51 protein-coding genes and 1 riboswitch (1 of these 52 only partly in view) are annotated in these 56,859 nt (G+C 72.3%); of the genes, 28 read left to right on the top strand and 23 right to left on the bottom strand.

The features are described from left to right. The 3 genes in view from ACYQ77_RS22240 to ACYQ77_RS22230 are tightly spaced (each overlapping or abutting the next) and all read right to left on the bottom strand, a layout consistent with a single transcriptional unit that may run on beyond the window. Positions 1-1,445, bottom strand: the 5' portion of a protein-coding gene (locus ACYQ77_RS22240) for a hypothetical protein (RefSeq protein WP_459714276.1). The gene continues 238 nt to the left of window position 1, outside the view; only the first 1,445 of its 1,683 coding nucleotides appear in the window; its start codon is at positions 1,443-1,445; its stop codon lies off the left edge, out of view. After that, positions 1,445-2,434, bottom strand: coding sequence for a serine/threonine-protein kinase (locus tag ACYQ77_RS22235; protein ID WP_459714275.1), 990 nt, complete (start codon positions 2,432-2,434; stop codon positions 1,445-1,447). Before ACYQ77_RS22235 ends, ACYQ77_RS22240 begins: the two co-directional genes overlap by 1 nt. Next, positions 2,413-3,993: an AAA family ATPase gene (locus ACYQ77_RS22230; RefSeq protein ID WP_459714272.1), complete on the bottom strand. Its 1,581-nt coding sequence runs from the start codon at positions 3,991-3,993 to the stop codon at positions 2,413-2,415. The genes ACYQ77_RS22235 and ACYQ77_RS22230 overlap by 22 nt, the downstream gene beginning before the upstream one ends. 458 nt (positions 3,994-4,451) lie before the next feature. Here ACYQ77_RS22230 and ACYQ77_RS22225 point away from each other — a divergent pair, with 458 nt between their 5' ends. Beyond that, positions 4,452-5,222: a hypothetical protein gene (locus tag ACYQ77_RS22225; protein ID WP_459714270.1), complete on the top strand. Its 771-nt coding sequence runs from the start codon at positions 4,452-4,454 to the stop codon at positions 5,220-5,222. 44 nt (positions 5,223-5,266) lie between these two features. Here the strand turns inward: ACYQ77_RS22225 and ACYQ77_RS22220 are convergent, their stop codons facing one another. Then, positions 5,267-5,857: a dihydrofolate reductase family protein gene (locus ACYQ77_RS22220; protein WP_459714268.1), complete on the bottom strand. Its 591-nt coding sequence runs from the start codon at positions 5,855-5,857 to the stop codon at positions 5,267-5,269. Between the two features lie 279 nt (positions 5,858-6,136). Between ACYQ77_RS22220 and ACYQ77_RS22215 the strand changes: the two genes are divergently transcribed. The 4 genes from ACYQ77_RS22215 to ACYQ77_RS22200 all read left to right on the top strand — a co-directional run bounded on the left by ACYQ77_RS22215 (position 6,137) and on the right by ACYQ77_RS22200 (position 10,758). Then, positions 6,137-7,078 carry a sensor histidine kinase gene (locus ACYQ77_RS22215; protein ID WP_459714267.1) on the top strand — a complete coding sequence of 314 codons (942 nt, stop codon included), beginning with the start codon at positions 6,137-6,139 and terminating at the stop codon, positions 7,076-7,078. Next, complete coding sequence (locus ACYQ77_RS22210) at positions 7,075-8,190, top strand: sensor histidine kinase (protein WP_459714264.1); 1,116 nt, start codon at positions 7,075-7,077, stop codon at positions 8,188-8,190. Before ACYQ77_RS22215 ends, ACYQ77_RS22210 begins: the two co-directional genes overlap by 4 nt. Continuing rightward, a complete protein-coding gene (locus ACYQ77_RS22205; RefSeq protein ID WP_459714262.1) occupies positions 8,187-8,792 on the top strand; it encodes a response regulator transcription factor in 606 nt (201 codons plus the stop codon). Before ACYQ77_RS22210 ends, ACYQ77_RS22205 begins: the two co-directional genes overlap by 4 nt. Before the next feature lie 619 nt (positions 8,793-9,411). Further along, the gene (locus ACYQ77_RS22200) at positions 9,412-10,758 is read left to right on the top strand and encodes a hypothetical protein (RefSeq protein WP_459714260.1); all 1,347 of its coding nucleotides are present in this window, start codon (positions 9,412-9,414) and stop codon (positions 10,756-10,758) included. Here ACYQ77_RS22200 and ACYQ77_RS22195 read toward each other — a convergent pair. From ACYQ77_RS22195 to ACYQ77_RS22175, 5 genes are all read right to left on the bottom strand, one after another. Then, on the bottom strand, positions 10,739-11,950 hold the full coding sequence (locus ACYQ77_RS22195) for an MFS transporter (RefSeq protein WP_459714258.1): 1,212 nt from the start codon (positions 11,948-11,950) through the stop codon (positions 10,739-10,741). The genes ACYQ77_RS22200 and ACYQ77_RS22195 overlap by 20 nt on opposite strands. 9 nt (positions 11,951-11,959) lie before the next feature. Next, positions 11,960-12,562: a TetR/AcrR family transcriptional regulator gene (locus ACYQ77_RS22190; protein WP_459714257.1), complete on the bottom strand. Its 603-nt coding sequence runs from the start codon at positions 12,560-12,562 to the stop codon at positions 11,960-11,962. After that, positions 12,540-14,078, bottom strand: a complete 1,539-nt coding sequence (locus ACYQ77_RS22185) for an MFS transporter (RefSeq protein WP_459714255.1) — start codon at positions 14,076-14,078, stop codon at positions 12,540-12,542. Before ACYQ77_RS22185 ends, ACYQ77_RS22190 begins: the two co-directional genes overlap by 23 nt. A gap of 219 nt (positions 14,079-14,297) precedes the next feature. Next, complete coding sequence (locus ACYQ77_RS22180) at positions 14,298-16,007, bottom strand: AMP-binding protein (RefSeq protein WP_459714253.1); 1,710 nt, start codon at positions 16,005-16,007, stop codon at positions 14,298-14,300. A 13-nt stretch (positions 16,008-16,020) separates the two neighbouring features. After that, on the bottom strand, positions 16,021-16,845 hold the full coding sequence (locus tag ACYQ77_RS22175) for a crotonase/enoyl-CoA hydratase family protein (protein WP_459714251.1): 825 nt from the start codon (positions 16,843-16,845) through the stop codon (positions 16,021-16,023). 158 nt (positions 16,846-17,003) lie between these two features. On the opposite strand from ACYQ77_RS22175, the gene ACYQ77_RS22170 reads away from it, so the two are divergent. After that, a complete protein-coding gene (locus ACYQ77_RS22170) occupies positions 17,004-17,162 on the top strand; it encodes a hypothetical protein (RefSeq protein ID WP_459714249.1) in 159 nt (52 codons plus the stop codon). A 137-nt stretch (positions 17,163-17,299) separates the two neighbouring features. Next, the gene (locus ACYQ77_RS22165) at positions 17,300-19,018 is read left to right on the top strand and encodes an MFS transporter (protein WP_459714246.1); all 1,719 of its coding nucleotides are present in this window, start codon (positions 17,300-17,302) and stop codon (positions 19,016-19,018) included. A gap of 266 nt (positions 19,019-19,284) precedes the next feature. Here the strand turns inward: ACYQ77_RS22165 and ACYQ77_RS22160 are convergent, their stop codons facing one another. Further along, positions 19,285-22,086 carry an ATP-binding protein gene (locus ACYQ77_RS22160; RefSeq protein WP_459714244.1) on the bottom strand — a complete coding sequence of 934 codons (2,802 nt, stop codon included), beginning with the start codon at positions 22,084-22,086 and terminating at the stop codon, positions 19,285-19,287. 138 nt (positions 22,087-22,224) lie between these two features. Between ACYQ77_RS22160 and ACYQ77_RS22155 the strand changes: the two genes are divergently transcribed. From ACYQ77_RS22155 to gcvP, 9 genes are all read left to right on the top strand, one after another. After that, the gene (locus ACYQ77_RS22155; protein ID WP_459714242.1) at positions 22,225-23,079 is read left to right on the top strand and encodes a class I SAM-dependent methyltransferase; all 855 of its coding nucleotides are present in this window, start codon (positions 22,225-22,227) and stop codon (positions 23,077-23,079) included. Between the two features lie 19 nt (positions 23,080-23,098). Beyond that, the gene (locus ACYQ77_RS22150; protein WP_459714239.1) at positions 23,099-23,290 is read left to right on the top strand and encodes a hypothetical protein; all 192 of its coding nucleotides are present in this window, start codon (positions 23,099-23,101) and stop codon (positions 23,288-23,290) included. 21 nt (positions 23,291-23,311) lie between these two features. Next, positions 23,312-23,908, top strand: coding sequence for a CDP-alcohol phosphatidyltransferase family protein (locus tag ACYQ77_RS22145; RefSeq protein ID WP_459714237.1), 597 nt, complete (start codon positions 23,312-23,314; stop codon positions 23,906-23,908). A gap of 37 nt (positions 23,909-23,945) precedes the next feature. Beyond that, on the top strand, positions 23,946-24,326 hold the full coding sequence (gene gcvH, locus ACYQ77_RS22140) for a glycine cleavage system protein GcvH (protein WP_459714235.1): 381 nt from the start codon (positions 23,946-23,948) through the stop codon (positions 24,324-24,326). Positions 24,327-24,410: 84 nt separating this feature from the next. Then, the gene (garA, locus tag ACYQ77_RS22135; RefSeq protein ID WP_459714232.1) at positions 24,411-24,857 is read left to right on the top strand and encodes a glycogen accumulation regulator GarA; all 447 of its coding nucleotides are present in this window, start codon (positions 24,411-24,413) and stop codon (positions 24,855-24,857) included. 19 nt (positions 24,858-24,876) lie between these two features. Beyond that, positions 24,877-25,566 (top strand): transcriptional regulator FtsR, encoded by a 690-nt coding sequence (ftsR, locus tag ACYQ77_RS22130; protein WP_459714229.1) that lies wholly within the window; start codon positions 24,877-24,879, stop codon positions 25,564-25,566. Positions 25,567-25,730: 164 nt separating this feature from the next. After that, positions 25,731-26,204 carry a bifunctional nuclease family protein gene (locus ACYQ77_RS22125; protein WP_026422231.1) on the top strand — a complete coding sequence of 158 codons (474 nt, stop codon included), beginning with the start codon at positions 25,731-25,733 and terminating at the stop codon, positions 26,202-26,204. Between the two features lie 137 nt (positions 26,205-26,341). Further along, the gene (locus tag ACYQ77_RS22120) at positions 26,342-26,899 is read left to right on the top strand and encodes a MerR family transcriptional regulator (RefSeq protein ID WP_396110783.1); all 558 of its coding nucleotides are present in this window, start codon (positions 26,342-26,344) and stop codon (positions 26,897-26,899) included. Positions 26,900-27,015: 116 nt separating this feature from the next. Next, a riboswitch (glycine riboswitch) is annotated at positions 27,016-27,106 on the top strand. Positions 27,107-27,257: 151 nt separating this feature from the next. After that, on the top strand, positions 27,258-30,125 hold the full coding sequence (gcvP, locus tag ACYQ77_RS22115) for an aminomethyl-transferring glycine dehydrogenase (RefSeq protein WP_459714226.1): 2,868 nt from the start codon (positions 27,258-27,260) through the stop codon (positions 30,123-30,125). 178 nt (positions 30,126-30,303) lie between these two features. Here gcvP and ACYQ77_RS22110 read toward each other — a convergent pair whose 3' ends face one another. From ACYQ77_RS22110 to ACYQ77_RS22095, 4 genes are all read right to left on the bottom strand, one after another. After that, positions 30,304-31,407 carry a serine hydrolase domain-containing protein gene (locus ACYQ77_RS22110; protein WP_459714224.1) on the bottom strand — a complete coding sequence of 368 codons (1,104 nt, stop codon included), beginning with the start codon at positions 31,405-31,407 and terminating at the stop codon, positions 30,304-30,306. 98 nt (positions 31,408-31,505) lie between these two features. Further along, positions 31,506-31,997, bottom strand: coding sequence for a SecDF P1 head subdomain-containing protein (locus ACYQ77_RS22105; protein WP_459714223.1), 492 nt, complete (start codon positions 31,995-31,997; stop codon positions 31,506-31,508). Beyond that, positions 31,994-32,854 (bottom strand): 3-methyladenine DNA glycosylase, encoded by an 861-nt coding sequence (locus tag ACYQ77_RS22100; protein WP_459714221.1) that lies wholly within the window; start codon positions 32,852-32,854, stop codon positions 31,994-31,996. The genes ACYQ77_RS22105 and ACYQ77_RS22100 overlap by 4 nt, the downstream gene beginning before the upstream one ends. Further along, positions 32,851-34,227, bottom strand: a complete 1,377-nt coding sequence (locus ACYQ77_RS22095; RefSeq protein WP_459714219.1) for an aminotransferase-like domain-containing protein — start codon at positions 34,225-34,227, stop codon at positions 32,851-32,853. The genes ACYQ77_RS22100 and ACYQ77_RS22095 overlap by 4 nt, the downstream gene beginning before the upstream one ends. Between ACYQ77_RS22095 and ACYQ77_RS22090 the strand changes: the two genes are divergently transcribed. After that, on the top strand, positions 34,226-35,152 hold the full coding sequence (locus tag ACYQ77_RS22090; protein ID WP_459714217.1) for a DMT family transporter: 927 nt from the start codon (positions 34,226-34,228) through the stop codon (positions 35,150-35,152). The genes ACYQ77_RS22095 and ACYQ77_RS22090 overlap by 2 nt on opposite strands. Here the strand turns inward: ACYQ77_RS22090 and ACYQ77_RS22085 are convergent. The 5 genes from ACYQ77_RS22085 to ACYQ77_RS22065 form a co-directional block, all read right to left on the bottom strand. After that, positions 35,118-35,921 carry a pentapeptide repeat-containing protein gene (locus ACYQ77_RS22085; RefSeq protein ID WP_459714215.1) on the bottom strand — a complete coding sequence of 268 codons (804 nt, stop codon included), beginning with the start codon at positions 35,919-35,921 and terminating at the stop codon, positions 35,118-35,120. The genes ACYQ77_RS22090 and ACYQ77_RS22085 overlap by 35 nt on opposite strands. Positions 35,922-35,972: 51 nt before the next feature. Next, the gene (locus tag ACYQ77_RS22080) at positions 35,973-37,022 is read right to left on the bottom strand and encodes a hemolysin family protein (RefSeq protein WP_459714213.1); all 1,050 of its coding nucleotides are present in this window, start codon (positions 37,020-37,022) and stop codon (positions 35,973-35,975) included. Between the two features lie 61 nt (positions 37,023-37,083). Beyond that, positions 37,084-38,436 carry a hemolysin family protein gene (locus ACYQ77_RS22075; protein WP_459714211.1) on the bottom strand — a complete coding sequence of 451 codons (1,353 nt, stop codon included), beginning with the start codon at positions 38,434-38,436 and terminating at the stop codon, positions 37,084-37,086. Positions 38,437-38,582: 146 nt separating this feature from the next. Beyond that, the gene (locus ACYQ77_RS22070; protein ID WP_459714208.1) at positions 38,583-39,146 is read right to left on the bottom strand and encodes a TIGR03086 family metal-binding protein; all 564 of its coding nucleotides are present in this window, start codon (positions 39,144-39,146) and stop codon (positions 38,583-38,585) included. A gap of 10 nt (positions 39,147-39,156) precedes the next feature. Next, positions 39,157-39,729 (bottom strand): TetR/AcrR family transcriptional regulator, encoded by a 573-nt coding sequence (locus ACYQ77_RS22065; protein ID WP_459714206.1) that lies wholly within the window; start codon positions 39,727-39,729, stop codon positions 39,157-39,159. Positions 39,730-39,929: 200 nt separating this feature from the next. Here ACYQ77_RS22065 and egtA point away from each other — a divergent pair, with 200 nt between their 5' ends. From egtA to ACYQ77_RS22030, 7 genes are all read left to right on the top strand, one after another. Beyond that, positions 39,930-41,156 carry an ergothioneine biosynthesis glutamate--cysteine ligase EgtA gene (gene egtA, locus ACYQ77_RS22060; RefSeq protein WP_459714204.1) on the top strand — a complete coding sequence of 409 codons (1,227 nt, stop codon included), beginning with the start codon at positions 39,930-39,932 and terminating at the stop codon, positions 41,154-41,156. Continuing rightward, the gene (gene egtB, locus ACYQ77_RS22055) at positions 41,153-42,478 is read left to right on the top strand and encodes an ergothioneine biosynthesis protein EgtB (protein ID WP_459714202.1); all 1,326 of its coding nucleotides are present in this window, start codon (positions 41,153-41,155) and stop codon (positions 42,476-42,478) included. The genes egtA and egtB overlap by 4 nt, the downstream gene beginning before the upstream one ends. 3 nt (positions 42,479-42,481) lie before the next feature. Further along, complete coding sequence (gene egtC / locus ACYQ77_RS22050) at positions 42,482-43,228, top strand: ergothioneine biosynthesis protein EgtC (RefSeq protein WP_459714200.1); 747 nt, start codon at positions 42,482-42,484, stop codon at positions 43,226-43,228. Next, positions 43,225-44,190, top strand: coding sequence for an L-histidine N(alpha)-methyltransferase (gene egtD, locus ACYQ77_RS22045; protein ID WP_459714198.1), 966 nt, complete (start codon positions 43,225-43,227; stop codon positions 44,188-44,190). The genes egtC and egtD overlap by 4 nt, the downstream gene beginning before the upstream one ends. A gap of 91 nt (positions 44,191-44,281) precedes the next feature. Beyond that, positions 44,282-44,482 carry a hypothetical protein gene (locus ACYQ77_RS22040; protein ID WP_459714196.1) on the top strand — a complete coding sequence of 67 codons (201 nt, stop codon included), beginning with the start codon at positions 44,282-44,284 and terminating at the stop codon, positions 44,480-44,482. Between the two features lie 170 nt (positions 44,483-44,652). Further along, complete coding sequence (locus ACYQ77_RS22035; protein ID WP_459714194.1) at positions 44,653-46,224, top strand: alpha/beta hydrolase; 1,572 nt, start codon at positions 44,653-44,655, stop codon at positions 46,222-46,224. 596 nt (positions 46,225-46,820) lie between these two features. Then, positions 46,821-47,726, top strand: a complete 906-nt coding sequence (locus ACYQ77_RS22030; protein WP_459714191.1) for a DNA-3-methyladenine glycosylase family protein — start codon at positions 46,821-46,823, stop codon at positions 47,724-47,726. A 64-nt stretch (positions 47,727-47,790) separates the two neighbouring features. Here the strand turns inward: ACYQ77_RS22030 and ACYQ77_RS22025 are convergent, their stop codons facing one another. Next, the gene (locus ACYQ77_RS22025; protein ID WP_459714190.1) at positions 47,791-50,595 is read right to left on the bottom strand and encodes an aconitate hydratase; all 2,805 of its coding nucleotides are present in this window, start codon (positions 50,593-50,595) and stop codon (positions 47,791-47,793) included. A gap of 100 nt (positions 50,596-50,695) precedes the next feature. On the opposite strand from ACYQ77_RS22025, the gene ACYQ77_RS22020 reads away from it, so the two are divergent. Continuing rightward, positions 50,696-51,061, top strand: coding sequence for a VOC family protein (locus tag ACYQ77_RS22020; protein ID WP_459714188.1), 366 nt, complete (start codon positions 50,696-50,698; stop codon positions 51,059-51,061). A gap of 78 nt (positions 51,062-51,139) precedes the next feature. On the opposite strand, the gene ACYQ77_RS22015 is transcribed toward ACYQ77_RS22020, so the two are convergent. Then, the gene (locus ACYQ77_RS22015; protein ID WP_459714186.1) at positions 51,140-52,603 is read right to left on the bottom strand and encodes a flagellar basal body protein FliL; all 1,464 of its coding nucleotides are present in this window, start codon (positions 52,601-52,603) and stop codon (positions 51,140-51,142) included. Then, the gene (locus tag ACYQ77_RS22010; RefSeq protein WP_459714184.1) at positions 52,600-53,082 is read right to left on the bottom strand and encodes a hypothetical protein; all 483 of its coding nucleotides are present in this window, start codon (positions 53,080-53,082) and stop codon (positions 52,600-52,602) included. Before ACYQ77_RS22010 ends, ACYQ77_RS22015 begins: the two co-directional genes overlap by 4 nt. Positions 53,083-53,272: 190 nt before the next feature. On the opposite strand from ACYQ77_RS22010, the gene ACYQ77_RS22005 reads away from it, so the two are divergent. Then, a complete protein-coding gene (locus ACYQ77_RS22005; RefSeq protein WP_459714182.1) occupies positions 53,273-54,568 on the top strand; it encodes an NlpC/P60 family protein in 1,296 nt (431 codons plus the stop codon). Here ACYQ77_RS22005 and ACYQ77_RS22000 read toward each other — a convergent pair. Further along, the gene (locus ACYQ77_RS22000; RefSeq protein ID WP_459714180.1) at positions 54,547-55,605 is read right to left on the bottom strand and encodes a zinc-dependent alcohol dehydrogenase family protein; all 1,059 of its coding nucleotides are present in this window, start codon (positions 55,603-55,605) and stop codon (positions 54,547-54,549) included. The genes ACYQ77_RS22005 and ACYQ77_RS22000 overlap by 22 nt on opposite strands. Before the next feature lie 85 nt (positions 55,606-55,690). Here ACYQ77_RS22000 and ACYQ77_RS21995 point away from each other — a divergent pair, with 85 nt between their 5' ends. Continuing rightward, the gene (locus ACYQ77_RS21995; RefSeq protein ID WP_459714178.1) at positions 55,691-56,485 is read left to right on the top strand and encodes a helix-turn-helix domain-containing protein; all 795 of its coding nucleotides are present in this window, start codon (positions 55,691-55,693) and stop codon (positions 56,483-56,485) included. Positions 56,486-56,665: 180 nt separating this feature from the next. Next, positions 56,666-56,859, top strand: a 194-nt coding sequence (locus tag ACYQ77_RS21990; RefSeq protein ID WP_459714177.1) for a hypothetical protein, incomplete at its 3' end; no start/stop codon positions are given.

Genomic DNA, 56,859 nt, shown 5'->3' with positions numbered 1-56,859 from the left:
TCCACACCGTCGTCGGAGATCACGACGATGTGGGTCGGGCGGTCGCGGTCGCGGTAGGTCTCGCGGAGCACGTGCAGCGGGAACGCCGTGCCGCCACCGAAGTAGCCGGTCAGGACGGACAGCACGGCACGCTCGTCCCGGACGAAGCCGTCGGTGCTCGTGAACTGGTTGGTGCCGCTCCACAGCGTCGCCTGCACCCGGGCGCCGACCCGCAGCGCCGACAGCGCGAGGATCGCGCCCGCCAGCGCCAGGAACGACTCGTACCGCGCCGGGTTGGGGATCGAACCCGACGAGTCGACGTAGATGTCCAGGTCCACCGGCTGGGTGTCCCGCCGGTCACCCTCGACCGTGCCTGCCAGCCGCTGCACGGTCGTCACCCCCGGCACCACCACGGGCGAGCGCAGCGTGGTCGCGAGCCAGTCCACCGCCTCCACCGGCTCGCCGACGTCCCATTGGCCGAGGCCCTCGGGCAACGGCTCGGTCGACCGCGGCGTGGTGCGCACCGGGAACCGCACCAGGTGGGGCAGTGCCCGCTCGCGGTAGTAGCGCGCCGCCGCCTCCTGCTCCGACACCTCCAGCCCGAGCTGCCGCAACAGCTGGCCGTACTCGAACGGCTCCCGGTACTGGCCCCCGGACGGTGGGCTGTCCTTGTTCGTGACCGGCTCCGACGCGTAGTCGTTGACCTTCGGGTCCAGGGCGGGGTGCACGATCTCGCCGTCGTCACGGCTCGCGAGGCCGGGGATCTGCGCGTCCTCGTCGACGACACCCACGCACAGCAGCCGTTGTATGCGTGCCGTCGCCTCCTCGACCGACTGTTCCAGGTACCGCAGGGACAGCGCGGCGAACCCGCCTGCGCCGCCGAGCCAGTCGGTCGCGTACACGCGTGCGAGCTTCGCGCCCAGCTGGGCGTCACCCTCGACCGCCGCGTCGACCTCGCCCGCGACCAGCGTGCCCGCCGGCAGCGCCCACAGGATCTCGCAGATCCGCTGGTAGAAGGTCCACAGTGGATCCTCGGAGCCGCGCAGCCGCCGGTACACCTCGGCCATGCGCAGCCCTCTGCTGCGCTGCAGCCGGTCGTTGATCAGCAGGTCCGCGTACATGTTCTGGATCAGCGGCGCGTGCTGCTCCTGGCCGGGCAGGCCGCGGCGCACCCGCGCGAGCAGCCTGCCCTGGTCGGTGAGGTCGGCCGGGCAGAGCACGTGGTGGCCGACCTCGTGGGCCAGGACCTCGAGCGGCAGGTCCTGCAGGCCGAGCCGGGTGACCGCGCCGAGGTCGATCATCACCTGGCGGTCGTACAGCGAGAACGCGGCGAACGAGCCGGTCAGGCCGGCCTTGGCGGCCTCCGGCGTCGACGCGTACAGCCTGGGGTCGTGCAGGTTGATGAACGGGCCCCACGCCCGCAGCGCGTCCGGCCAGCGCGTGCGCCAGGTCTGTGCGAGGTCCATCAGCCCACCGTCCGGGCCACGAACAGGATGCCGTGCGTCCACGGCGTCGTCGCCGCGAGCGTGCCGCCCGCACTGGCCCAGCTCGTCGCGTCGGCCAGTTCCGGCAGCTCCAGGGACGTGCCCGTGGCCGTGTCGACGACCACGCCACCCGCCTCGAGGACGAGCGGTCCGGCGTCCCCCGGCTCGGCGGGCGGCGCGGCGACGCGGCCGAGGCTCACCCCGAACCGGTCCGCGAAGACCCGCCACGCGTCCTCGCCGTCGGTCGCGTACCAGCGACCGTCCGATGTGGACACGGTGGGTGGCCTGCGGAACGTGCCGCCGAACCCGCGGAAGCCGCCGACCCGCCGGGCGGGCACCAGCACCCGCGAGTCCCGGCCGGTGAGCGCGGGGTCGAGCCACGGGTCCTCGGCCAGCCGCGCGAGGTCCACAGTGGACGAGGTGCCGAGCGCGATCCGCACCAGCGGGGCGGGCAGCCGGGCCGCGGTCGCCAGCGCGGACGTGCGCAGCTGGGCGAGGCCGCGCCGCCACGCCGCGACCGCGCCCGCGTCGAGCAGCTCGGAAACGTTTGCGGTGTGCCGGCTCAGCTCCAGCATGGTGTCGAGCCAGCCGCCGGGGTCGCCGGTCGGGGAGACGTCGAGGTGGTGCAACGCGTTGACGACCGCGGCCGGCAGCCTGCGCGGCTCGGCCGCCACCAGCCCGGGCACGGCGGGCAGGAACCGCCGCAGCCCGTCGGCGACCGCGCCGGACGAGCCCAGCCTGCCGCGGGCCGCGAGCGCGAGCGACAGTTCCACCAGCGCGTCGCACACCGGCTCCGGGTCGTGGCGCACGGCGTCGACGATCGGCCCGACGACGTCCCGCAGGTGCGCGAGGAACTCCTGCGGGTCCAGGCCCTTCGTGTGGTGCCTGGCGAGGCGGAACTGCTGGTTGTACCGTTCGCGGCGCGCGGCGAGAACGGTGTGGAACGTGCTCAGCGCTTCCACCGCAACCACGTCCGGTAGTTGACGTACCGCTGGTGCAGGTACTTGAGCGCGAGCGCGTCGTCGTAGACGTGGCCGTACAGCTTGCGGCCCGCGCTCCACTCGGTGAGGAGCGCCTCGATCTTGGCGAGCCGGGTGGTGACGGTCTGCTCGTCCAGTCCGTCGAGGCCGTCGGCGAACTCGGACAGCAGCGCGCCGACCGGGTCCTGCACGTCGAGGTCGAGCCGGTCGTACTCGGTGCACGCACGGTCGAACAGGTGCCGGATCCAGCTGACGCGGTCGGTGCGGTACGCCTGGTTGCCCGGCTCGTCGAAGGCGGGGTTGGTGTCGTCGGCGGTCAGCTTGTCGTGCAGCACGTAGGGCAGGACCGCGCGCAGGTCGTCGAGGCCGACCTCGTCGCGGTCGCGGAAGTAGGCGAGCGCCTTCGCGTAGTGCAGGACGCTCTGCAGCGCGCGGACCGACAGGCCGCCGGTGGTCTGGGCGCCGATGTCGGCGATGCGGTCGCGGCCGGTCTCGCCCGCGGCCAGCAGGTGCGGCTCGACACCGGCGAGCTTCGCGGTGTCCTTCGTGCGGTACTCGAACTGCTCGCCCGCCGGTTCGAGCAGCTCGAACTGGGCGGAGAAGAACTCGAGGCGCCTGCGCACCGCGTCGGGCAGGCGGACCCGCAGGATCTCGTCGGACATGCGGTCGTGCTCGGCCTCGGAGAACACGATCTCCGCCGGCACCAGCTCCTCGGGTTTGAGGCGCTGCTCGACCCGCGCGACCAGCTCGCCGAGGAAGCGGGAGTTGAACGCGAGCGCGTGCACCACCACGTCGATGCGGTCGCGGAGCGCCTCGATGACCTGGTAGGTGCCGCCGCCCGCGTCGTCGTTGGCGGTGAGGTACCAGGCGGAGTCGGTGGCCTCGTAGATCTGGTCGAACACCTCCGCGTACCCGTCCGACATCAGCGTGAGCAGCGCCGACTGCGTGCGGGTGGGGATGCGGTTGTACTCGTCGATGATCTTCACGCGCATCGACAGCCAGCTGCGCCACGCGATGTCGATGTCCTGGGCGCGCTCCGCCTTGATCAGGTCGGCGGGCAGCGGGGTGCCGAGGAGGTCGGAGATCGTGAGCTGCGGGTGGCCGTGCTGCATCGCGCGCCGGACGTCACGCAGGGGGTAGCCGGCGAGGACGCCCATGAGGATCGCGCTGGCGGTCTTGCCGCGGCCGGGCCCGCCGACGAGCAGGCACCGGCGGCGGACGGCGAACGTCAGCAGCGGGATGAGGACGAAGCTCGAGTAGCTCTGGCCGCTCGGGAGGGTCAGGCGCGCCTTCGTGTCGCCGAGCGTGACCGACGGCGACGGGCCGTCGGAGAACTCCATGTCGTAGTGCGGGCTGATGATCGCGTGGTTGACGATCCAGAAGTACGCCTGGCGGAGCTTCTCGTCGAGCGGCAGCGTGCCGGGCGCCGGGCCGGTGCCGAGCGGGGTTTCGTACAGGGCGGCGACGTCGAAGTCAGGTTCGTGCGGGGCGCCGCCCGGGAGGGTCGGCGCCTGCGAGACCTGCCGGTACGCGGCTGGAGGAGCTTCCACGAGGCACATCATGCCCAACGGGACCGACAGCCGCGGCCGATCAGCCCTTCTCGGGGGCGAGTTGTCCACAGGTGGGTCGGTTGTCCACAGTTTCGGACGGAGCCCTCGTTTTGTCGGTACCCACTGGTAGACTGGCATGGCGGGTGGCCCCCGGGACTGGGTGGGGGTCCGGGTGTGTGCGGGTTGGGCGTTTTCCCAGGTCAGAGATGGTTTGGGGGTGAGGACGCGCGGTCAGGCTCGTCACCCATGCAGGCACACCACGGACACCAGTCCTTGCCGGATTTGCCCCCGCGCACGGCCAACAGACAAGGCCGAAACGCCACCAGCGGCCCAGGGAAGACTCGACGGAACCCTCCCCGGATCAGGGAACGCCGGGATGGTGGTCTTCGGTGAAGGGCGGCGCATCGGGCGTGCCGCATGGGGTGGCTCGCCGGGTGCGGTTCGGTACCCTCCGCTGAATGGGTGGGCGGGCGACTCGCGACGGGTACTGGTTTCCCTTGGCGCTGCTGGGATTCGGCCTGCTCGTGCTGCTCGGGTGGGGCAGCGTGACCACGGCCGAGGACGTCGGGTGGTTCGCCTACGCCCCCGCGGCCGACGTCCAGAACTCCCACGCCCTCGTCGGCGTGGGGTTCTCCTCAGGCAACACCGTGGCACCGCTCCTCGTGACCTCCCCGGTGCGGGACTGGGCCTGGACGGTGCTGATCACCGTCTGCCTGGTGGGGTCGGTCGTCTGGTACGCCGTGCGTGACCGGCGCGCCGGTCGTCCTGTGCGGGGGCATGTGGCGGTCGCGGTGGGCGGCACTGCAGCCGTCTGGGGCGTTCACCTCATCGCCGGTATCGCTGACGCCACCGCCGGACTCGGGGACCTGGTGCCGTCCGTCGGGCTGCCGTTGCTCGTGCTCGGTCTGCTCGCGGGGCTGTACCACCGGCTCGGTGCGCGCCGGCGGGTGGCGGCCGTGGTCAGTGCGCTCTGCCTTGGCGCTGGGGTCGCCGTGGTGCTGGGCGCGTGGTCGCCGGAGCTGCTCGACCCCGTGCTCATCGCCTGCGGGCTGCTCGCGCTGGCCTTATACGAACGCAGCCGCCTGGTCGCGGTGGTGTCCTGTGTGGTGCTCACCGCGTTGGTCGTCGTGCCGGACGGGACCCTGCGCACGCTGGTTCCCGCTGTGGTCGTGCTGGGCGCCGCCATCGCGGCGTTGGCGCGTCGCGGTGGTGCCGTCCCGGCCGCGTGACGGTGTGGGGATCCCTTGCTGACCAAAGGGATCCCCACCACCGGTCACACCCGGTCGTACAGCAGGCAGAGCGCGCCGCTCTCCGTCGGGGTCGAGTCGGTCAGCCGCCACGACGTCGCGTCCGGGCCCTCCGGGAACAGCCGCGGGCCGCCGCCGACGAACTCCGGGCACAGCGTGATCGACAGGCGGTCCAGTTCGCCCGCCTCGATCAGGTTCCGGATGACGCTCGTGCTGGCCAGCACGACGATGTCGCCACCCTCCTGCTGCCGCAGCTCCTTCACCGCCGTGGCGGGGTCGGTCGCGGCCAGGCGCGCGTTCTCCCAGTTCACCTCGGTGAGGGTGGTGGAGAAGACGACCTTCTCGACGCCGTTCAGCCAGCGGGAGAACGCCCTGTCCTTCGGGTCCGCGTCCGGGTTGTCCGCCACCGACGGCCAGAAGCCGCCGAACCCCTCGTAGTTGTTGCGGCCCAGCAACGCGGTCGTGGCCGGTCTCGTCACCCGCAGCATGTGGTCGCGCGACGTGTCCGTCATGGCGTGCGGCGCGATCCAGCCCATGTCGTAGGGGCCGCCGCGGCCCGCGACGCGGCCGTCCAGGGACAGCGAGATGTTGCCGACGACGGTGCGGGAAATGGTCACGGTGTCTCTCCTCGTTCCGGCGCCGGCCGTTCCGGCGCTGCGCACAGACTCCCCGCCGGGACGCGGTCACCGGCAGATCCGGTTGTGGGCGGTCGCGGATGACAAATGTCATCGGCCGCCGTGGAGGTCTGTGCCTACCGGCCACCGGGCGCCGCGGGCATGCTCACCCGCATGACGGCTGTGCTGACCGGCCTCCGCGCGCGGCCTGACGGGTTACCGTGTGCCCCTGTGCTGCCGGCTGGGGGAGGCGGATTGGCCGTTCTGTCGCGTTCGGATCGCATGGCGCGGCTCATCCCGTTCGCGCCCATCGCCGCGACCGTCGTCATCGTCGCCGTGCAGTGGTCGTTCACCTTCATGTCCACCGTCGACCCGCTGCTGCCCGCGCTCCTCCTCGCCGGGTTCCTGCCACCGCACCTGCACCACCTCTGGGCCACCGCACACGCGCGGCGGCCCAGGGCGGGCGGCTGGACGCTGGCCGCGATGGCACTGATCTACGTCGCCGGCGTGTTCGTGGTGGGCGCGGAGTGGTATCTCACCGGGGCGCAGCTCATCGCGTCCGTCCTGATCGTGCTGCGGCCGCCGTGGTCGTTGGCCGCCGCCGCCGTGATCGTGGTCGCGGCCGTGTCCCTGTACGCCGCGTACGGGCCGCAACCCATCACGGGGTGGTTCACGATCTCCATCATGTCCCGGGCCGGGACGACGCTCGCGCTCGCCTGGTTCGCCGGGGCGGTGCACCAGCTGCGGGCGGCTCGTGCGGAGGTGGCCGCGCAGGCCGTGCTGCGGGAACGGCTCCGCATCGACGACGAGCTGACCAGCACCGTCGGCACCGAGCTGCGTGCCATCGCCGCGAGCGCCACCGCCCTGCGCGACGCGGACCCGGCCACGGCGGAGCGGGAGCTGCGCGCGCTCGTCGACGGTTCACGCCGCACGCTGGCCGCCGCGCGCGGGATGATCCGCGCCTACCAGCGGGTGCCGCTGCGCGCCGAGCTGGACACCGCGGTCGCGCTGCTCGAGGCGGCCGGCATCCCGGCCACCCTGACGCTGCCCCGCGGCGAGCTGATCTCCGACGAGCTGACCGGCGCACTGCGGTCGGCGGTCGACCGGCTGCTGCACGACGACGCCGTGCGCGCCGCGGCGATCACCGTGACCAGGCACGGCGACCGGCTGCGGCTCACGGTCACCGCGAACGGCGCCGCTCTCGTCGCGGAGGAGGTGGCATGAGCCCCGGCTACCCGCACTGGATCGTGCGCAGGGCGCCGTGGTTCCTGCTCGCGCTGCACCTGCCGCTGGTGGTGCTGGGCCCGGTGATGGTGATCAACAGCGACAACCGCGAGCAGACGACCGGGGCCATCGTCACCGCGGTGGTCGCCGGCGTGCTGCTCGCGGTCCTGCACCTGCGGCACGTGTTCGCCGCCGCGCGGGACACCCGGCCCGCGGGCTGGCCGTGGACCCTGGCCGCTCAGGCGTTGGTCGCGTTCGTGCCGCCGTTGTGGCTCCTGGAGAACTGGGGCGCTCCGACGATCACGGTCGGCGCCGCGGCGATGATGCTGCTGCCGGGGCGGCACGGCCCCGTGGCGGGCTACGCCATGACGATGGTGGCCTGCCTGTCGTGGGAGTGGGTGTGGGTCCAGGGGCTGACCACCACCGAGCAGATCGTCTACATGCTCTACTCGACCGGCATCGTGTCGGTGTTCGTCCTGGCCCTGTACGGCACGGTGCGGCTGGTCCGGCTGTTGAACGAACTGCACGACACCAGGCAGGAACTGGCGCGGTCCGCTGTGGAGCGTGAGCGGGTGCGGGTGTCGCGGGACCTGCACGACCTGCTCGGCCAGAGCCTGTCGGCGATCTCGCTGAAGGGCGATCTCGCGGTGCGGCTGCTGCCGATCGACGTGGCGGCCGCCCGCGCCGAGATCGCCGGGGTGGCGCAGGCCGCCCGCGCCGCCCTGCACGACATGTACGCGATCACCCGCGACGAGCACGCGGTGGCGCTGGGGGAGGAGGTCACCGCGGCGGTCGCGTTGCTGGCCGCGGCGGGCATCGACGCGCGTGTGGTGGGCACCGCGACCCCGCACCCGGTGCTGGCGTGGGCGGTGCGCGAGGGCACCACCAACCTGCTGCGGCACAGCGACGCGACGCGGTGCACGATCACGTTGGGCCCCGGGGCGCTCGAGATGGCCAACGACGGCGTCCGCTCGGCGGGCGGCGGGGACGGCAGCGGCATCGACGGCCTGCGTGCCAGGGCGGCGGCGGTGGGCGGCACGTTGTCCGCGGCCGTCCGCGGCGACGAGTTCGTACTGCGGGTGACCGTGCCCGTCACCGAGGGAGACACATGATCCAGGTCCTGGTCGCCGAGGACATGCACCTGATCCGGGGCGCGCTGGTGGCGTTGCTGTCGCTGGAGGAGGACATGCGGGTGGTCGCGGAACTGGACCGCGGCGACGAGATCGTGTCCACGGCGGTGCGCACCCGGCCCGACGTGGCGGTCGTCGACATCGAACTGCCCGGCATGGACGGGCTGACCGCGGCCGCCGCGCTGCACGAGGCCGTGCCGGAGTGCCGGACGCTCGTGCTGACGGGGCTGAGCCAGCCGGGGCTGTTGTTGCGGGCGTTGCAGGCGCACGTGCGGGGGTTCATCGTGAAGGACGCGCCCGCGGAGGCGCTGGCGACCGGGGTGCGGCGGGTGTACGCGGGGGAGCGGGTGATCGACCCGGACCTGATCGCGGCCGCGCTGGAGACGGGGACGTCGCCGCTCACGCCGCGGGAGGCGGACGTGCTGCGCGAGGCGGAGAGCGGGCTGCCGACGGACCAGATCGCGACGCGGTTGTCGTTGTCGGGGGCGACGGTGCGCAACTACCTGTCGAACGCGATCAGCAAGGTGGGCGCGCACAACCGCATCGACGCGGCCCGGATCGCGCGGAACGCGGGCTGGTTGTAGGGGCTGAGGGTCTCTGGGGAGGGGCTTCGGCGCGCGCTTCGGGGCGGGACGACGAAGAGGGCCGTTGACTGGTGGCGGGGTTGGCCTCCGGCCCCCGGTGACCAGCCTCGCACGGACCACCGACATTCCGCGGCCCGCGGCGGCGGCCCTGTGGTGGCTTCGGCTCCCGGCGAACAGGGCAGTAGGGCGCTGGGCTCTCGGGTGGAGCACGGGGTTGCCTGTGCGGCCCTAGCGGAGTGCCGTGGGCTGTTTGGGGAGGCCGGTTGCGGTGGGTCTCGGGGCACGACATCGCTGTGGAGCTTCCGGCCTCGGGGAGCGTGTCGAAGAGGGCGCGGCGCTCGGTGAGCGCGGGTGGGCGGTAGCGGGAGGCTCCCGGTGGTGACATCCGGCCCAGCCGGAACGTGGGGCTCGTGGTGACCGGCGGCCTCCGGCCCCCGGAAACCAGCCTACGGGGCAGGGGCGACAGTTCCCGTCGGTAAGCCGTCGCCTGTGGACAACCGGGTGGGCTGTGGATTACCCGGCGTTCGCGGGCCGTCGTTGTCGGTGGTTGTCCGTACGCTGGAATCCGGGGGCCGGAGGCCGCCGTGCCCGCACGCGCCCGGTGCGTTACAACGAAGTGGTGACCCGTCCCTTCGCGCCGCCGCTCGTGGTCGCCGCCGCGTTGGTGTTCGGGTGGGCGGTCGCGCTCGGGGTCGACGGGCTGCGCGGCGGGACCGTCCGGGTGCTCGTCGCGGTCGGGGTGGCCGCCGTCGGGGCCGGGGTCGCCTTGCTGCCGGACGTCGGTCTCGTCGGGCGGGGGGCCGGGACCGGGCTCGTCGTGCTGGGGGCCGGGCTGGCCGGGACCACGCTGGGCGAGCCCGGGTTGGTGCTCGCGGTCGTGCTGGCCGGGCTCGCGTGCACCGGGATGCCGGTGTGGATCTCCGGGGCCGGGGTGTTCGTCGCCGTCGTCCTGCCTGACGCCGCCCTCCTCGCGGTGGCCGCCGTGCTCACGGTCGTCGTCGTGGGCGCGCCCGCGCGTGCCTGGTGGGGTGACCTCGCCGGCGCCGCTGCCGGGATGGCGGTCGTGTCGCAGACCTCTGTCGCCGCCGTCGCGATCGCGGCCGTGTTGCTGATGGCCGCCGTGGTCCGGCGCGATCTTGTCGCCGGGCTGCTGGCCGCCACCGTGCTCGTCGTCCCCGCGTCCGCGCACGTGTGGCCGCTTGTGGTGGTCGTCGTCGTTGCCCTGGTTGCCATTCGGGTGCCGCGCGTCCGCGCCCTCGTCACCCGGCTGCCCGCTCTCCGGGGGACGCGCCCCGCGTACGCCACCGCCGGGGCCGCTGTCGTCGCCGCCGGTGGGCTCGCCTGGATCGCCCTGCACCTGCAGATCGGGTGGCTCACGCTCGTCGCCGCGCTGGTCGCGGCCGCGCTCGGGCACTGGCTGCCCGTGCCGTCGGGGCCCGCGCTCGCCGTGGTCGCCCTCGTCGTGCTCGGTGTCGCGCGGCCGTTCGACGTCGCCGTGCTCGACCTGCTCACCGTGCTCGTCGCCGTGCCACTGCTGCTCCGGCACCCGGTGCCGCCGGTGTTCGCGGCCGCCGCCTACCTGGTGCTCCGGGGCGTGCCGTGGCTCGATCCCGTCGTGCCGCTCGCGGTCGTCGGCGGGGCGGCCGCGGTGCTCGCGTTCGGGCGGCGGACCGCGGCGACCGGGCAGGCCATCGGAGCGGTGGTGCTCGGCACTGTCGCGTTCGGGCCGTTCATCGGGCTGCCCGACGTGCGGGAGCCGCTGCTGCTCGTGCTGGTGTTCGTGCTCGGGGTGTCGACCGGGTGGCGGCCGTCGGCGCCGCTCGCGGTGACCGCCGCCCTCGCGTTGTACGCGCTCACGACCTCGGCCGACGTTCCGGTGGTCCTGGCGCTGCTGGTGGCCGCCGCCGCGCTCGCGGTCGCCGCCGTCTTCGCCAACCGCCGCGACCTCATGGCGCGGGTGCGCTGACCGGCGCGCTCCTGCGCAGTTCGCGGACCTGCCTGCTCACCAGCGCGGCACACGTGGTCACCACGATCAGCACCGCGCAGCCGACCAGGGTGGCCGTCGTGCCCGCCGCGGCCGCCACCGGGCCGACCGCGAGCTGGCCGATCGGCACCGCCACGATCGAGCCGATGATGTCGTAGCTGTACACGCGGGCCAGCTTCTCGCCCGGCACGTTCTGCTGCAGCGACAGGTCCCACGCGATCGTGAACTGCTCCGCCGCCCAGCCCGTCAGGAACATGACCGGGACCAGCAGCGCCAGGTGCGGCGCCAAGCCGAGTACCAGCAGCGGCGGCGCGAACAGCAGGATCAGCACCACCCCGAACAACAGTGCCCGCCGCGGCAGCCAGCGCGCCGCGATCAGACCGCCGACCAGCGCGCCCGCGGTCTGGCACGCCAGCGCCACACCCCACGCCGCGCGCCCGAACGTGGCGTCCGCGACCGACGGCCCGAGCACCTGCATGCCGCCGACCATGGCCGCGTTCACGACCATGAACTGCAGCACCACGACCCACACCCAGGACCGCGACGCGAACTCCGACCAGCCCTCGCGCAGCTCGGACAGCGGACTCGACCTGGCTCGCACCTTCCGCGCGCCACCGACCCGCAGCCAGCACAGGGCTTCCAGGCCGAACACCGCGGCGACCACGGCCATCGCCCAGCCGGGGCCCGCGGTCGCGGCGAGCAGGCCGCCCAGCGACGCGCCGCCGATCGCGGCCGCGTTGCTGCCGATCCGCAGGAACGCGTTGGCCTGCTGGAGGTCCCCGGCCGGGACGGTCTCCGGGGTGATCGAGTACGACGCGGGCAGCGCGATCGCCGCCACCGCGCCGTTGACCAGGCCGATCGCGGCGAGCAGCGGCACCGACGCGAACCCGCCGAGCACCGAGGCGGCCATCAGCGCGGCCGACCCGGCGGCGGCCACGCTCGAACCCTGCAGCAGCACCGCCCTCGGCAGCCGGTCCGCGAGCACACCGCCGACCAGGACCAGCGCCACGTTCGCGATCGACCGGACGCCGACCACGACGCCGAGGTCGGTGACCGAACCGGTCAGGTCGAGCACCGCGAACGCCAGCGCGATGGGTGCGATCGCGTTGCCGAGAAAACCGGTCGTGCGGGCGGCGGCGAGCCACCGGAACCGGGCGTGCCCCAGAACCCCCATGGGGTTGTTCTACCGCAGCGGGCCGTCTTCCAGGTGCCGCAGGGCCGCGTCCACATTTGCCAGGACCTCGGCGTCCTCGGACTTCACCCAGTCCATCGCCGCCATCAGCAGCACACCGAACAGCGCCCCGACCGTGGCCCGCAGCGCCGGGTCGGACGGCGGCCGCCCGACCCGCTCCGCGCTGAGGTTCGTCATGACCTCGATCGAGTTGCGCGTGTCCTTCAGGGTCGCGCCCCACAGCTCGGGCACCGACAGCACCAGCCGTCCCCGCTCCAGCTGGCCCCTGACCTCGTCCTCCGTCATGTTCGCGAACCCCGAGACCAGCGCCTGCCGCCACGCCCCGATCAGGCTCAGCTCCGGCGGCTGCCGCTGGAACTCCGCGAAGATCACCGGGTCGTACGGGTCGAACACGACCAGGTCTTCCTTGGTGGGGAAGTAGCGGAACACGGTGCTCGGCGACACCTCGGCCGCCTCGGCGACCTGCTCCACGGTCGTCGCGGCATAACCCTGCTCGGAGAACAGGCGGACCGCGTGGCGCTGGATGGCGGACTTCGTCTTCGCCTTCTTGCGCTCGCGCAGCCCGCCGGTCTTACTCGGGGACGACGACGGCATGACCCGATTCTGATGGTCGGCCGGCCTCGGTGGCGACCCGGGTGGCGCGGGCGGGCAGGAACAGCAGCGTCAGCACCGCCCCGGCGACGGTGACCCCGGTGCCGACCCACGCGAGCTGGTCCAGTCCGGCGACGAACGCGGCGCGGACGTCGGCGAGCAGCTCCGGCGAGCCGAGCCGGTCCGCGACCGCGACACCGGCGAACACGCTCTCCCGCACCGCGGCCGCGGCCTGCGCGGGCAGGCCCGTGAGGTGCAGGTTCGCGGTGTAGCCTGCGGTGAGGACGCTGCCGAGGATGGCCGCGGCCAGCGGGGTGCCGAGCTTCTGCACGGCCTGCATCAGCGCGGACGCCACGCCCGCACGGTCCTCGGTGATGGCGGCGAGCGCGGCGCTCGACGTCGTCGCCAGAGCGAGGCCCGCACCGAGGCCGCCCAGGGCCGACCACGTGGCCGCGAGGCCGTAGCCGCTGGTCGCGGTCGTGGCCGTGGCGAGCACGAGGGCACCCGCGAGGATCACGAACCCGAGCGTGACGGTGACCTTCGCGCCCGCCTTCGCGGCGATCCGGTCCGCGCCGCCCGCGCCGGCCATCATGCCGCCGAGCAGGGGGAGCAGCCGCACGCCGCTGCCCATCGCGTCGGTGCCGAGCACGGCCTGGAAGTACTGCGGCGCCGCGTACATCAGGCCGAAGAACGCGAAGATGCCCAGCCCGGCGATGATCGTGCCCCACAGGAACCGCTTGTTGGCGAACAAGCTCAGGTCGATGAGCGCGCGGGTGCCGCGGGCCTTCTCCCACAGGCCGAACGCGGCGAGGAGCGCCAGCCCGCCGAGGATGCCACCCAGTGCGCCCGTCGAGCCCCAGCCGTCCTGGCCCGCCTTGACCATGCCGAACGTGAGCACGGCGAGCCCGGCGCTGGAGGTGGCGACGCCGACCGGGTCGAGCGCGGGGCGCTCCGGGCTGCGGGACTCCGGCAGCAGCACCAGTACGGCGACCAGCGCGAGCGCGAGCACCGGCAGGTTCATCAGGAAGACCCAGCCCCACCAGTGGTTCGACAGCACCCAGCCGCCGACGATCGGGCCCAGTGGCAGCGCGAGGAAGTTGGCGGCGGCCCAGATGCCGACCGCGCGTGGCCGTTCCTCCGCGGTGAACATGACCGCGAGCCCGGACAGGACGAGCGGGATGACGAACGCGGCGCCGAGCCCGAGCACCGCCTGCGCGGCGACGAACATGCCGGGACCGGTCGACGCCGCCGCGAGCACCGACCCCGCCGCGTAGATCACCAGCGCGAGGACCAGCACCTTCTTGCGGCCGAACCGGTCGCCGAGCAGCCCGCCGGGCAGGACGCCTGCGGCCAGCACGAGCGTGTACGCGGACACGAACCACTGCAGCTCCGACGCGTCGGCGCCCAGCGCGGGCGCGAGCGTCGGCAGCGCCACGGACAGGATCGTCGCCGGCAGGGCGACCGCGAGCACCACGAGGCTGAGCGCCCCGAGCGCCCACCACCTGCGAACCCCACTCATAGGAGTGCACCACCATTCAGTAGTCAACTAGAAAGTGAAAGTACACTCTCAAATTCCAGTCGACTACCACAACCCCTCGCGAGTCACGCCCTCAAACAGCGCGAGTCGCGCCCTCGCGCACACCGAGTTGCGCGTTTCGTGCAGGCCGATGTGCACGAAACCGACAACTCGATGTGCGTGAGAGCGCGACTCGCGGGGTTCGGGGCCGGACGTGCCGGGTCAGGTGCGGAGGTCGGGGAAGTCCTCTTCGCGGTACTCGCCTGCCACCCGGGTGTTCGGGTCGGCGTGGACCTCGTGTTCGCGGCCGCGGAGTTCGACGCGGCGGATCTTGCCGGAGATCGTCTTCGGCAGCTCGGTGAACTCCAGGCGGCGGATCCGCTTGTAGGGGGCCAGGTGCTCGCGGGCGAACGCGAGGATCGAGCGGGCCGTGTCGGCGTCGGGGGAGTGACCCGCGGCCAGCACCACGTACGCCTTCGGCACCGCCAGCCGGATCGGGTCCGGGGACGGGACGACCGCCGCCTCGGCCACCGCCTCGTGCTCGATCAGCACGCTCTCCAGCTCGAACGGCGAGATGCGGTAGTCCGACGCCTTGAACACGTCGTCCGCGCGGCCCACGTAGGTGATGTACCCGTCCGCGTCGCGGGCCCCGACGTCACCGGTGTGGTAGAAGCCGTCGCGCATCACGTCGGCCGTGCGCTCGTCGTCGTCCGCGTAGCCGGTCATCAGGCCCACCGGGCGGCGGGACAGGTCGACGCAGATCTCGCCCTCGTCGCTCGGCACGCCGGACGCGTCGAGCAGCGCGATGCCGAACCCGGGCAGCGGGCGGCCCATCGACCCCGGCTTCACCGGCTGGCCGGGCGTGTTCGCCACCTGCACCGAGGTCTCGGTCTGGCCGAACCCGTCCCGGATGGTCACGCCCCACGACTTGCTGACCTGTTCGATCACCTCGGGGTTGAGCGGCTCGCCCGCGCCGACCACCTTGGTGGGCGGCGTCTTCAGCACCGTCAGGTCGGCCTGGATCAGCATCCGCCACACCGTCGGCGGCGCGCAGAACGACGTGATGCCGCAGCGGTCCATCACGTTCATCAGCGCGACGGCGTCGAAGCGGTCGTAGTTGTGGAGGAACACCGTGGCCTCGGCGTTCCACGGCGCGAACACGTTGCTCCACGCGTGCTTCGCCCAGCCCGGCGAGGAGATGTTGAGGTGCACGTCGCCGGGCTCGAGGCCGATCCAGTACATCGTGGACAGATGACCTACCGGGTACGACACGTGCGTGTGCTGCACCAGCTTGGGCCGCGCGGTGGTGCCGGAGGTGAAGTACAGCAGCAGCGGGTCGTCCGCCGCGGTCACCCCGTCCGGCGTGAACTCCGCGTCGGCGGACTCGTGGTCGGCGAAGGCCAGCCACCCGTCGACCGGCTCGCCGACGGCGATGCGCGTGTACCGGCCGGGCACGTCCGCGAACTTCTCCGCGTCGGCCGACCGCACCACCACGTGCGCGGCCCGGCCGCGGTCCACCCGGTCCCGCAGGTCGGCGGCGCCGAGCAGCGTGGACGCCGGGATGATCACCGCGCCGAGCTTCATGGCCGCGAGGATGGTCAGCCACAGCTCGCCCTGGTTGCCGAGCATGAGGATGAGCCGGTCGCCGCGCCGGACACCGTGCCCCCGCAGCCAGTTCGCCACCTGGTTGGACCGGCGCGAGACGTCCGCGAACGTCCACGTGAGCTCGCTGCCGTCCTCCTCGACGATCCACAGCGCGAGTCTCGACGCGGTCGGCTCCTTCGCGGCGACCGCGTCGAACCAGTCGATGGCCCAGTTGAACTCGGTCAGGGCGGGCCATTCGAACTCCGCGCTCGCGCGGTGGTAGTCCGTCCGGTGCTCGAGGAGAAAGTCCCGTGCCGCGCGGAACGTCTCGGTGGCTGCGCTGCTCACCCTCGGTGTCCTCCTACCTTCCGTTGAACTTCGGTGCCCGCCGCTGCAGGAACGCGGCCACCGCCTCACCAAGATCCTCACTCGGCAGGAACGCCGCGTTCCACGCGGCCACGTACCGCAAACCCTCGGCCACCTCGGCCTCCCTGCGGTGGCCGAGCACGTCCTTCACACCCTGCACCACCAGCGGCGGGTTCGCCGCGATGTCGGCGGCCAGCTCCCGCGCGGCGGCGAGCAGGGTCTCCTGGTCCGGGTGGACGTCGTTGACGAGGCCGATCTTCTCGGCGCGGGCGGCGTCGATGTCCTTGCCGGTGTAGGCGAGCTCGCGCAGGTGGCCCTCGCCGACGATGCCGGACAGCCGCTGGAGGCTGCCGAGGTCGGCGACGATCGCGACCTTGACCTCGCGCACGCTGAACTTCGCGTCGGCGCTCGCCAGCCGGATGTCGGCGGCCGCGATCACGTCGACACCGCCGCCGATGCACCACCCGCTGACCGCCGCGACCACCGGCTTGCGGCACTCGGCGATGGCGGTGACGGCCCGCTGCAGCGACCGGACCTCGTCCAGGAAGTCCGTCCTCGGCTTGGCCAGGGACTTCTCGCCGAGCATCGGCGCCCAGCTGCCGGACATGGCGGGCAGGTCGAGGCCGTAGGAGAAGTTCGCGCCGCTGCCGGTGAGCACGATCGCGCGGACGTCGTCGTCGCGGTCCAGCTCGCCGAACACCTGGGGCAGCTCGCGCCAGAAGTCGGGTCCCATGGCGTTGCCCTTGCCGGGCCCGAGCAGCGTCACCTCGGCGACACCGTCTCCGATGTCCACCTTCAGCGAAACCAGGTTGTCGGTCATGCGGCCCCTCACCCGTTCAGTCGGCCTGATTCTTACTCGCAGTATGTCCTACCAGGGCACCTGGTTCGCCCGATCGTGTCGGCCCGGGTTTGGCAGTCTGAACCAGCTTGAGCGTTAACGTCCGGATCAGGCGGATCTTCACATCAAGGAGGGCGCGCATGGCACGTGAGAACGTGATGTCGACGCCGATCTTCGACCAACTGCTGCGCGAGATGGCACAGCGGGCGGAGCCGCGCGCCACGCCGCGGGAACCGGCAGGCCAGGAGCCCGAACAGCAGGCGCCCGCCACGGGGAGACGCCGCCACCGCGCCGAGTAACGGCACGTTCCCGACACCGCCGGACAAAACGACACAGGCTGTCTGGAATATCACTCGCGCAGCTCACGACCGGTCTTTAGCAAGGCGAACGAAGAGGGTTAGCCTGGCCGGAGAACCTGACGTGAGGGGGCTACACCGTGTCGCGTGCGCGTTCGCTCGCCGAACTCGGCCCGCACTACAAGTGGATCGCGCTGTCCAACACCACCCTGGGCATGCTGATCGCGACGATCAACTCGTCGATCGTGCTGATCGCGCTGCCGGACGTGTTCAAGGGGATCGGGATCAACCCGCTCGACCCCGCCAACACCAGCTACCTGCTGTGGATGATCATGGGCTTCCTGATCGTCACCGCCGTGCTGGTGGTCAGCTTCGGGCGCCTCGGCGACATGTACGGGCGCGCCCGGATGTACAACCTCGGCTTCCTGATCTTCACGATCTCGTCGATCCTGCTCGCCGTCACCTGGATGTCCGGGGACGCGGCCGCGCTCTGGCTGATCGGCTGGCGCGTCGTGCAGGGCATCGGCGGCGCGTTCCTCATGGCCAACTCCAGCGCGATCCTCACCGACGCGTTTCCCGCCAACCAGCGCGGGCTCGCGCTCGGCATCAACGGCGTGGCCGCGGTCGCCGGCTCGTTCCTCGGGCTCGTGGTCGGCGGCGTGCTGGCCCCGGTCAACTGGCACTGGGTGTTCCTGGTGTCCGTCCCGTTCGGCGTGGTCGGCACCGTCTGGGCGTACCTGAAGCTGCACGACACCTCGCCGCGGCAGAAGGCGCACCTCGACTGGGCGGGCAACATCACGTTCGCGGTCGGGCTGATCGCCGTGATGGTCGCGATCACGTACGGGCTCCAGCCCTACGGCGGTCACCCGATGGGGTGGACCAACCCGTGGGTGCTCGGCGCGCTGATCGGCGGGCTCGCGGTGCTCGCGCTGTTCGCGTGGATCGAGCTGCACACCGAGAACCCACTGTTCAACCTGGCGCTGTTCCGGATCCGCGTGTTCAGCCTCGGCAACCTGGCGAACCTGATGGCGTCGCTGGGCCGGGGTGGCCTGCAGTTCATCCTGATCATCTGGCTGCAGGGCATCTGGCTGCCGCAGCACGGCTACTCGTTCGAGGAGACGCCGCTGTGGGCGGGCATCTACATGCTGCCCATGACCGTCGGGTTCCTCATCGCGGCGCCGCTGTCCGGCGTGCTGTCCGACCGGCGCGGGGCCACGTTCTTCACCGCGGGCGGCATGGTCGTCACGGCCGTCACCTTCTACCTGTTCACGATCCTGCCGGTGAACTTCCCGTACCCGCTGTTCGCCGCGCTGCTGGTGGTGAACGGGATCGGGATGGGCATGTTCACCTCGCCCAACCGGGCCGAGGTGATGTCGTCGCTGCCGGGCGGCGCGCGGGGCGCGGGCGCGGGCATGACCGCCACGTTCCAGAACTCCGCGATGGTGCTGTCGATCGGCATCTTCTTCAGCCTCATCATCGCCGGGCTGTCGACGACGCTGCCCGCCGCGATGAGCACCGGCCTCACCGAGCACGGGGTGCCGGCCGACGCCGCGAACCAGCTGGCGCGGCTGCCCGCCGTCGCGGTCCTGTTCGCGGCCTTCCTCGGCTACAACCCGATCGAGCACCTCCTCGGCGGGTCGCTGACCGGGCTGCCGCCGGACCAGGCCGCGTTCCTGACCGGGCACAGCTTCTTCCCGAGCCTGGTGACGCAGCCGTTCGCGGACGGGCTGCACGTGGCGTTCTGGTTCGCGATCATCGCGAGCCTGGTCGCCGCGGTCGCGTCGTGGTTCGGGCGGAGCCGCAGCGGCAAGGCGGGCGTGGTGGCGGAACCCGCGCCGGTCGGCGCGTCAGCGCCGTAGCGGTCAGGTCTCCCGGAACGCGGCCACGAACCGCGGGGCCAGCCAGGGTTGCGGCCGAGGTGACCGAGGCTGGTCGGCAGGAACGCGCCGGGGCGACGGAGAAGTGCGGGTCCGCGCGCAGCGGGCGGCCGCGTTCGACGGTCGCGTCGTCGACGTGGATCGTCCGGTCGCGGCTGCCGCGCACGTGCAGGTGGTAGGTGCCCGCGGCGGCACGGGGCCGCGCGGCGTCGGCGAACTGGATTACGGCGGGGACCAGCCCCTCCGCGTCAGGTCAGTCCTCGGCGCTGGGCCACCGCGGCGGCCTGGATGCGGCTCTTCAGGCCCAGCTTGCGGAGGATGTTCGACACGTGGACGCTCGCCGTCTTCGTGCTGATGAACAGTTGCTCCGCGATCTCGGCGTTCGTGCGGCCGCGGCCCACGAGCGCCAGCACCTCCGCCTCGCGTGCCGTCAACCCGTGCGGGTCATCGGCGGCGGGGGAGGGCGGGGCGGACGACAACGTCAGGCGCGCCCGCTCGGCCAAGGCGCGCACCTCCTCGGCCAGTGGCGCCGCGCCCAGGGACGTCGCGACGGCGGCCGCCTCCGCGAGTGCCGTCGCCGCCTGCTGGCGGGAGCCCCGGGCCGACAGCAGCGCCTCGGCCTCGCGGAACCGCGCATAGCCCAGCAGGTACCGGTCGTGCGCGGCGATCGCCACGACCGCCGCCCACGCCGCCGGGTCCGGGGTCGCCAGGCGGGTCCGTTCCGCGCGGGCCAGCGCCAGCGAACGCTCGGTGCGGGGCAGCGGCACCACCCCGTCCGCCGTCAGCGCCGCCAGGTGGGCCTCGCCCGCGGCGAGTATCTCGTCGGCGCGGGCCAGGCCGTCGTCGAGCCCGGCGTCGGCCTCCACGCGCACGCCGATGGCCGTCAGGCGGGCCGCGCGGTGCTGGTTGTCCGCGGACAGGGCCACCCGCAGGCCTTCCCGCACCGCGGCCCGGGCGTCCGTCCAGCGGCCCTCCTGCAGGGCCATCAACGCCTGCAACGCCGCCAGCTCCGTGCCGAACTGCACGTCGTCCTGGCCGGCGAGCGTCGCCGCGGCGGGGGCCAGCAGTTCCGCGGCGGCCGCCACGTCACCGCGCTTCAGGTACAGGTCCGCCCTGGTCTGGTCCACGGGCAGCCGTGTGAACGGGTCCGCGCCCTGGTCCGTCGGGTCGGCGGTGGTGTCCAGCGCCTCGTCCCACCGGGACAGCTCGGCGAGGGCGCGGACCTGGTTGCCGACGATCAGCAGCAGGTAGAAGTCGAAACCGAACTCGCCCGCCCGTGCGATGCCCTCGCGGGAGAGAGCCAGCGCCTCCTCCGGCCGGTCCACCCACACGAGCGCCTCGGAGTGGTTGGCGTAGTTGACGCCCATCATCCTCGGCACCCGTTCCTGGTGCGCGAGGTCGAGGTGCCTGCGCAGGCAGGCGAGCCCGTCGTCGACGTGCCCGGTCCCGATCGTGCTGATCCCCAGCACCATCAACCCGCGCGCGTAGGCGGTGGTGTCACCTGCCTCCTGCGCCACCTGCATGACCTCGCGCGCGTACCGCAGTGCCTCGCGGTGCCGCGACGACAGCATGGCCAGGCCCGCGCGGTGCGCCATGATCGTGACCCGCTGCGGGCTGCCCGCGGGGACCAGCTCCAGCGCGCGCTGGTTCGCCGACCTCGCCAGCGGCCAGTTCGCCGACGCCCACGCCCGGTGCGCCAGCTCCGCGTACACGAGCGCGACCCGCTCCGGCTCCCGCTCCGCGTCGAGCAGCAGCAGCCGCTCCCTGGTCAGCTCGACGGCACGCGCGTTGCGGGACGAGATGCTCGCCGTCGCCGCCGTCCGTTCCAGCAGCGTGTCCAGGTCGAGGCCGGTCAGCGCCTCCGGGGCCGACGCCTCCCGCCAGCGCCGCAGCGCCCGTTCGTAGTGCGCGTGCGCCTCGGCGGGGGCGAACGCGGCGGCGGCCGACTCGGCGGCCCGCACGGACGCCACCAGCGCCTCGTCCACCTCACCGGCCGCGTCCCAGTGGTGCGCCAGCTCCGCCACCGGGGTCGGGCGCGCGGCGAGCAGGCGGGCCACCCGCGCGTGCGCGGCGCGCCGTTCGCCGGGGAGCAGGTCGGCGTAGATCGCCTCGCGGATCAGCGCGTGCCGGAAGGCGTAGCCGTCGTCGCCCGCGGTCACCAGCTGGCCGTGGTGGATCAGGTCCCGCACCGAGCCGCCGATGTCGACCTCGGACAGCGCCGCCAGCTCCGCGAGCAGGTCGTGGGACACCGTCCGGCCGATCACCGACGCGAGTCGCGACAGCTGCCGCGCGCCCTCGGTCAGCCGCGCCAGCCGGGTGATCACGACCTCGCGCACGGTCTGCGGCACCTCGCCGCGCGCGGGCCACGCCGCGATCAGCTCCTCGGTGAAGAACGGGTTGCCCTCCGCGCGCGTGAGCAGCACCTTCACCATCTCGCCGCCCGGCTCCACCCCGAGCAGGCCGCGGGCCAGCGCGGTCGTCTCCGCCGGGTCGAGCGGCGGCAGCCGCAGCCGTTCGGTGTGCGGCAGCCTGCCCAGCTCGGCGACCATGCCCGCCACCGGGTGGTCGCCGCCGACCTCGCCGGTGCGGTGCGTGCCGATCTGCAGCACCGGCGCGTGCCGCAGCGCCCGCTGCAGGAACACGAACAGGTCCCGCGTCGACGCGTCCGCCCAGTGCAGGTCCTCCAGCACCAGCACGACGGGCCTGCCCGCGGCGGCGATCGTGTCGGCCACGCGGCGGAACCCGGCGGCCCGGTCCGCGCCGTCGCCGAACAGGGCCGGGCGGTCGGGCAGCGCGGAGAGCGCCTCCTCGAACGGCGCGTAGGGGATGTCGGCCTCGAGCTGCAGGCAGCCGCCGGACAGCACGGTCGCGCCCTGCTGGGCGGCCCGGTCGGCGAACTCCTGCACCAGGCGCGTCTTGCCGACCCCGGCGTCCCCCTCGACCAGCACCAGCCTGCCGCTGCCCGCCTCGGCGTCCGCGAGGGCGGCGGTGAGCACGGCCAGCTCATCGCGCCTGCCGATCAGCTCCGGCACCGACACCCGTCGTGACACCACGTCAGTATCCCCCTGGCCCGTGTGAGGTGGCGCACGGTCGGTCTAAGACACCCCGGGCGCCGATCTGAGGCAATGCCCGATGTGCGGGGACGCCGGGCTGACGAGTATTGGTCGCGACGGGCAGGGAGCGCGGACATGATCGCCAGAACGGTGCACGGGTATCCGTTGCGGGACAGCGAACAGGACTGGCCGCAGCTGCCGGAGCGCGAGCTCCGGCCGCTGCACCGGGCCGTGCTGGCCGCGCTGGGTCCCCTCGACGGGCAGCGGCTGCTGGACGTCGGCTGCGGGGTCGGGTTGTTCCTGTGCGCCGCCGAGCAGCGGGGAGCGCTGGTCGCGGGCACGGACACCGCCGTGGAGCGGCTGGAGATCGCGAGGTGGGCGCTCCCGGACGCCGACCTGCGGGTCGGCGGGCTCGTCGAACCGGGAGAGGCACTGCCGTTCGACAACGGCACGTTCGACGTTGTGACCACGGGGGCGTCGGTCCACAACGGGACGGACCGGGCGGCGGTGCTGACCGAGCTGGTGCGGGTGGTCCGCCCCGGCGGGCGGGTCGCGGTCGGAGGCTGGGTCCGACCGTCCGGCTGCTGGGCCGAGACCTTCGCGGGCCACCTGCGCCGGCTCGACCTCCTCGCGCCCGCCACGGGCGCGGACGACGGCCTCGACGGCGCGCTGCTGGCCGGCGGCCTCACCGTGCTGCACGTCGGGGAGGTGCGCTGCCAGGCCACCTACCCGAGCGTCGGCGCGGCGTGGACCGCCATGCTCGGCAGCGAGCCGATCCTGCGGGCGATCCGGCTCGCGGGGGAAACACCTGTGCGTGCCGCCTTCACCGAGTCGGTCGCCGGGGCGGTCACCCCGGACGGTGTCGTCCACCTGCCGAAGTCGTTCCGCTACGTAGTCGGCGAGACCCCCGCTTCCACCATGTGGGCGTTTCGCGCCGAACCGGATAACGAATCCCGCGCCAGAGTCGAAAGGCCCTTCGGGAGGGACTGATCCACGAGGCTGCGAGGACATGGCTGAGACGAGCAAGACCAGGACGGCGCCGTTGCCCACCGGGCAGGGCCGCGTCGTGTGGTGCCAGGGACACGCCTACGTGCGCGAGAACGCGCGCTGGGTCGGGGTCGACGACAAGGGGCGGCCGAGGTCCTTCACCGACGCCGACCTGCACCGCCGCGGGTGGAGCCTGACCAGAGGGGCGCGCTGACCGGCGAATACGCTGCGGGGCATGGCTTCAGCGCCCGAGGAGCTGCCCGACCGGTGGCTCACCATCCCGAACCTGCTGAGCATCATCCGGCTCGCGCTGGTTCCCGTGTTCCTGTGGCTCCTCCTCGGCCCCGAGGCCGACGGCTGGGCGCTCGCCGTGCTCGTCTACAGCGGCGTGTCCGACTGGGCCGACGGCAAACTCGCCCGCTGGCTCAACCAGACCAGCAGGCTCGGTGCGGTCCTCGACCCGGCGGCGGACCGGCTCTACACCCTCGCCACCGTCGTCGCGTTCGTGCTGCGCGACATCATCCCGCTGTGGTTCGCGCTGGTGCTGGTCGGCCGCGACCTCATGGTGGCCGTGTGCATCTGGGTGCTGCGCCGCAACGGGTTCGGCCCGCCCGAGGTCACCTACATCGGCAAGGCCGCCACGTTCAACCTCATGTACGCGATGCCGCTGCTGCTGATCGCGCAGGGCGGTTCGGACTTCGCCACCATCGCCCGGCCGGTCGCGTACGCGTTCGTGGTGTGGGGGAGCGCCCTGTTCGTCTGGTCGGGCCTGCTCTACCTCGTGCAGACACGCATGGCACTGCGCTCACCACTGCCGACCCGGCCCATCTAAGCTTCGGCCAAACCAGAAGCTCCGCGGAGGAAGTCCAGTGACGCCGGAAAACCTGAAGTACACAGAAGAGCACGAGTGGCTCGCCATGACCGAGGGCAGCACCGTGCGCGTCGGCATCACCGACTACGCGCAGGACCAGCTCGGTGACGTCGTGTTCGTCGAGCTGCCCAAGGTGGGCGAGACCGTGGAGGCCGGCGCGCCGCTCGGCGAGGTCGAGTCCACCAAGAGCGTCTCGGAGATCTTCGCGCCGGTGACCGGCGAGGTGACCGCGGTCAACACCGCGCTCGACGAGTCGCCCGAGCTGATCAACTCCGACCCGTACGGCGACGGCTGGATCGTCGAGATCGCGGCCGCCGACGTCGCCGCGCTCGACGAGCTCATGGACGCCGCGGCCTACCAGGCGCTGACCGAGTCCTAGGACCGGGGAGGCAACTCCGGGGCCACTGATCGCGCACGGTAGGTTGACTAGGGAACGAGAAGCACCAGCAGGAGGAGAGCTCAGGTGAGCACCAACGACGGGCCCGGCGTGCCGCCGGAGCAGTCGCCGGAGCGGACTTCCGTCTTCCGGGCCGACTTCCTCGACGCGGAGGCAACCGAGACGCCGGCCCCGGAGCCGTCCGTCGCCGGTGTCGACGCACTGCCGGCGGGTTCCGCCCTCCTGGTCGTCAAGCGCGGGCCGAACGCGGGTTCCCGCTTCCTGCTCGACCGCGACACCACGAGCGCGGGGCGGCACCCGGACAGCGACATCTTCCTCGACGACGTCACGGTTTCCCGCAGGCACGCCGAGTTCCGGCGTGAGGGCGGCGAGTTCGTGGTCATCGACGTCGGCAGCCTGAACGGCACCTACGTCAACCGTGAGCCGGTGGACCAGGCGGTCCTCGCGGGCGGCGACGAGGTGCAGATCGGCAAGTTCCGGCTCGTGTTCCTCACCGGCGCCAACGCGTCCTAGGACCACAGCGGAGGCAGTTGTGACGGCGGCCGGGCGGCCGGCTGGCGACCGGCTGAGCATCGGTGCGGTGCTCAGCCGGCTCCGTGAGGAGTTCCCGGACGTCACCATCTCGAAGATCCGGTTCCTGGAGGCGGAAGGGCTGGTCCGGCCTGCCCGGACCGCCTCCGGGTACCGGCAGTTCACCCTCGCGGACGTGGACCGGCTGCGGTTCGTGCTGGCCGCGCAGCGGGACCACTACCTGCCGCTGAAGGTCATCAAGGAACAGCTGGACGCGGCCGACGCCGCCGACCGGCCCCGGGTCCTGCGTGCGGTCCCCGCCGACGGCCTCCCCGCCGCGGAGGACTTCGCCGAGCGGCCGCTGCGGCGGATGACCCGCGAGGAACTCCTCGAGACAGCGGGTGCCGACGCGGCCACGCTCGGTGAGCTGGAGCAGTACGGGCTGGTCAAACCGGGTCCCGCCGGGCTGTACGACAGCGAGGCGGCGCAGGTCGCCGCGGTCGCGCGGGCACTGGCCGCCTACGGCGTCGAACCCCGGCACCTGCGGGGCTTCCGCGCGGCGGCCGACCGCGAGGTCGGACTGGTCGAGCAGATCGTGGCCCCCATGCGCGGGGAGAAAGCGGACGAAGCGGTCCGCGAGCTGGCGGCGCTGTCCGTCGGACTGCACACGTTGCTCGTCAAGGCGGGTTTGCGGCGCATTGCCGGGAAGTAAGCTGAAGATCAACCCGTTGGCACGATGTGGCATCGGCATCCGATCGATTCAGGATTGCACAAGCGTCGGAACCGGATGGCGGGTAGCGTCGAGGCCAGCGATAAGCGATCCTCGAAGATGTGGTTGCACATCCTCGCTGAGCCAGTCGGAGGGAGGCGAACCCGATGAGCGAGATGCGAGTCGTGGGCGTGCGGGTGGAGTTGCCCGCCAATCAACCGATCTTGCTGCTGCGCGAAACCGAAGGTGAGCGATACCTCCCGATCTGGATCGGCTCGGTGGAGGCGACGGCCATCGCACTGGAGCAGCAGGGTGTGCGGCCTGCGCGGCCGCTGACGCACGACCTGCTCAAGGACGTGATCGGTGCGCTGGGCCGGGAGCTGGAGCAGGTGCGGATCACGGACCTGCGCGAAGGCACGTTCTTCGCGGAGCTCGTGTTCGACGGTGACGTGCGGGTGTCCGCGCGGCCGAGCGACTCCGTGGCCCTCGCGCTGCGGATAGGAGTACCCATCCACGCGGAGGACGCGGTGCTCCAGGAGGCCGGGCTGATCATCCCGGACGAGCAGGAGGACGAGGTGGAGAAGTTCCGCGAGTTCCTCGACAGTGTCTCGCCAGAGGACTTCAGAGGCGCGGATACCTGATCGGTAACGAAAGCTCCACATCAGGTTTAGGTTTGCGACGCGTGCACCCGCGCGTCGCGTTGACCCGGTCTCCCCGCCGACCTACCGTCGTATCGACGAGCCAACGGCTCGCGCGTGGCAGGAGACTGGAGGCAGGCGTGGTCGAGGAAGGTCCCGTCACCGGAGAGCAGGGTGAGCTGTTTCCGGACCAGTCCGGACCGGACGAGCTCGTCGGCTACCGCGGGCCCGCGGCTTGTCAGATCGCCGGCATCACGTACCGCCAGCTCGACTACTGGGCGCGGACGGGCCTGGTGGCGCCGTCCATCCGCAGTGCGCACGGCTCGGGGTCGGCTCGGCTGTACTCGTTCAAGGACATCCTGGTTCTGAAGGTCGTCAAGCGGCTGCTGGACACCGGGGTGTCCCTGCAGAACATCCGCGTCGCGGTCGACCACCTGCGTCGCCGCGGGGTGCGCGACCTGGCCAAGATCACCCTGTTCTCGGACGGGACGACGGTGTACGAGTGCACCTCCCCCGAGGAGATCGTGGATCTGCTGCAAGGCGGGCAGGGCGTCTTCGGGATCGCCGTGTCAGGTGCCATGCAGGAGATCAACGGGACGATCCACGAGTTCCCGGCAGAACGTGCCGACGGCGGTGTCGTCGAGACGGTCGTCGACGACGAGCTGACCGCTCGCCGGAAGGCCCGCAACGCAGGCTGAGCTGCCGCTCTCGAACGGTCCGCATGTGGTGCGTGACCCAGCGTGGTCGCGGCGTAACGTTCATGACCTTGCACGCCTGAACGGCCCGTCCGGGGGTACGCTACCGGCGTAGTCGCTGATCCCGCGCGGGAGAGACCGAGCCCCGCTCGGCGCCGAAGGAGCAAATCCTCCCCGGAACCTCTCAGGCACCCGAACCGCGTGGAGTAGACGCCTCTGGAAAGCGGACCGGGTGACCGGGCCCGCCGAAGGTGCAAGTCCAGTTGATCTGGATGAAGCTCTCAGGCGCACGGCCTAACGTGCACGGACAGAGGGGGAGGGCAGCAGTCCGCATGCCCACCCCACGCCCGGAGGCGCGCCGATGACCCAGGACCGGATCCCCCTTGCCGCCCTCGAGGACGGCACCCAGTTCGCCGACCGGCACATCGGGCCGCGGCCTGCCGAGCTGGCGCGGATGCTCGACGTGATCGGTGTGGGGTCGCTCGAGGAGCTGGTCGAGCGTGCCGTGCCCGACTCGATCCGGGAGGCGAACCCCGACCTCGGGCTGCCCGCGCCCGCCTCCGAGGCGCAGGCACTCGCCGAGCTGCGGGGGCTCGCCGCCAGGAACGCGCCGCTGACCTCCATGATCGGGCTCGGCTACTACGGCACGGTCACGCCGCCGGTCATCCTGCGCAACGTGCTCGAGTCGCCCGCCTGGTACACCGCCTACACGCCCTACCAGCCGGAGATCTCCCAGGGCCGGCTCGAGGCGCTCCTGAACTTCCAGACGATGGTGGCCGACCTGACTGGGTTGCCGCTCGCCAACGCCTCCATGCTCGACGAGTCCACGGCCGCCGCCGAGGGGATGACGCTCGTGCGGCGGGCCGGGAAGAACAAGTCGCCCCGCTTCCTCGTCGACGCCGACACGTTCCCGCAGACCATCGCCGTGATCGAGACGCGAGCCGAGCCGCTGGGCATCGAGGTCGAGGTCGCCGACCTCGCGCAGGGGCTGCCCGACGGGGAGTTCTTCGGGCTGCTGCTGTCCTACCCGGGTGCGGGTGGCGCGGTGCGCGACCACGCGGCGCTGATCGAGCAGGCGCACGAGCGCGGCGCGCAGGTCGTCGTCGCCGCCGACATCCTCGCGTTGACGCTGCTGCGGCCGCCGGGGGAGATCGGGGCGGACGTCGTCGCCGGGTCCACCCAGCGGTTCGGGGTGCCGATGGGCTTCGGTGGCCCGCACGCCGGGTACCTCGCCGTGCGGCAGGGGCTCGAGCGGCAGCTGCCGGGCCGGCTCGTCGGGGTGAGCGTCGACGCCGACGGCAACCGCGCCTACCGGCTCGCGCTGCAGACCCGCGAGCAGCACATCCGCCGCGAGAAGGCCACCAGCAACATCTGCACCGCGCAGGTGCTGCTCGCCATCGTCGCCTCGATGTACGCCGTCTACCACGGCCCCGACGGGCTGCGGAACATCGCGACCCGCGCCCACCGGATGGCCGCCGTGTTCGCCGCCGGGCTGCGGGCGGACGGCGAGGACGTGGTGCACGAGCACTTCTTCGACACCGTGCTGGTGAACGTGCCGGGCCGGGCCGACGAGATCGTCGCCAACGCCCGCGACCGCGGCATCAACATCCGGCGCGTGTCCGCCGACCAGGTCGCGGTGGCTTGCGACGAGACCACCACCCGCGACCACGTGCGCAAGCTGTGGGCGTCGTTCGGCGTGGACGGTGACATCGACCAGCTCGACATGGACACCGAGGACACGTTCCCGGCGGCGCTGCGCCGCACGTCCGAGTACCTCACGCACCCCGTGTTCGCCACGCACCGCTCGGAGACGGCGCTGCTGCGGTACCTGCGGTCGCTGTCGGACAAGGACGTCGCGCTCGACCGGTCCATGATCCCGCTCGGGTCGTGCACCATGAAGCTCAACGCGACCGCCGAGATGGAGCCCATCACCTGGCCGGAGTTCGCGCAGCTGCACCCGTTCGCGCCCGCGGCGGACGCCGCCGGGCTGCTGGACATCGTCGGCGACCTCGAGGACTGGCTCGCCCGCCTCACCGGCTACGACGCGGTCAGCCTGCAGCCGAACGCGGGCAGCCAGGGCGAGTTCGCGGGCCTGCTCGCGATCCGCGCCTACCACCGCGCCAACGGGCAGGGCGACCGCGACGTCTGCCTCATCCCGGCGAGCGCGCACGGCACGAACGCCGCAAGCGCCGCCATGGCGGGCATGAAGGTCGTCGTGGTCCGCTGCGACGACAACGGGAACATCGACCTCGGCCACCTGAGGTCCACTGTGGACGCGCACCGCGCCGACCTGGCCGCGATCATGATCACGTACCCGTCGACCCACGGCGTGTACGAGGACACCGTGCGGACGGTGTGCGAGCTGGTGCACGACGCGGGCGGTCAGGTCTACGTGGACGGTGCGAACCTCAACGCGCTCATCGGCCTGGCGCGCTTCGGGAAGTTCGGCGCCGACGTGTCGCACCTGAACCTGCACAAGACGTTCTGCATCCCGCACGGTGGCGGCGGTCCGGGTGTCGGGCCGATCGGCGTGCGGTCGCACCTCGCGCCCTACCTGCCGAACCACCCGCTGCAGCCGAAGGCGGGCCCCGAGACCGGCGTCGGCCCGATCAGCGCGGCGCCGTGGGGCAGCGCGTCGATCCTGCCGATCTCGTGGACCTACGTGCGGATGATGGGCGGCGCCGGGCTGCGGCGCGCGACCATGACCGCGGTGGCCGCCGCGAACTACGTCGCGAAGCGCCTGAACGAGCACTTCCCGGTGCTGTACGCGGGCGAGGGCGGGTTCGTCGCGCACGAGTGCATCCTCGACCTGCGCGGCATCACCAAGACCACCGGCATCACGGTCGACGACGTGGCGAAGCGGCTCGCCGACTACGGCCTGCACGCGCCCACCATGTCGTTCCCGGTCGCGGGCACGCTGATGGTGGAGCCGACCGAGAGCGAGGACCTCGCGGAGCTGGACCGCTTCTGCGACGCCATGATCGCGATCCGCCGCGAGATCGAGCGGGTCGCGCGCGGCGACTGGCCGTTGGAGGACAACCCGCTGCGCAACGCGCCGCACACGGCCGAGTCCATCGCGGGCAAGTGGGAGCACCCGTACAGCCGCGAGGAGGCCGTGTACCCGCAGGGCGCGACCGGGCCGAAGATCTGGCCGCCGGTGCGCCGCATCGACGGCGCGAAGGGCGACCGCAACCTGGTCTGCTCCTGCCCACCCATCGAGGCGTACTAGCCCGCCTCCCCGGATTTAAAAGTGTTGGTCTCGACCCAGCGACTCCGCGGGACCGCAGGCGGTTGGTGGCTGAGCGCCGTCACGTTCCCCTGAGGTAACTGCTGCTTGGACCAAGACCTTGCACAAAGATCAAGGGGACTGATCGGCGCCGGACCTGTGCGGTCCGGCGCCGATCAGCTCAGCACAGTGCGGTTTCGGCGGCGTCGCGAACGTCCGCGACGCTGCCGTCCGCCAGGTGGCCGTTGACCACCACGAACACCGCGCGACCGTCCTCGGTGGCCGCGGTGAACGAGTCGAAGCCCGGCATGTTGCCGCCATGTCCCCACGCGACACCGCCGCACGGCAACGGGATCTCGCGGATGCCGAGGCCGTAGTCGGGTCCGTCGGCCGGCACGGTCTCCCGCATCTGTGCCAGCAGGTCCGGGCGCAGCACCGCACCGGACGACAACGCCCGCACGAACCGCGTCAGGTCGGGGCCGGTGGAGATCATCGAGGCCGCCGCGCCGGGCAGGCTCGGTTCCAGTTCGGTGACGTCCGCGACCGGCTGCCCGGGGAACGCGAAGTACCCGTGCGCGTGCGGGCCCGGGATGCGCTTGTCACCCGCGGCGGGGTAGCTGGTGTGGCGCAGCCCGAGCGGCCTGATCAGCCGGTCGGTGATCGCCGCGCCGACGTCGTCGCCGGTCACCGCCTCGACGATCATGCCGAGGACGAGGTAGCCGGTGTTCGAGTACGCCCACCCGGTGCCCGGGGCGAACAGGGGCGGGTGGCGCAGGCCGATCGCGACCAGGTCCGCGGCCTGCCACGGGTGGTCCCCCGCGGCCGGGTCGGCCAGCACGTCCTCGATGTAGTCGGCCATGCCGCTGGTGTGCCGCAGCAGCTGCCGCACGGTGATCTTCGTGTCGTCGTAACCGTTGCCGCGCACCAGCCCCGGCAGGTACCGCGCCACGGGTGCGTCGAGCGCGATCCTGCCCTCGCCCACCAGCTGGAGCACCACCGCGGCGACGAACATCTTGGTGTTGCTGGCGACCCGCACCCGGTCACGCGGCCGGATCGGGCGGTCGGTGCCCAGCTCGGCGGTCCCGCTCGCGACCGACCAGCGGCCGCGCCGGTCCTGCGTGTACACCAGTGCGCCCGGCGCCCCGTGGGCGACGAAACCGTCGACGACCGCCTGGACGTCGTCGTGGTGGTCGTGTCTTTCGGCGGCCGCGGGCACCGTGCCCACGCACCCCAGCGCCAGCGCCAGCGAACCCGCCACGGCACGCGTCGATGTCCTTGTCAGCACAGCACAATCCCCCTCGAGTGGTTGACCGTGCCGAACGTTACGGACGGGTGCGCGGCCGGGACAGCCGGTGCGCCCCCGGAGCCGCGGTGGGGGCAGCCCTACTCGCCGGTGATCTTCTCGAGCAGGTCCTGGGCCTCGTCCCGCGTGTAGTTCCCGGCGATCTGGATCTCACCACCCGTGATGGCGGACTGGATCTGCGGCGCCATCAGCACTTCCCGGTCCGCGACCATCGCGAGGCGTGCCCCGACGTGGTCCGAGGTCCAGTCGCCGAACGCCTGGCCGTCGGCCTCGTCCAGGTCGAGGTCGAGCACCCACGTGCCCGCGTTCTGCTCGAACCTCACCTCGGCCGCGTCCAGCTCGCGGATCGTGAGGATCGGTTCGGTCAGCGTGAGCCGCTCGCCGTCCTCCGTGGGCAGCACGAGCACCGCCGGGTCGGCGGACTCGGTCGCCAGCACCGGCCGCAGCTCGATGGGGACCGCCAGTTCCACCGGCCCGGCGGGGGTTTCGGCGTCCTGCTGCCCACCACCCTCGCGCGACACGCACCCCGCGAGGAGCAACGCGCACAGCAGCACCCCGGCCGGCGACCTCATCCCAGCAACTCCTCGCACAGCGCGATCAGCCTCCCCCGCAACGGTCGTGCCCGCTCGGTGAACCCGGCCTGCTCGCGCCGGTACCGGGCCCGGCCCTCCGCCGTCTCGATCCGCACCGGAGCGTAGCCGAGCGGGGCCAGGTCGTAGGGGCTCGCGCGCATGTCCAGCGAGCGGATGTCCAGTGCCAGCTCGAAACAGTCGGCGACGAGCTCGGACGGGACGTACGGGTCGAGCTTGTAGGCCCACTTGTAGAGGTCCATGCCGGCGTGCAGGCAGCCCGGCTGTTCGAGCGCGAGCTGGTCGGTCCGCTGGGGCTGCGACGCGTTCAGCGGGCGCGCCTCCTGCGTGAAGAAGCGGAACGCGTCGAAGTGCGTGCACCGCACCGGAAGCGACTCGACGACGGCGTCCGTGCCCTCGGCGCCCAGCCGCAGCGGCCAGTCCTCGTGCCGCACGTCCGCGGCCCGGTACACCATCGCCCACTCGTGCAGCCCGAAGCAGCCGAGGTGCGGCTTGCGCGCGGCGGTCGCCGTCAGCAGCGCGTGGACGAACTCGACCGACGAGCGCCGCGCCTCCGGCAGCGGGCCCAGCTCCACGCCGTGGCCGGTGCGGCGGTAGGCGGGCCACCGCAGGTACTCCTCGGCCCCGGCCAGCGCCACGCCCGGGCCGGGGTGCCAGCGCAGCAGCTTGGCCGGGCGGTGCGAGTAGTAGGTGAACAGGAAGTCCAGCACCGGGTGCCGCTCGCCCCGGGACCTGCGCTGCCGCACGGGATCGGTCCACTGCCGCACCCGCGCGACGTGCGCGTCCCGGCGGGCCTGCCACGCGGCGGGCTGCAGGAGCGTGCGGTTCACGGCCGTCACGGTATCTCGCGCGCGAGCCTGCGCGTGGCCTCGGTCAGCTCGGCGGGGGTCGCGGCCGCGTACGTCAGGCGCAGGTGCGGTCCCGGCGGCTCGGTGACCCAGTACGAGTGACCCGGCTCGACCACCACGTCCCGTTTCCTGGCGCGGGTCACGACGTCGACCTCGTCGACGTCCGCGGGCAGCCGCACCCACAGGTGCAGGCCGCCGGACGGCACGTGCGTCAGCTCCACGCCCGGCAGGTCGCGGCGCAGCCCGGCCACGAGCGCGTCCCGCCGCTCGCGCAGCGCGGCACGCAGAGCGGTCAGGTGGCGCTGCCACGCGGGGGAGCCGAACAACTCGACCGCGATCTCCTGCAGCGGCCGGGAGATGAACAGGTCCTCGACCCGGCGGATGGCCGCGAGCCTGCCCGCCGCGGGCCCCCGGGCGACGAGCGCGCCCACCCGCAGGCTCGGCGCGACCGGCTTCGTCAGCGACGTCAGGTAGACGACGTGCCCGTCGCGGTCGTCCCGCAGCAACGGGGGTGGCGCGGTGCGGTCCAGTGCGAGGTGGCGGGCCCAGTCGTCCTCGAGCAGGAAGGCGCCCGCGTCCCGCACGACGTCGAGCACCTCCTGCCGCCGCGCCGGTGCGAGCACGGCGCCGGTCGGGTTGGCGAACGTGGGCTGCGTGTAGACGAGCGCGGCGCCGGTGCGCGCGAACGCCTCCGCGAGCAGGTCCGGCCGCAGCCCCTCGGCGTCCGCGGGCACGGGGACCGGCCGCAGGTCGGCGGCCTGCGCGGCCGCGACCGCGCCGAGGTAGGTGGGCGCCTCCAGCAGCACGGCCGCGCCCGGCGGGGCCAGCGCGCGGAACGCCGCCGACAGCCCGGACTGGCCGCCCGCCACCACGGTCACGTCACCGGCGTCGACACCGATCGTGGCGGCGAACCCGGCGCGCAGCTCGGGCAGCCCGGTCGGTGGCACCCGGCCCCACGCGCCCGGCCTGCGGGCGGCACGGGCCGCCGCCGTGGCGAGGAAACGGGTCGGCTGCAGGTCGTCGCCCAGGTATCCCGACGAGAGGACGAGCGTGCCGGGCTCCGGCACCTCCAGCAGCCTGCCGAGGTGCGCGGTGTTGACGCGCGCGTCGCCCAGCGCGACCGTCTGCCAGCCCACGTCCGCCGCCCGCTTCGGCCGCGGCGCGACGAACGTGCCGCGGCCCGGCTCGGTGACCACGGTGCCCTCGGCCGCGAGCCGGGCGAGCGCCCGGCCCACGGTCACCGGGCTGACGCCGTGCTCGGCGACGATCGCGCGGCTCGACGGCAGCTGGTCGCCGGGCGCGAGCGTGGCCGCGTGCGCGCGCAGCGTACGAGCCAGCCGCGCCACACTGCTATCGTTGGACATGTCAGTGAAGGATAGCGCTACCGTCACGCGCCCCGCCCCGCTACTCGACGCGGGCATGGTGTGGGGGAGCGTCGGCGTACTGGCGTTCAGCCTCACGTTCCCGGCGTCCGTGGCCGCGCTGCCCGCGTTCGGCGCGGTCACCGTCGGCCTCGGCAGGGCGATCCCGGCCGCGCTGCTCGGCGTCGTGTGCCTGCTCGTCGCGCGGGCGCCCCGGCCGACCGCGCACCAGTGGCGGCGGCTCGTGCTCGTCGCGATCGGCGTGGTGGTCGGCTTCCCGCTGTGCAGTGCGCTCGCCTTGCGGGACACCACGTCCGCGCACAGCGCCGTGCTCGTCGGGCTGCTGCCCGCGGCCACCGCGGCACTCGCCGTGCTGCGCGGGGGAGAGCGCCCGAGGTGGCCGTTCTGGGCCGCGTGCGCGTTCGGCGTGGTGACCGTGCTGGTGTTCGCGTTCGTCCAGGGCGCCGGTCAGATCACGGTCGCCGACCTGTGGCTGCTCGCCGCGGTCGGGCTGGCCGCGCTCGGCTACACCGAGGGCGCGGTGCTCGCCCGCGAGCTGGGCGGCTGGCAGGTGATCTCGTGGGCGCTACTCCTCGCGCTGCCCGTGGTGGTACCGGTGACGCTGCTGACCGCGCAGCCGTGGCACGCGCCGGACGTGAACGCGTGGCTGGGCCTCGCGTACGTGAGCGCGGTGAGCATGTTCGCCGGGTTCTACGCGTGGTACCGCGGTCTCGCGCTCGGCGGCATCGCCCGGATCTCGCAGCTCCAGCTGCTGCAGCCGGTGCTGACGCTGATCTGGTCGGCGCTGCTGCTGTCCGAGCACGTCAGCCCCGCCACCGCGGGCGCGGCCGTGCTGGTCATCGGCGCCGTCGCGGTCACCCAGCGGACCAGGGTCAGCGCGGGTCCGACAGCACCAGTTCCCCGATGACGAACGTGGTGGTCGCGAAGCTCGACGCGGCCATCACCGCCTCCTCGCGCCACGGCGGCCACAGCGTGTCGTCCGAGAAGTGCGCGCCCCGCAGGTCCGTGTCGGCGAACCGCGCGTCGACGAGCCTGGTGTCGACCAGGTTGGTGCCGGCCAGCGACGCCCCCGACAGGTTCGCGCGCGCGAGGTCGGCGCCGGTCAGGTCGGCGGCGTTCAGCCGCGCGCCGGACAGGTCCGCGTCCGCGAACGTGCCGCCGGGCGCCGAGAAGGACCCGAGACGGGCGTGCACGAGGCACGTCCCGCGCAGGTCGACCACCACGCCGCTGCCGGGCTGGGCCCGGGCGCCCAGCACGCTCAGCGCGGACGCGACGTCCTGCGCGGGTTCGCTGCCCGCGCACCGGGGGTCGCCGGCCTTCGGCGCGCGTTCCCGCACGAACTCCGACAGCATGGCCACGATCCTGGGTACCGACGACGGGTGGTCCACCAACCGGAACAGCTCCTCGAGCGCGGTCAGCCGCTCGCCGAGGTCGGCGGAGTCCAGCCGGGCCGCGAGCCGGGCCAGCCGGTCGTCGGCCTGCTCGGCGTGCTGCGACCCGGACGAACGCACCGTCACGGGAACCGCCGCGCCGAGCACGACCGCCACGACGATGAGCACCGCCAGCCGGCCGCCCGCCGTCCACGCGGGCGCGGCCCGCCGGAACGCGAACGCCCACACCGCGACGAGCACACCCGCGCCGAGACCCCAGAGCACCGGGGCGGCCCATTCCCCCATCGGCCCAGGATGGCAGCGGACGGCGTTCCCGGGAAGGAACGCCGTCCTCCGTCAGGTCTCCGGGTCGGTGTGGGTGGCGTCCCGCACCGTGCCGACGTACTCCTCGACCAGGTCCTCCAGCGCGACCACGCCGAGCACCGTGCGGTCCGCCGCCACCGCCTTCGCGACGTGGCTGCGTGCCCGGCGCAGCGCGGCGAGCGCCTCGTCGAGCCGGGAGTCGGCGGGGATCTCCGGCAGCCCGCGGACCCGGTGGTACGGCACCGGCGTCGACGGGTCCTGGTCCGCCTGGTCCAGCACGTCCTTGACGTGCAGGTAGCCGTTCAGCCGCCCGTCGGGCATCCGGACCGGGAAGCGCGAGAAACCGGTGCGGTTGACCGCTTCCTCGATGTCGCCGACGGTCGGCGGGTGCGGCACGGTCTCGACCTCGTCCAGCGGCACCAGCACGTCGGCCACCGTCCGCTCCGCCGACGACAGCGTCTGCGTGAGCCGCCGGTGCTCGGCCGGGTCGAGCAGGCCCTCCCGCCGCGAGTCCGCGATCATGTTCGCGAGCTCCTCCGGCGTGTGGGCGCTCTCGATCTCGTCCTTCGGCTCGACCTTCAGCAGCCGCAGCACGCCGTTCGCCGCCGCGTTGAGCAGCGCGATCACCGGGCGGATCAGCCGGACCCAGCCGACCAGCACCGGCGTCAGCCACACCGCGGTCTTCTCGGGCGCGGCGATCGCGATGTTCTTGGTGACCATCTCGCCGAGCACGATGTGCAGGATCGACACGAGCACCAGCGCGACCGTGAACGCCACCGCGTGCAGCACGGCCGCGGGCAGGTTCAGCGGGCCGAGCAGGAACTCCAGGTAGTGCGCCACGGTCGGTTCGCCGAGCGCGCCGAGGCCGATGGTGCACAGCGTGATGCCGAGCTGCGCGCCCGCCATCATCATCGACGTGTGCTCCGCGGCCCGCATGACGATCCGCGCCCGGTCCACACCCCGCTCCGCCAGCGCCTCGAGGCGGTCGCGCCGCGCGCTGACCAGCGCGAACTCGGCGCCGACGAAGAACGCGTTGAGCAGCAACAGGAAGACGGCGACAAGGATGGCAACTCCGCCGGTCATGACCGCTCCTCGCAGGCTCCGAGCGGCAGGCGCGGCCGGTGGTGCACTCCGCGAGCTCCGTTCACCGGGCCGCCACCTCCTGCCGGTTCTCCGCCGGTTCGGTGTCCGGGACCTTCGCCACGCGCAGCTCCGCGACCCGGTGCCGGTCCATGGCCATCACGGTGATCCGCCAGCCGTCGACCCGCACCTCGTCGTTGACTTCGGGGATGCGGCCGAGCCGCGCCAGGACCAGCCCGGCGAGCGTCTCGTAGTCGCCCTCCGGCATGCGGAACCCGGTCGCGTCGGCCAGCTCGTCGTCCCGCAGCAGGCCGGACACCATCCAGCTGTCGCGGCCCAGCGGGCGCACCGGGTTGATCTCGCCGCGGTCGTGCTCGTCGCGCACGTCGCCGACGATCTCCTCGACCAGGTCCTCCAGCGTCACCAGCCCCGCGGTGCCGCCGTACTCGTCGACGACCACCGCGAGCTGCAGGCCGGACTCGCGCAGCCGCTCCAGCAGCGTGTCGCCGTCGAGGCTCTCCGGGACGGTCTGCACCGGCTGCGAGAGCTTGTTGACCGTGGTCGTGGCGCGCTGCCCGACCGGGACGCTGAACGCCTGCTTGACGTGCACGACCCCGCGCACGTCGTCCAGGTCGCCTTCGTGCACGGGGAACCGGGAGTAGCCCGTCCTGCGGGTCAGCTCGATCAGGTCGAGCACGGTCGCGTCCGTCGGCAGCGACTCGACCTGCACGCGCGGGGTCATCAGTTCCTCCGCCGAGCGGTCACCGAACCGCAGCGACCGGTCCAGCAGCGTGGCGGTGCTGGGGTCGATCGTGCCGTGCTCGGCGCTGGTGCGGACGAGCGAACCGAGCTCCTGCGGCGACCGCGCGGACGCCAGCTCGTCGGCCGGTTCGATGCCGAGGCGCCGGACCAGCCAGTTCGCCGCGCCGTTGAGCAGGTTGATGAACCACCGCAGCACCGAGGAGAACCGGATCTGCAGGCCCGCGACCGCGCGGGCGGTGCCGATCGGCTTGGCGATCGCGAGGTTCTTCGGCACCAGCTCGCCGAACAGCATCGACACGACGTTGGCGATGATCAGCGCCACCACCAGCGAGATCGGCAGCGCGGCGCCTGCGGGCACGCCGAGCACGTCCAGCAGCGGCGTCACCCAGCCCGCGATGATCGGCTCGGCGAGGTAACCCATGGTCAGGGTCGTGATCGTGATGCCGACCTGTGCGCCGGAGAGCTGGAACGACAGCGACTGGTGCGCCTTGTGGACCTGCTTCGCGCGGGCGTCGCCGACCGTGCGCAGCTGGTGTTCCACCTGGCTGCGTTCCAGCGCGGTGAGGGAGAACTCGGCCGCGACGAAGACCGCCGTGCCGATCGTGAGTGCGATGACGGCGAGTACGCCGAGGACTTGCAGCAGCAATCCGGTCATGCGGCGTCACCGCCGAGGACCGGGTCCGTATGGCAGCCGGGTTCTCCCGGCTCGGTACTGTCGCTGGGGGACTGTGCGTCGGGCACGGTGAAGGGTCACTCCTATCCGCTTTCGGGATGGTGACCAGTGTAAAGGGCGGGCGGCCGCTATGGCTGACGTCCGAGCGCGGCGACCAGGCGCGTCGCGGCGGGCGCGTCGTCCGGCACCCGGACCGGCTCGGCGAACATGCCGGTCCCCGACCACGCGCTGAGCTGCGGTTCCACGTACGCGAGCAGCGCTTGGGCCAGCTCGTCGGGGATGCCGGCGTCCGCGCCGAGCGCCGTGGCCAGGTCCCAGCCGTGCACCGCGAGGTCCGTCGTCATCTGCCAGCCGTACTCGGTGGCGGCCTCGTCGCCGTGACTGAGGTGGACTGTGCTGTCGGTCACGCCGGGCCGCAGCCAGGCCGAGCGGGCCACGTCGCTCGCCGCGCGCCACGCCTCGAGGGGATCGTCGTGCAGCTGGTCGCCGTCGAACTTGTCGCCGACCTCGGCCACCGTCCGCCCGTCGAGCACGTCCGGCACCCACAGCTGCTCGACCACGATGTGGTTCACCAGGTCCCGCACGGTCCAGCCGGTGCAGGGGGTGGGGGAGTCCCAGTCGGTCAGCCCGACCTTGTGCATGGCGCGGTCGAAGACGTCCATGGCCTGTCCGTGTGCGTCCAGGAGATCCATGTCCCCCAGGTTAGGTGGCCGAGCGGCGGCGCACCGATTGCTCGACGAGGTCCAGCACCGGCTCCAGGTCGTCGGCGGGCAGGCCCATGGCGAGGTGGGAGACCAGTCCCTCCAGCACCAGCTCCAGGTACGCGGTCAGCACGTCGACGTCCACGTCGTCGCGCAGGTTGCCCGCCTCGCGCTGGCGGACCAGGCGCGCGCGGGTGGCGATGGTGAGGTTGCGCGACCGCTCCGCCCAGCGCTCCCGGAACTCCGGGTCGGTGCGCAGCCGCCGCGACAGCTCGAGCCTGCTGCCCAGCCAGTCGGCGCCGTTCTTCGTGGCCAGCAGGTCGCGCATGACCTGGACGAGGCCCTCCTTCGCGACCACGTCCGCCATCCGCAGCGCGTCGTCCTCGGCGAGGGCGAGGAAGAGCGACTCCTTGTCGCGGAAGTGGTGGAAGATCGCGCCGCGCGACAGGCCGGTCGCCTCCTCGAGCCGCCGCACCGTCGCGCCCTCGTAGCCGAAGCGCGCGAAGCAGACGCGGGCCCCGTCGAGGATCTGGTGGCGGCGAGCGTCGAGGTGATCCTGGCTGACCCGTGGCACCGACTGATCGTGGCAGTCCGTTCACCCGGATGCAATCCGTACGTACGTCTTTCAGGACGCGTACCCGGCTCCTCCCGATTGTCCGATCGTCGCGCACCCGCCCGCCGTTTCGCGGAGCTCGCCGAGCCAGCACCAGGCGCAGCCGCCGTCACGAAATTGTCGGTGGGCGCGTGTAGCGTCGATTTCCGGAGGTGATTGCTGTGACAGCGGTCCAAGATCCGCAGGTCACGGGGCCTGACCGGCGCCGCCTGCGGGATCGTGTCGAGGCTGAGGCCTATGTCGCCTCGGTCTGTTTCAAGCACGGCCCACCGAAGCTGCACGGGGTCGAACTCGAGTGGATCGTGCACCACGAGGAGGATCCCAGGCGGCCGCTGGACGCTCGTCGTCTCGCTGCCGCGCTCGGTCCGTACGCCCCCCGCACGCTGACCCCCGACAGTCCGCAGAAACCACTGCCGTCCGGCTCCCCGCTCACCGTGGAACCCGGCGGCCAGGTGGAGATCTCCGCACTACCCCGTTCCTCACTCGCCGAGCTGTTCGCCGCGGTCCAGACGGACCTCGTGTTCCTCACCGGACTCCTCGACGACGCGGGCCTGGTCCTCGGCGACAGAGCTGTCGACCCGCACCGGTCGCCCGCGCGAATCCTCGACACCCCGCGCTACGCCGCGATGGAGCACGTCTTCGAGTCCATCGGGCCGCACGGGATCACCATGATGTGCTGCACCGCCGGCCTGCAGGTGTGCCTGGACGCCGGTGAGGCGGACGCGGTCGCCGACCGGTGGGCTGCGGTGAGCGCGCTCGGCCCGGTGCTGGTCGCCGCGTTCGCGAACTCCCCGACGCTCGGTGGCAGCCCCACGGGCTGGGCGTCGGCCAGGATGCGCGCGGTGCTCGGCACCGACCCGGCCAGGTCGCTCCCGTCCGCGATCGTCGCGGACCCGGAGGCCGACTGGGCCCGCCGCGTGCTCGACACGCCCGTCCTGTGCGTGCGCGGGGAGGGCGCACGCTGGCACACGCCGGCCGGGCTCACGTTCGCCGACTGGGTGGCGGGCGGCCTGCCCAGACCCCCGACCATCGACGACCTCGACTACCACCTGTCGACCCTCTTCCCGCCCGTGCGCCCGCACGGGTACCTCGAGGTGCGGTACCTCGACGCGCAGCCGGGCGGCGGCTGGGTCACGCCGACCGCGCTGCTCGCCGCGCTGATGTCGGACCGGCGCACGGTCGGCGCCGTGCTGGACGCCTGCCTGCCGGTGGGCGACCGGTGGCTGCCCGCCGCCCGCGACGGGCTCGCCGACCGGGCGCTCGCCACCGCGGCGGCGACCGTGCTCGAGCTGGGGGCCGCCGCGCTGCCCGGCATGGGCCTGCCCGCCGACCTGACCACGGCGATCGTCGCCGACCTCGACCGTCTCACCGTGAGGAGCAAGGCATGACCGCGGCCGACACCGGCACCGAGGAGCTGCGTTCGCGCGTGGCCGCCGCGCTGACCCGCGCCAGGGAGCGCAGCGTGGCGCTCACCGACGCCGTCGACGACGACGACCTCGTGCGGCAGCACTCCAAGCTCATGTCCCCGCTGGTGTGGGACCTCGCCCACATCGGCAACCAGGAGGAGCTGTGGCTGGTCCGCGACGTGGGTGGTCGCGAACCGGTCCGCGAGGACATCGACAACCTGTACGACGCGTTCCAGCACCCGCGCGCCGACCGGCCCGCGCTGCCGCTGCTCGGGCCCGCCGAGGCCCGCGGCTACGTGCGCGAGGTCCGGGACAAGGTGTTCGACGTGCTCGAACGCAGTCCCCTCGAAGGGCGGCGGCTGGAGTCGAACGGGTTCGCGTTCGGCATGATCGTCCAGCACGAGCAGCAGCACGACGAGACCATGCTGGCCACGCACCAGCTGCGGTCCGGCGCGCCGGTGCTGCACGCACCACCGCCGCCCGCGGGCGCGCCGTTACCGGCGGACGAGGTGCTGGTGCCCGCCGGGCCGTTCACCATGGGCACCTCGATCGAGGCGTGGGCGCTGGACAACGAACGTCCGGCGCACGACGTGCACGTCGACGCGTTCTTCATCGACACCGCGCCGGTCACGAACGGCCAGTACCTCGCGTTCCTGGACGCGGGCGGGTACGACGACCCGCGGTTCTGGTCCGAGGAGGGCTGGACGTACCGGGTGCGGGCCGGCCTGACCGCGCCGAGGTTCTGGGTGCCGGACGGCGCGGGCTGGCTGCGGAACCGGTTCGGGCACGTCGAGCCGATCCCGCCGGACGAGCCGGTGGTGCACGTGTGCTTCCACGAGGCGCAGGCCTACGCCACGTGGGCGGGCAAGCGGCTGCCGACCGAACGGGAGTGGGAGAAGGCGGCCCGCTTCGACCCGGCCACCGGCCGGTCGCGCCGCTTCCCGTGGGGCGACGAGGATCCCGGTCCCGAGCACGCCAACCTGGGGCAGCGGCACCTGTCGCCCGCCCCGGTCGGCGCGTACCCGGCCGGTGCCTCGCCGCTGGGCGTGCACCAGCTGATCGGGGACGTGTGGGAGTGGGTCGACACCGACTTCCACGGCTACCCGGGGTTCGAGGCGTTCCCGTACCGGGAGTACTCGGAGGTGTTCTTCGGCAGCGACTACAAGATGCTGCGCGGCGGCTCCTTCGGCACCGACCCGGCCGCGTGCCGGGCGACCTTCCGCAACTGGGACTACCCGATCCGGCGGCAGATCTTCGCCGGGTTCCGGTGCGCGCGTGACGCGTCCCGCGAGGAGCTGGCCTGACCCGTGTGCAGGCACCTCGCCTACGTCGGTGAGCCCGTGCGGCTCGCCGACCTGCTGCTGACGCCGGAGCACTCGCTGCTGCGGCAGTCGTGGGCGCCGCGGGACATGCGCGGCGGCGGCACCGTGAACGCGGACGGGTACGGGATCGGCTGGTACACGGGCGATCCCGAACCCGTCCGGGTGCGCCGCCCGGCCCCGATGTGGACGGACGCGGCACTGCCCGGGCTGGCCGGTTCGGTCACGTCCGGCGGGGTGCTCGCGGCCGTCCGCTCGGCCACCGTCGGCATGCCGGTGGTGGAGACGGCGTGCGCGCCGTTCATGAGCGGCCGGTGGCTGTTCAGCCACAACGGGCTCGTGCGTGGCTGGCCGTCGTCGGTCGCGGCGCTCGCGTCCCGGCTGCCGGTGACCGACCTGCTGCTCATGGACGCCCCGACCGACGCCGCGTTGCTGTGGACGCTGGTGCGGGCGCTGCTGTCGGCGGGCGTGGCACCCGCCAAGGCGGTCGCGTCCGTGGTCACCGAGGTGGCCGAGGCGGCGCCCGGCTCGCGGCTGAACCTGTTGCTGACCGACGGCTCGACCATCGTCGGGACCGCGTGGACGCACGCGTTGTGGGTGCGTGCGCTGCCCGGCGGGGTCGTGGTCGCGTCCGAACCGTACGACGAGGAAGCGGGCTGGCGCGAGGTGCCCGACGGGCATCTCGTGACCGCCACATCGTCCACTGTGGACATCACGAGGCTGGGAGACCAATGACCGACCTGACCGTGCATCTGACGCAGACCGACATAGTCCGCGGCCTGCGGTCCGATGTGCTGACGGGCCTGGCGGCGACGCCGAAGACGTTGCCGCCCAAGTGGTTCTACGACGCGCGGGGGAGTGAGCTGTTCGAGGAGATCACCCGTCTCGAGGAGTACTACCCCACCCGGGCGGAACGGGAGGTGCTGGCCGACCGGGCCGGTGAGATCGCCGCGCTGACCGGGGCGCGGACGCTGGTGGAGCTGGGTTCCGGCTCCTCGGAGAAGACCCGGCTGCTGCTCGACGCGCTGCGGGACGCCGGGACGTTGCGCGAGATCGTGGCGCTGGACGTGTCGGACGCGGCGCTGGAGCAGTCGGTGGCGGTCCTGCGGGACGCGTACGCGCCCGCCGAGGTGCACGGCGTGGTGGGTGACTTCACCCAGCACCTGGCACTGCTGCCAGGCAGCGCACCGAGGATGGTCGCGTTCCTCGGCGGCACGATCGGCAACCTGGTGCCCGCCGAGCGGGCGAAGTTCCTGTCCGCGCTGCGGGACAACCTGCAGGCGGGGGAGTGGCTGCTGCTCGGCACGGACCTGGTGAAGGACCGCGGCACGCTCGTGCGTGCCTACGACGACGCGCGGGGCGTGACCGCGGAGTTCAACCGGAACGTGCTGCACGTGCTCAACCGCGAACTGGGCGCCGACTTCGACGTCGCCGCGTTCGAGCACGTCGCGGTGTGGGACGAGCAGGAGGAGTGGATCGAGATGCGCCTGCGGGCCACCCGTGCGATGCGGGTGCGGATCCCGGAGGTGAACCTCGAGGTCGACTTCGCCGACGGTGAGGAGGTGCGCACGGAGGTGTCCGCCAAGTTCCGCCCGGCGAAGGTGGCGGCGGAACTCGGCGAGGCGGGGTTCTCGCTGACCAAGTGGTGGACCGACCGCCTCGGCCGCTTCGGCGTCTCGCTGGCGAAGGCCGACTAGTTCGTCCGGCCGCGCACGGCAACCACTCGGCCGATGGGCGTCCAGCCCATCGGCCGATCCGTTGACCAGGGACAACGGCGACAGTGGAGCCATGAGTGTTCTCGCAACGATCGGCATCGTCGCCGGGCTCGCCGTCATCGCGCTGATGGCGCTGGCACCCACGCTCGTCGACCTCAACGAACGCTTCCCGGTGGAGGAGCGTGACGAATCCCGTGCCGCGCACGCCGAACAGAGCAGGCGGGTGCTCGATGTCCGGTGGTCCGAGAAGGACCCTACTTTCGGACTTAACTGAACGACGTAGTCGGTTCGCCCGTTTTGCCGATATTAAAGATCATCACATCGTGTGACTCTTTCGACTGATGCAGTGACGATTCGGTCGCTCCAGGTCGGGAGAAGGGTTACACCGTGTCTTCAAGATCCACACGGTCGGTCAAACGCGGTGCCACGTTGGTGGTCGCCCTGGTGACGGGTGCGATCGGCCTGGTGACACCCGCGCAGGCCGCTCCGGCCGCGGCCGCACCGGCCCCCAAGGCCACAGCACAGATCTCGTGGGGCAACTGCGCGGCGAGTGAGCTCGTCGGCGTGCCCGCCGACCAGCTCGGCCTGTACAGCTGCGGCAACCTCGCGGTGCCGCTCGACCACGACCGGCCGCGGCTCGGCACGATCAACATCGCGCTGATGCGCCGCGCGGCGGCGAACCCGGACGCGAAGATCGGGTCGCTGTTCCTCAACCCGGGCGGGCCCGGCGGCAGCGGCTACCGCATGCCGAAGTCGGGCGCCAACATCTTCGAGCCGGAGGTGCTGGACCGCTTCGACCTGATCGGTTTCGACCCGCGCGGTGTCGCGCGCAGCACCCCGCTGCGCTGCTTCGCGACGCAGGAGGACGCCAACGACGTCTTCGGCCGGATGCACCCGCTGCCGGTCAAGTCCGCGGACGAGACCACGACGCTGAAGGCGCTCAAGGAGTACGGCAACTTCTGCAAGCGGTTCGCCGGTCCGCTGCTGCAGCACATGTCCACCAAGGACGTGGCCCGTGACCTCGACCTGATGCGGCAGGCCGTCGGCGACAGCAAGCTGACCTACGTCGGCTTCTCCTACGGCACGCTGCTGGGCGCGACCTACGTCAACATGTTCCCGAAGAAGGCGCGGGCGATCATCCTCGACGGCAACGTCGACCCGACGCTGCGACTGCTCGACGGGCTGGAGTACGACCGCCAGCGCACGCGCGGCTTCGAGCTGGCGCTGGACGGCTTCCTCGAGCGCTGCGACCTCGTCGGTGAGCGGTGCGCGTTCAGCGGTGACGCGCGGGAGAAGTACGACACGCTGCGCAACCACCTGCGCAAGAACGGCCCGGTGACGCTGCCGGACGGCTTCGTGGTCGACGAGGCCACGCTGACCGGCACGGTGGCAGGTGTGCTCTACGCGCCGGAGGACTTCAGCGCCCTCGCCGAGCTGCTCCAGGAGGTCTGGGACGTGGCCTTCCCATCAGCGGCGGCGCGGTCCGCGGTGACGCTGACCGGCCAGTCGTTCCGCGCCCTGCAGAACGGCACCCAGCAGGGCCGGGCCGACATCCTGCCCGACACCCCGTACACCAGCGACGACTCGTACCTGGCGGTGAACTGCTCGGACAAGCCGTTCGACAACCGCCCGTCCGAGATGCCGGCCATCGCGGACAAGTGGGAGCGCCAGATGCCGAGCTTCGGCCGCTACCTGGCGTGGGGCGACCCGGCGGCGTGCCCGACGTGGCCGGTCGAGGACCCGGACGCGTGGCGCGGCCCGTGGAACAAGCGCACCGAGAACCCGGTGCTCGTGTTCGGCAACTACTACGACCCGGCGACGCAGTACGAGTTCTCGCGGCGCATGGCCAAGCAGCTGGGCAACGCGCTGCTGGTCAGCGTGGACGCGTTCGGCCACTGCATCCTCGGCGGCAGCTCCTGCACGGACCGGATCGCGGCCGACTACCTGGTCGACCTCGAGGTGCCCGGCCCGGGTTCCGTCTGCCACCCGGACGTGCAGCCCTTCCCGGCCACGTGAGTGAGTGAGTGACCGACGGCCGGCCGGTGAGTGATCACCGGCCGGCCGTTGTTCTTTCCCGGCTTCGGGGCTCTTCGAGGGTGCGGCTCCCAGGCCCGTTTTCTTCCCGAAGGCGACTGCTGGGCGCTGCGCGCCCGGCCCGCGAAGCGGGGCGAAGCCCCAACACCACGGACACCAGTCCTTGCCAACCCAGCCCCGTGCCCAACCCACTGCCATCCCGGAGACCAGCCCGTCCGGCGAGGCCCCCCGGAGGGAAACCCCGCGCAAGGCAAACCCGAAACACCACGGAACCCCGCCCGTCTGAGGGCGGCAGACCCAGCTTCTTCTGGGAGTTGAGTCGGTCATCGGGGGCCCTCTCGGGAAGCCACTCAGGAAAGGCCCCGGCTCCGTTCTGCGGCAGCAGCCGGGCCTGCTCTCCGTCCGCCAAACCCTGGCCTCGTCAGAGGAGCGACCGCCAGCTTCCCTGCGGAAGCGGCTCCCGAAGTCCCGCCTCTCCGCAGACAGCCGACCCCCGATTTCCACACATCTCCGAGCCAATGTCCCATTCGCTCGTTTCCCCGCCCTTTTCTGTCGGTGCCCCGGCGCATCCTGTCCCCATGACAACCATCGACCAGGTCACCTGGCTTGACGTTCCCGTCCAGGGGCAGTTCGACCTCATGGCGAGCGCCCGCTTCCTCGAGGGCTTCGCGCCCGCCGCTCGCGCCGACGCCGCCTCCCGCCCCGGCGAGCTACGCCTCGCGTTCCCGGTGGCACCCAGTTGGCGCCCGGTGGGCGTGCTGGTGAAACAACCGATCCCGAACGGCCCGGTGCGCATGGCCGTCCAGGGTGATCCATCCGATGTGGACAGAGCGGCGGTGGCCGCGCGGCGCATCCTGTCCCTGGACGTCGACGGCACGACCTTCCCGGACGTCGGTGCGCGAGATCCGGTGGTGGCGGAGCTGCAGGCGCGCTACCCGGGGCTGCGCCCGGTGGGGTTCCACTCCCCGTACGAGGCCGCGTGCTTCGCCATCATCGGCCACCGCATCAGCATGGTCCAGGCGGCGACCATCAAACGGAACCTGGCCGTGGAGCTGGGCGTCCCTGTCGACGTGCACGGGGTGGTGCTGCCGACGTTCCCGGCGCCCGCGGTCCTCCGCGCACTGCCGCGGGTGCCGATGGTGAGCGAGCTGAAGAGCGACCGCCTGAAAGCGATCGCGGAGGCGGCGGAGGCGGGGCGCCTCGACGCGGCGGAACTCCGCGCCATGCCGGTCGCCACGGCCTTGGCGCGGCTGAAAACCCTGCCGGGCGTCGGTGACTTCTCGGCGGACCTGATCCTGCTGCGCGGGGCCGTCCACCCGGACGGCTTCCCGGAAGCGGAATCCCGCCTGCACGACGAGATGCGCCACCTGTACCCGGTCACGACGAAGGCGGAGCTGCGCGAGGTGTCGGACGCGTGGCGTCCTTTCCGGACCTGGGTGTCCCTGCTGCTGCGCGTGCACCGGGAGGAACGCGCGCGCACCTGACCGCCCCTCGACAGCACGGTGCCCGGCGACTCGGAAGTCGCCGGGCACCGGGGAAGGAGAACCGTCAGCTGTTGACCATCTTGCGCAGGACGTACTGCATGATGCCGCCGTTGCGGTAGTAGTCGGCCTCGCCGGGGGTGTCGATGCGGACCACCGCGTCGAACTCCTTCGTCGAGCCGTCGTCCGCCTTCGCGGTCACCTTGACCGTGCGGGGGGTCTCGCCGTCGTTGAGCTTCGTGACGCCTTCGATGGAGTAGGTCTCCGTGCCGTCGAGGCCCAGCGACGCGGCGGTCTCGCCCTGCGGGAACTGCAGGGGCAGCACGCCCATGCCGATCAGGTTCGAGCGGTGGATCCGCTCGAACGACTCCGCGATCACCGCGCGCACACCGAGGAGGGAGGTGCCCTTTGCCGCCCAGTCACGCGACGAACCCGAGCCGTACTCCTTGCCGGCCAGCACGACCAGCGGCACGCCCGCCTCCGCGTAGGCGACGGACGCGTCGTAGATCGTCGTCTGCTCGCCGCCCGCGAGGAAGTTGCGGGTGAAGCCGCCCTGGACGTCGTCCAGCAGCAGGTTGCGGAGGCGGATGTTGGCGAACGTGCCGCGGATCATCACCTCGTGGTTGCCACGGCGGGAACCGTACGAGTTGAAGTCCTTGCGCTCGACGCCGTGCTCGGTCAGGTACTTGCCCGCGGGCGAGTCCTGCTTGATGGCGCCGGCCGGGGAGATGTGGTCGGTCGTCACCGAGTCGCCGAGCAGGGCCAGGACGCGGGCGTCCGCGATGTCCGTGACCGGCGCCGGCCGCAGCTCCATGCCCTCGAAGTACGGGGGCTTGCGGACGTAGGTCGACTCGGCGTCCCACTCGAAGGTGTTGCCCGACGGGGTCGGCAGCGAACGCCAGCGCTCGTCACCGGCGAACACGTCCGCGTAGTCGTTCGAGAACATCTCCGAGGAGATGGCCGCCTCGACGACCTCCTGGATCTCCTGCGGGCTCGGCCAGATGTCCGCCAGGTACACGGGCTGCCCGTCGGTGCCAGTGCCCAGCGGTTCGGTGGTGATGTCCTTGTCCATCGAGCCCGCGAGCGCGTACGCCACCACCAGCGGCGGGGACGCGAGGTAGTTCATCTTGATGTCCGGGTTGATGCGACCCTCGAAGTTGCGGTTGCCGGACAGCACGGACACGACCGCCAGGTCGGCCTCGTTGACCGCCGCGGAGATCTCCTCCTGCAGCGGGCCCGAGTTGCCGATGCACGTGGTGCAGCCGTAGCCGACGAGGTGGAAGCCCAGCTTCTCCAGGTACGGCAGCAGCCCCGCGCGCTCGTAGTAGTCCATGACCACCTTCGAGCCCGGCGCCAGCGTCGTCTTCACCCACGGCTTGCGGGAGAGGCCCTTCTCGACGGCCTTCTTCGCGAGCAGCGCGGCGCCGATCATGACCGACGGGTTCGAGGTGTTGGTGCAGGACGTGATCGCGGCGATCGCGACCGCGCCGTGGTCCAGCTCGAACTCGGCGCCGTCGACGGTGACCTTGGTCGGCTTGCTCGGCCGGCCCGACGCGCCCTCGGCGGCGGTGAAGTGCACGGGCGCGCCGTCGGCGCCGTTGCCGCTCTCGGCGTAGGCGGGCGAGTCGGACGCGGGGAAGGACTCCTCGACCGACTCGTCCACCGCGGAGTGCGGGGCGTCGTCGGTGTAGTTGACCAGCGCCGAGCGGAAGGCCGGCTTCGCGTCGGACAGCGCGATGCGGTCCTGCGGGCGCTTCGGGCCCGCGATCGACGGGACGACGGTCGACAGGTCCAGCGACAGCGTCTCGGAGTAGGCGGGCTCGACCGACGGGTCGTGCCACAGGCCCTGCTCCTTGGCGTACGCCTCGACCAGCGCCACCTGCTCGGCGGAGCGGCCGGTGAACTTCAGGTACTCGACCGTCTCGTGGTCGATCGGGAAGATCGCGCAGGTGGAGCCGAACTCGGGGCTCATGTTGCCGATCGTGGCGCGGTTCGCGAGCGGCACGGCCGACACGCCGGCGCCGTAGAACTCGACGAACTTGCCGACCACGCCGTGCTCGCGCAGCATCTCGGTGATCGTCAGCACGAGGTCGGTCGCGGTGGCGCCGGCGGGCAGCTCGCCGTCGAGCTTGAAGCCGACGACGCGCGGGATGAGCATCGACACCGGCTGGCCCAGCATCGCGGCCTCGGCCTCGATGCCGCCGACGCCCCAGCCCAGCACGCCGAGGCCGTTGACCATCGTGGTGTGGCTGTCGGTGCCGACCAGCGTGTCCGGGTAGGCCTGGCCGCCGCGGGTCATCACCACGCGCGCGAGGTGCTCGATGTTGACCTGGTGCACGATGCCGGTGCCCGGCGGGACGACCTTGAACTCGTCGAACGCGCTCTGCCCCCAGCGCAGGAACTGGTAGCGCTCCTTGTTCCGCTCGTACTCGAGGTCGACGTTGCGCTCGAAGGCGTCCGGGCGGCCGAAGATGTCGGCGATCACCGAGTGGTCGATCACCAGTTCGGCGGGCGCGAGCGGGTTCACCTTGGCCGGGTCGCCGCCGAGCGCGGTGACCGCCTCGCGCATGGTGGCGAGGTCCACGACGCACGGCACGCCGGTGAAGTCCTGCATGACCACGCGGCCCGGGGTGAACTGGATCTCCGTCGACGGCTCGGCCGACGGGTCCCAGTTGGCGAGGGCGTTGACGTGGTCGGCGGTGATGTTCGCGCCGTCCTCGGTGCGCAGCAGGTTCTCGAGCAGGATTTTCAGGCTGTAGGGGAGGCGCTCGGAGCCCTTGACGGCATCGAGCCGGAACACCTCGTGCGAGGCATCGCCGACGGTCAGCGATTGACGGGCGCCGAAGGTGTCCTTGCTTGCTGGTGCGGTCACGTCCAACTCCATTGGCCTGTGGTGTGCGATTCGGGAACGTCCTCTCTCACGCCAAACAGTACGCTTGTCCTGTATTCGACGCCAAGGGAGGGTCGCCACCATGCTGCACCACGTACAGATCGCCGCACCTGCCGGCAGCGAAGATCGCCTCAGGGAGTTCTACGGCGGTGTGCTGGGCTGGCGGGAGCTGCCGAAACCCCCGCTGCTGGCGGCCAGGGGCGGCTGCTGGTTCCAGGTCCCCGGCCGCGGCGGCCCGGACGCGGAACTCCACGTCGGCATCGAGGACGACTTCCGCCCCGCGAAGAAGGCGCACCCGGCCTTCGTGGTGGACGTCGACACCACGGCCGCCGCGATCACGGCCGCGGGTCACGAGATCCGCTGGGCCGACCCGGCCGAGATCCCGGGCCGCCGCCGCTTCCACGCGAACGACCCGGTGGGCAACCGCCTGGAGTTCCTCGAAGACTGACGCGCCGCGGCGAGGTCCGGACGTGGCACGGCCCGGCACCCCTCGTGGGAGCGCCGGGCCGTTCCGGCAGGAGAGACCTCAGCCCATCGAGACGAGCGCGAGCACGTCCTCCGGGGTCAGGTCGGACAGGGCGGTCAGGCCCAGCTCGCTGTAGGTGCGCAGCGGGCTGACGTACCACTTGCCGTCGAACTCGGTGGCGACCACGCCCGTGTTCTTGAGCATGCCGGACGCCAGGTTGGCCAGAGCCTGCTGGACGTCGGCGGGCATGTCGCTGTCGCCCATCTCGGCGGCCACGTCGTCGGCGCAGAACTGCTGCTTCTCACCCTGGGCCTCGGCCGCGTAGCAGTCGCCGTCCTTGGTGATGCGGAAGGTCTCGCCGTCGGCCTTGACCTCGACCTCCTTCAGCATGACCTTCTTGCCGCCGGTCTCGGCGTCGGTCGCCTCGACGTCCAGGTTCACGACCTCGACCGGGGCGGGCGACGGGCTGCCCGCGGCCTCGACCAGGACCGGGCCCGCGTCGTGCAGCGCGCCCATCTCGTCCGGCGGGAGCAGCTCGATGACCCGCTCGACGTCGGCGTTGATCGCGGCCTGCACCATCTCCTTGACGGCGTCCTCGGCGTTCCCGGCGCCGTTGTTCGGGATCGACTCCGACGGCCACTCCTCGCCCGCCTCGATCAGCGCGTAGTCGGCCACGGTGTAGAAGAGGCTCGGGTACCACTTGCCGTCGACCTTGACGGTCGCGATGCGGATCGGCTCGCCGGTCTCCCTGACGACCTCGGCGATGTCGACCTTCTCGTCGGTCGACTCCGAGCGCATGCCGTCCGGGAAGGCGGCGTCCATGAACTCCTCGGTCAGCGGCAGCTCGTTGACGTCCGCGTGCAACGACACGGTGCCGCCGATGAGCTTGGTGATGGTCAGGTGGTCGTTGACCTTCTCCGCGCCCTTCTCGTCGTACTTGAGGTTCGTCGCCTCGACCGCCGCGCCGTGCAGCTTGTTCGGGTCGGCGTCCTCCTTGTAGACCTTCAGCTCCTTGAGGCGCTGGGTGGTCTTCGCGTTGAAGTCGACGAGCAGCGCCGACTCGGCGGGCGTCAGGCTCTCCAGCACGCCGAGCACGTCACCCTGGCTGAGGCTGTTGACCAGGTTGGTCGCCGCCTGCGTCGGGTTGTCCTGACCGGCCTGGTCGCTGCTGCTGCGGTTCAGCACGAAGATCGTCGCGGCGACGCCGAGCGCGACCACGACCACCGCGGCGATCGCGCCGATGATCGGGCCCTTGCCGCGCTTCTTCGGCGGCTCGCCGCCGAGACCGCCGAAGTTCGGCTGCGCGTACTGCGGCCCGTACTGCGGCTGCTGGAAGCCCTGCGGCCCGGTCTGCGGATATCCCTGCTGCGGGTAGCCCTGCGTCGGCTGCGGGCCGGTCTGCGGGTAGCCCTGCTGCTGCGGGTAGCCGGGCTGCTGGCCGTAACCAGGCTGCTGGTAGCCCCCCGGGTTCTGCTGGTTCGGATCGTTCGGCTGCCACTGGCCGCCAGAACCTGGATAGGTCACGGTTCCCCTCCTGCGTCTTCGGTCGCGCGACTGCGTCGGCCAGCGAAGATGCCGACGACCCCGACCAGTGCCAGCACAGACCCGGTCAACGTCGTCACCGGGCCGGTGCTCGAGATTCCGAGTCGGACTTCCTCGCCACCGCTTACGACGGTGGCGGACCCCGCCACGGTTCCGCTGATTATCGCCACAATGCCCGAAAGCGTTGCGGCCGACCGGCGGAAACCCAGTGCGTACACGACGACGCAGACGGTGATCGCCGGGATCAGCAGCGTCCACGCGTCGAGCACGAGCGCGAGCGGGCTGCCGTCGAGGACCTTGATCGTGCGGATCAGCGCGATCGACTGGTAGCTGTCCCGCAGCACGTCCCCCGACCGCACCCACGGCAGGAACGTGCCGGCCCCCACCGCCAGCAGGCCGGCCGCCGCCACCGCGGCTGGGGCGTGCGGGCGGCTCCCGGCTCTCGTCAGCACGGCCGCCATGGTGTCAGCCCTGCTCGCGACCGGCGCGAGTACCCACGGTGACCACTCAGCGTGTGCCTTGAGGGCCCACAGGGGTGAAAGTTGCGCAGGTTGTCCATGTTTCTCGTGTTGCGGCTGGTGTGAAACGTGTCCAAAGTGGCACAGTGGGTCCGCATCGCTGCTGATCAGGGACGCGCGAGGAGGTTCGAACGTGATCGGGGTGGCCGGGACCGGGCTTCGGATCGTCGTGGCGTCGCTGGTGCTCGTGGTGAGCGTGGGGGCGGGCACGGCGGTCGCGGTGCCGCCTCCGCCGCCGAACCCGAGCGACTCCGAGCTGGGCGCCAGCAAGGCCGACGCCAAGGCCAAGGCGACCAAGGTCGGGCAGCTCACCAACCAGGTCGCGCAGGCGGAGGCCCAGCTCGCGCAGCTGCAGGCCCAGGTCGAGCTGAAGATGGAGGACGCCAACCGCGCCCTCGTCGACCTGCAGACCGCGCAGGACGAGGCCGCGAAGGCCAAGGCGGACGCCGACGCCGCGAAGGTCGCCGCGCAGACCGCGTCCTCCGACGTGGACGACGCGCGCAAGCAGCTCGACGAGTTCGCCGCCGGCAGCTACAAGCAGGGCTCGACGATCGGGTCGATGTCGGCGTTCATCGGCTCGAAGAGCCCGGAGGACCTGCTGCAGCGCGTCCAGCTGCTCGAGGCGGTCGGCGAGAGCGGCCTCGACGCGCTGGACGTCATGGAGGTCGCGCGGACCGACAAGGCCAACAAGGACTCCGCCGCCCGCGCGGCGCTCGACGTCGCGAACCAGAAGCAGGCAGCGGCCCAGTCGGCCAAGCAGGCGGCCGACGCCGCGATGGCGGCCGCGGTGACCGCGCGCACCGACCAGGCCGCGGCCGCGTCCCGGCTCGAGTCGCAGAAGAACGCCGCCGAGTCCCAGCTCGCCGCGGCGCAGGCGAACGCGGCGGGTCTCGCGAGCCAGCGGCAGCGCTACAACGCCTGGCTCGCCGCCAAGCAGGCCGAGGAAGCCGCCCAGTCCCGCCCACCGAGCGGTGGTGGCGGTGGCGGCACCGCCCTGCCACCGTCCTCCGGCGGGGTGCGCACGGTGATCAACCGCGCGATGTCGCAGCTCGGCGTCCAGTACGCGTGGGGAGGCGGCAACGCGTACGGCCCGACCAGGGGCATCCGCGACGGCGGCGTCGCCGACGCGTTCGGCGACTACAACAAGGTCGGCTTCGACTGCTCCGGCCTGATGATCTACGCGTTCGCCGGCGTCGGGATCCGGCTGCCGCACTACAGCGGCTACCAGGCGCAGGCGGGCAGGCAGGTGCCGCTGTCCCAGAAGAGGCCGGGCGACATGCTGTTCTGGGCGACGGGCGGGCGCATCCACCACGTCGCCCTGTACATCGGCGGCGGCCGGATGATCGAGGCGCCGTACTCGGGCTCCCGCGTCCGGATCGCACCCGTCCGCTACGGCGGCATCGTCGGCTACGCGACCCGGCTGCTCTGACCTGCGCCGACCGAGATGACCACCTTGCCGAACGGGCTCCCGGACTCGTAGTAGCGGTAGGCCGCGGCCGCGTCCTCGAAGGGGAACACCCGGTCGACGACGGGCCGCAGCCGGTGCGCCGCGATCGTGCGGTTCATCTCGGTGAACTGGGCCCGGCTGCCGACGGCCACCGCACGCACCGTCGCCGCCGCGCCGAACAGCAGCCGCGGGTCCAGCGGGGGCCAGTCGCCGGAGACCGACCCGACGAAGGCGACGTGCCCGTCGACGCACACCGAGCGCAGCGACCGCCCCAGCGCGCCTGCGACGTCGACGACGCGGTCCACGCCCTCGCCCGCCGTGAGCTCCCGGACGGCGTCGGGCCAGTCCGGGACGTCCCGGTGGTTGACGACCTCGTCGGCGCCGAGGTCGCGCAGGCGCTGCTCCTTGTCCGCACTGCCGGTCGTGGCGATCACCCTGGCGCCCAGGACCTTGGCGAACAGCACCGCGAACAGCGACACGCCGCCGGAGCCGAGCGTGAGGACCGTCTGCCCGGGGCGCACCCCGCGGCCGTCGCCGGTCAGGGCGTTCCACGCGGTGACGGCGGCGCAGGGGAGCGTCGCGGCCTCCGCGTAGGACAGGTGCTCCGGCACCGCGACGAGCGCGGTCTCCGGGAGGACGGCGAGCTCGGTCAGCATCCCGTCGAGCGAGCCGCCCAGCTGCGGCAGGTGGGCCTGCCGGAACGGGCCGTCCTGCCAGCCGGGGAAGAGCGTGGCGGCCACGCGGTCGCCAGGGCGGAACCGCCGGACGCCCGCGCCGACGGCGACGACCTCGCCTGCGCCGTCGGAGACGGGGACGACGTCCGGCTTGACGGGCAGCACGTACCGGCCGCGCAGGACGAGGAGCTCGCGGAAGCTGAGGGAGGTGGCGCGGACCGCCACCGCGACCTCGCCGGGCCCCGGGTGCCGGGGTTCGTGGCTGCGGAGGGACAGGCCGTCGACGCCCGCGCCAGTGGTCACGTGGTAACTGCGCACCGCAGGGGGCAACATCGTGGTGGTCACGACGGCGACTCTGCTGGCGACCCCGCGGCCGGGCAATTCCCCGGAGGGAATCGTGGCGCGGCGCCCGCGCCGGTAGACATGGTGCGTGAGCACGGGATCGACGACGGACGGGTTCGCCGGGCTGTTGCGCGGGTGGCGCACCCGGCGGCGGGTGAGCCAGCTCGAACTCGCCGCACGCGCCGGCACGACGCAGCGGCACGTCAGCTTCATCGAGAGCGGCCGGTCGGCGCCGGGCCGGGCCATGGTCATCCGGCTGGCCGAGTCGCTCGAGGTGCCGATCCGGGAACGCAACGACCTGCTCCTCGCGGCGGGCTTCGCGCCGGTCTACCCGAGGACCGCGCTCGACGACCCGGCACTCGCCCCGGTCCGCACGGCGCTGGAACGCATCCTGGCAGGCCACCTGCCGTACCCGGCGGTGGTCGTCGACCGGTGCGGTGACCTGGTCTCCGCCAACGCCGCGTTCCACGCGCTGACCGCCACCGCGGCACCGCACCTGCTGGCACCGCCGGTCAGCGTCCCCCGGCTGCTGCTGCACCCGGACGGCCTCGCACCCCGGATCGTCAACCTCGACGAGTGGGCATGGCACGTCATCGACCGCCTCCACGCGGAGGCGGTGCGCAACCCGCACGACCGCCTCCAGCGCCTGGCCGCCGAACTCGCCGAGCTGGTGCCGGACCGGCCACGTCAGCCGGGCCCGGACCACCTCGGCTTCGCCGTGCCGCTGCGGCTGCGCACCGGCGACGGGGAGCTGCGGCTCGTCACCACGCTCACCCACTTCGGCACCGCCGTCGACGTCACGATCGCCGAGCTGCGCCTGGAGGCGTTCCTCCCGGCCGACGAGGCGACGGCCGCGTTCCTCACCGCGCTCGTGCCCCGCTGACCGGGAACGCCAGTGAGCGGTCCGAGCCGGTGTCCGCCGACGTGATCGGCCGCACGAGTCGCGCCGGGGTCGCCAACACCGGCTCAGGGCGTCCCCGTCTCGGCTGACCGAAGTCCATGGCGGCGGCCTGCTCGACGCGGTGTGGTTCCCGGGCGACGGCACGATTCGGGCGGTTGCCGGGTGGTGGAACACCGTCGACGTGATCGGCCGCACGAGTCGCGCCGGGTCGTCAACTGGCTTGTGACATCTCCGTCTCGGCTGACCGAAGTCCATGGCGGCGGCCTGCTCGACGCGGTGTGGTTCCCGGGCGACGGCACGATTCGGGCGGTTGCCGGGTGGTGGAACACCGTCGACGTGATCGGCCGCACGAGTCG

It is taken from the genome of Actinophytocola sp. KF-1 (assembly GCF_054661535.1).
This window is presented reverse-complemented; position numbering and strand designations above follow the sequence as displayed.

Excerpts from the sequence above, each read along its gene's own strand:
- egtD (WP_459714198.1), top strand. The coding sequence starts at position 43,225 with ATGACCGACCTGACCGTGCATCTGACGCAGACCGACATAGTCCGCGGC.
- ACYQ77_RS22125 (WP_026422231.1), top strand. The coding sequence starts at position 25,731 with ATGAGCGAGATGCGAGTCGTGGGCGTGCGGGTGGAGTTGCCCGCCAAT.
- ACYQ77_RS22090 (WP_459714217.1), top strand. The coding sequence starts at position 34,226 with ATGTCAGTGAAGGATAGCGCTACCGTCACGCGCCCCGCCCCGCTACTC.
- egtB (WP_459714202.1), top strand. The coding sequence starts at position 41,153 with ATGACCGCGGCCGACACCGGCACCGAGGAGCTGCGTTCGCGCGTGGCC.
- ACYQ77_RS22010 (WP_459714184.1), bottom strand. The coding sequence starts at position 53,082 with ATGGCGGCCGTGCTGACGAGAGCCGGGAGCCGCCCGCACGCCCCAGCC.
- ACYQ77_RS22030 (WP_459714191.1), top strand. The coding sequence starts at position 46,821 with ATGACAACCATCGACCAGGTCACCTGGCTTGACGTTCCCGTCCAGGGG.
- ACYQ77_RS22225 (WP_459714270.1), top strand. The coding sequence starts at position 4,452 with ATGGGTGGGCGGGCGACTCGCGACGGGTACTGGTTTCCCTTGGCGCTG.
- ACYQ77_RS22145 (WP_459714237.1), top strand. The coding sequence starts at position 23,312 with ATGGCTTCAGCGCCCGAGGAGCTGCCCGACCGGTGGCTCACCATCCCG.
- ACYQ77_RS22020 (WP_459714188.1), top strand. The coding sequence starts at position 50,696 with ATGCTGCACCACGTACAGATCGCCGCACCTGCCGGCAGCGAAGATCGC.
- ACYQ77_RS22215 (WP_459714267.1), top strand. The coding sequence starts at position 6,137 with ATGGCGCGGCTCATCCCGTTCGCGCCCATCGCCGCGACCGTCGTCATC.
- ACYQ77_RS22075 (WP_459714211.1), bottom strand. The coding sequence starts at position 38,436 with ATGACCGGATTGCTGCTGCAAGTCCTCGGCGTACTCGCCGTCATCGCA.
- ACYQ77_RS22155 (WP_459714242.1), top strand. The coding sequence starts at position 22,225 with ATGATCGCCAGAACGGTGCACGGGTATCCGTTGCGGGACAGCGAACAG.
- ACYQ77_RS22170 (WP_459714249.1), top strand. The coding sequence starts at position 17,004 with ATGGCACGTGAGAACGTGATGTCGACGCCGATCTTCGACCAACTGCTG.
- ACYQ77_RS22185 (WP_459714255.1), bottom strand. The coding sequence starts at position 14,078 with ATGAGTGGGGTTCGCAGGTGGTGGGCGCTCGGGGCGCTCAGCCTCGTG.
- ACYQ77_RS22040 (WP_459714196.1), top strand. The coding sequence starts at position 44,282 with ATGAGTGTTCTCGCAACGATCGGCATCGTCGCCGGGCTCGCCGTCATC.
- ACYQ77_RS22150 (WP_459714239.1), top strand. The coding sequence starts at position 23,099 with ATGGCTGAGACGAGCAAGACCAGGACGGCGCCGTTGCCCACCGGGCAG.
- ACYQ77_RS22105 (WP_459714223.1), bottom strand. The coding sequence starts at position 31,997 with ATGAGGTCGCCGGCCGGGGTGCTGCTGTGCGCGTTGCTCCTCGCGGGG.
- ACYQ77_RS22175 (WP_459714251.1), bottom strand. The coding sequence starts at position 16,845 with ATGACCGACAACCTGGTTTCGCTGAAGGTGGACATCGGAGACGGTGTC.
- gcvP (WP_459714226.1), top strand. The coding sequence starts at position 27,258 with ATGACCCAGGACCGGATCCCCCTTGCCGCCCTCGAGGACGGCACCCAG.
- ACYQ77_RS22080 (WP_459714213.1), bottom strand. The coding sequence starts at position 37,022 with ATGACCGGCGGAGTTGCCATCCTTGTCGCCGTCTTCCTGTTGCTGCTC.
- ACYQ77_RS22210 (WP_459714264.1), top strand. The coding sequence starts at position 7,075 with ATGAGCCCCGGCTACCCGCACTGGATCGTGCGCAGGGCGCCGTGGTTC.
- ACYQ77_RS22205 (WP_459714262.1), top strand. The coding sequence starts at position 8,187 with ATGATCCAGGTCCTGGTCGCCGAGGACATGCACCTGATCCGGGGCGCG.
- ACYQ77_RS22070 (WP_459714208.1), bottom strand. The coding sequence starts at position 39,146 with ATGGATCTCCTGGACGCACACGGACAGGCCATGGACGTCTTCGACCGC.
- ACYQ77_RS22190 (WP_459714257.1), bottom strand. The coding sequence starts at position 12,562 with ATGCCGTCGTCGTCCCCGAGTAAGACCGGCGGGCTGCGCGAGCGCAAG.
- ACYQ77_RS22195 (WP_459714258.1), bottom strand. The coding sequence starts at position 11,950 with ATGGGGGTTCTGGGGCACGCCCGGTTCCGGTGGCTCGCCGCCGCCCGC.
- ACYQ77_RS22095 (WP_459714219.1), bottom strand. The coding sequence starts at position 34,227 with ATGTCCAACGATAGCAGTGTGGCGCGGCTGGCTCGTACGCTGCGCGCG.
- ACYQ77_RS22085 (WP_459714215.1), bottom strand. The coding sequence starts at position 35,921 with ATGGGGGAATGGGCCGCCCCGGTGCTCTGGGGTCTCGGCGCGGGTGTG.